This is a genomic window from Sphingomonas soli NBRC 100801 (assembly GCF_001591025.1).
In the GTDB taxonomy this organism is placed as follows: domain Bacteria; phylum Pseudomonadota; class Alphaproteobacteria; order Sphingomonadales; family Sphingomonadaceae; genus Sphingomonas; species Sphingomonas soli.
This window is the reverse complement of the sequence record NZ_BCTZ01000017.1, coordinates 57,672-115,342: the sequence shown is the minus strand read 5'-3', so window position 1 is coordinate 115,342 and position 57,671 is coordinate 57,672. Positions and strand designations below refer to the sequence as shown.

Annotated in this window: 44 protein-coding genes (1 of these 44 only partly in view); 30 read left to right on the top strand and 14 right to left on the bottom strand. The window is 65.4% G+C overall.

The features are described 5' to 3' along the window. Window positions 1-1,934 carry the 3' portion of an acetate--CoA ligase family protein gene (locus SSO01S_RS13545; RefSeq protein WP_066799599.1) on the top strand. It extends 157 nt beyond the left edge of the window, so 1,934 of the gene's 2,091 nt are visible here — the last part of the coding sequence; its start codon lies beyond the left edge, outside the window; the stop codon is at window positions 1,932-1,934. 12 nt (window positions 1,935-1,946) lie between these two features. Then, entirely contained in the window at window positions 1,947-2,813 is an 867-nt protein-coding gene (locus SSO01S_RS13540; protein ID WP_066799597.1) for an amidohydrolase family protein, read from the top strand. 21 nt (window positions 2,814-2,834) lie between these two features. On the opposite strand, the gene SSO01S_RS13535 is transcribed toward SSO01S_RS13540, so the two are convergent. Then, window positions 2,835-3,275: a MarR family winged helix-turn-helix transcriptional regulator gene (locus SSO01S_RS13535; RefSeq protein ID WP_066799595.1), complete on the bottom strand. Its 441-nt coding sequence runs from the start codon at window positions 3,273-3,275 to the stop codon at window positions 2,835-2,837. A 55-nt stretch (window positions 3,276-3,330) separates the two neighbouring features. Then, window positions 3,331-4,215 carry a LysR substrate-binding domain-containing protein gene (locus SSO01S_RS13530; protein WP_066799594.1) on the bottom strand — a complete coding sequence of 295 codons (885 nt, stop codon included), beginning with the start codon at window positions 4,213-4,215 and terminating at the stop codon, window positions 3,331-3,333. A 126-nt stretch (window positions 4,216-4,341) separates the two neighbouring features. On the opposite strand from SSO01S_RS13530, the gene SSO01S_RS13525 reads away from it, so the two are divergent. From SSO01S_RS13525 to SSO01S_RS13480, 10 genes are read left to right on the top strand one after another with little or no spacing between them, the layout of a single operon-like run. Then, window positions 4,342-4,554, top strand: a complete 213-nt coding sequence (locus SSO01S_RS13525; protein ID WP_157073781.1) for a hypothetical protein — start codon at window positions 4,342-4,344, stop codon at window positions 4,552-4,554. A gap of 6 nt (window positions 4,555-4,560) precedes the next feature. Then, complete coding sequence (locus tag SSO01S_RS13520; RefSeq protein ID WP_066799592.1) at window positions 4,561-5,715, top strand: Bcr/CflA family efflux MFS transporter; 1,155 nt, start codon at window positions 4,561-4,563, stop codon at window positions 5,713-5,715. Between the two features lie 51 nt (window positions 5,716-5,766). Then, window positions 5,767-6,249 (top strand): TRAP transporter small permease, encoded by a 483-nt coding sequence (locus SSO01S_RS13515; protein WP_066799591.1) that lies wholly within the window; start codon window positions 5,767-5,769, stop codon window positions 6,247-6,249. Continuing rightward, a complete protein-coding gene (locus SSO01S_RS13510) occupies window positions 6,246-7,553 on the top strand; it encodes a TRAP transporter large permease (protein ID WP_083943074.1) in 1,308 nt (435 codons plus the stop codon). The genes SSO01S_RS13515 and SSO01S_RS13510 overlap by 4 nt, the downstream gene beginning before the upstream one ends. 6 nt (window positions 7,554-7,559) lie before the next feature. After that, window positions 7,560-8,588, top strand: a complete 1,029-nt coding sequence (gene dctP / locus SSO01S_RS13505; protein ID WP_066799590.1) for a TRAP transporter substrate-binding protein DctP — start codon at window positions 7,560-7,562, stop codon at window positions 8,586-8,588. Next, the gene (locus SSO01S_RS13500; RefSeq protein ID WP_066799588.1) at window positions 8,585-9,715 is read left to right on the top strand and encodes a CaiB/BaiF CoA transferase family protein; all 1,131 of its coding nucleotides are present in this window, start codon (window positions 8,585-8,587) and stop codon (window positions 9,713-9,715) included. The genes dctP and SSO01S_RS13500 overlap by 4 nt, the downstream gene beginning before the upstream one ends. After that, a complete protein-coding gene (locus tag SSO01S_RS13495; protein ID WP_066799586.1) occupies window positions 9,712-10,722 on the top strand; it encodes a CoA transferase in 1,011 nt (336 codons plus the stop codon). The genes SSO01S_RS13500 and SSO01S_RS13495 overlap by 4 nt, the downstream gene beginning before the upstream one ends. After that, the gene (locus tag SSO01S_RS13490; RefSeq protein ID WP_066799584.1) at window positions 10,719-11,864 is read left to right on the top strand and encodes a CaiB/BaiF CoA transferase family protein; all 1,146 of its coding nucleotides are present in this window, start codon (window positions 10,719-10,721) and stop codon (window positions 11,862-11,864) included. Before SSO01S_RS13495 ends, SSO01S_RS13490 begins: the two co-directional genes overlap by 4 nt. Then, a complete protein-coding gene (locus SSO01S_RS13485; protein WP_066799582.1) occupies window positions 11,861-13,108 on the top strand; it encodes a CaiB/BaiF CoA transferase family protein in 1,248 nt (415 codons plus the stop codon). Before SSO01S_RS13490 ends, SSO01S_RS13485 begins: the two co-directional genes overlap by 4 nt. Next, window positions 13,105-15,447 carry a 2-hydroxyacyl-CoA dehydratase family protein gene (locus SSO01S_RS13480; protein ID WP_066799580.1) on the top strand — a complete coding sequence of 781 codons (2,343 nt, stop codon included), beginning with the start codon at window positions 13,105-13,107 and terminating at the stop codon, window positions 15,445-15,447. The genes SSO01S_RS13485 and SSO01S_RS13480 overlap by 4 nt, the downstream gene beginning before the upstream one ends. 143 nt (window positions 15,448-15,590) lie before the next feature. Here SSO01S_RS13480 and SSO01S_RS13475 read toward each other — a convergent pair whose 3' ends face one another. From SSO01S_RS13475 to SSO01S_RS13460, 4 genes are all read right to left on the bottom strand, one after another. Continuing rightward, window positions 15,591-18,275 carry a TonB-dependent receptor plug domain-containing protein gene (locus SSO01S_RS13475; protein ID WP_083943072.1) on the bottom strand — a complete coding sequence of 895 codons (2,685 nt, stop codon included), beginning with the start codon at window positions 18,273-18,275 and terminating at the stop codon, window positions 15,591-15,593. A gap of 184 nt (window positions 18,276-18,459) precedes the next feature. After that, the gene (locus SSO01S_RS13470; protein WP_066799640.1) at window positions 18,460-19,383 is read right to left on the bottom strand and encodes an alpha/beta hydrolase; all 924 of its coding nucleotides are present in this window, start codon (window positions 19,381-19,383) and stop codon (window positions 18,460-18,462) included. A 62-nt stretch (window positions 19,384-19,445) separates the two neighbouring features. Next, the gene (locus tag SSO01S_RS13465; protein ID WP_083943080.1) at window positions 19,446-20,441 is read right to left on the bottom strand and encodes a glycoside hydrolase family 43 protein; all 996 of its coding nucleotides are present in this window, start codon (window positions 20,439-20,441) and stop codon (window positions 19,446-19,448) included. An 8-nt stretch (window positions 20,442-20,449) separates the two neighbouring features. Beyond that, entirely contained in the window at window positions 20,450-21,754 is a 1,305-nt protein-coding gene (locus tag SSO01S_RS13460) for a sugar MFS transporter (protein WP_066799574.1), read from the bottom strand. Window positions 21,755-21,853: 99 nt separating this feature from the next. Between SSO01S_RS13460 and SSO01S_RS13455 the strand changes: the two genes are divergently transcribed. Genes SSO01S_RS13455 through SSO01S_RS13445 form a run of 3 tightly spaced genes read left to right on the top strand, consistent with a single transcriptional unit; the run spans window position 21,854 to window position 26,404 of the window. Then, a complete protein-coding gene (locus tag SSO01S_RS13455) occupies window positions 21,854-22,981 on the top strand; it encodes an aldose epimerase family protein (protein WP_066799572.1) in 1,128 nt (375 codons plus the stop codon). Window positions 22,982-22,995: 14 nt separating this feature from the next. After that, window positions 22,996-24,786 (top strand): IlvD/Edd family dehydratase, encoded by a 1,791-nt coding sequence (locus SSO01S_RS13450; protein ID WP_066799570.1) that lies wholly within the window; start codon window positions 22,996-22,998, stop codon window positions 24,784-24,786. Window positions 24,787-24,796: 10 nt separating this feature from the next. Then, window positions 24,797-26,404 (top strand): alpha-N-arabinofuranosidase, encoded by a 1,608-nt coding sequence (locus SSO01S_RS13445; RefSeq protein ID WP_066799567.1) that lies wholly within the window; start codon window positions 24,797-24,799, stop codon window positions 26,402-26,404. A 37-nt stretch (window positions 26,405-26,441) separates the two neighbouring features. Here SSO01S_RS13445 and SSO01S_RS13440 read toward each other — a convergent pair whose 3' ends face one another. Then, on the bottom strand, window positions 26,442-27,374 hold the full coding sequence (locus SSO01S_RS13440; RefSeq protein WP_066799566.1) for a Gfo/Idh/MocA family protein: 933 nt from the start codon (window positions 27,372-27,374) through the stop codon (window positions 26,442-26,444). Beyond that, a complete protein-coding gene (gene araD1, locus SSO01S_RS13435; protein ID WP_066799564.1) occupies window positions 27,371-28,363 on the bottom strand; it encodes an AraD1 family protein in 993 nt (330 codons plus the stop codon). The genes SSO01S_RS13440 and araD1 overlap by 4 nt, the downstream gene beginning before the upstream one ends. 124 nt (window positions 28,364-28,487) lie before the next feature. Here araD1 and SSO01S_RS13430 point away from each other — a divergent pair, with 124 nt between their 5' ends. After that, the gene (locus SSO01S_RS13430) at window positions 28,488-29,255 is read left to right on the top strand and encodes a FadR/GntR family transcriptional regulator (RefSeq protein ID WP_439646570.1); all 768 of its coding nucleotides are present in this window, start codon (window positions 28,488-28,490) and stop codon (window positions 29,253-29,255) included. A gap of 15 nt (window positions 29,256-29,270) precedes the next feature. Here SSO01S_RS13430 and SSO01S_RS13425 read toward each other — a convergent pair whose 3' ends face one another. Continuing rightward, on the bottom strand, window positions 29,271-31,034 hold the full coding sequence (locus SSO01S_RS13425; protein WP_066799638.1) for a CocE/NonD family hydrolase: 1,764 nt from the start codon (window positions 31,032-31,034) through the stop codon (window positions 29,271-29,273). A gap of 224 nt (window positions 31,035-31,258) precedes the next feature. On the opposite strand from SSO01S_RS13425, the gene SSO01S_RS13420 reads away from it, so the two are divergent. Further along, window positions 31,259-33,964 carry a TonB-dependent receptor domain-containing protein gene (locus SSO01S_RS13420; RefSeq protein ID WP_066799560.1) on the top strand — a complete coding sequence of 902 codons (2,706 nt, stop codon included), beginning with the start codon at window positions 31,259-31,261 and terminating at the stop codon, window positions 33,962-33,964. A gap of 109 nt (window positions 33,965-34,073) precedes the next feature. Here SSO01S_RS13420 and SSO01S_RS13415 read toward each other — a convergent pair whose 3' ends face one another. The 3 genes from SSO01S_RS13415 to SSO01S_RS13405 all read right to left on the bottom strand — a co-directional run bounded on the left by SSO01S_RS13415 (window position 34,074) and on the right by SSO01S_RS13405 (window position 36,765). Beyond that, window positions 34,074-34,754: a GntR family transcriptional regulator gene (locus SSO01S_RS13415; protein WP_083943078.1), complete on the bottom strand. Its 681-nt coding sequence runs from the start codon at window positions 34,752-34,754 to the stop codon at window positions 34,074-34,076. 87 nt (window positions 34,755-34,841) lie between these two features. Continuing rightward, entirely contained in the window at window positions 34,842-35,723 is an 882-nt protein-coding gene (locus SSO01S_RS13410) for an enoyl-CoA hydratase/isomerase family protein (RefSeq protein ID WP_066799556.1), read from the bottom strand. Between the two features lie 31 nt (window positions 35,724-35,754). After that, entirely contained in the window at window positions 35,755-36,765 is a 1,011-nt protein-coding gene (locus SSO01S_RS13405; RefSeq protein ID WP_066799554.1) for an amidohydrolase family protein, read from the bottom strand. Between the two features lie 210 nt (window positions 36,766-36,975). Here SSO01S_RS13405 and SSO01S_RS13400 point away from each other — a divergent pair, with 210 nt between their 5' ends. Next, window positions 36,976-39,963 carry a TonB-dependent receptor plug domain-containing protein gene (locus SSO01S_RS13400; RefSeq protein ID WP_083943062.1) on the top strand — a complete coding sequence of 996 codons (2,988 nt, stop codon included), beginning with the start codon at window positions 36,976-36,978 and terminating at the stop codon, window positions 39,961-39,963. A gap of 109 nt (window positions 39,964-40,072) precedes the next feature. Beyond that, window positions 40,073-41,053, top strand: a complete 981-nt coding sequence (locus SSO01S_RS13395; RefSeq protein WP_083943060.1) for an ABC transporter substrate-binding protein — start codon at window positions 40,073-40,075, stop codon at window positions 41,051-41,053. Between the two features lie 169 nt (window positions 41,054-41,222). Here the strand turns inward: SSO01S_RS13395 and SSO01S_RS13390 are convergent, their stop codons facing one another. Both SSO01S_RS13390 and SSO01S_RS13385 read right to left on the bottom strand, forming a co-directional pair. Next, window positions 41,223-42,578 carry an MFS transporter gene (locus tag SSO01S_RS13390; RefSeq protein WP_066799548.1) on the bottom strand — a complete coding sequence of 452 codons (1,356 nt, stop codon included), beginning with the start codon at window positions 42,576-42,578 and terminating at the stop codon, window positions 41,223-41,225. A gap of 8 nt (window positions 42,579-42,586) precedes the next feature. Then, on the bottom strand, window positions 42,587-43,531 hold the full coding sequence (locus SSO01S_RS13385; protein WP_066799547.1) for a beta-keto acid cleavage family enzyme: 945 nt from the start codon (window positions 43,529-43,531) through the stop codon (window positions 42,587-42,589). 202 nt (window positions 43,532-43,733) lie between these two features. Between SSO01S_RS13385 and SSO01S_RS13380 the strand changes: the two genes are divergently transcribed. The 11 genes from SSO01S_RS13380 (at window position 43,734) to SSO01S_RS13330 (ending at window position 57,213) form a co-directional block, all read left to right on the top strand. Beyond that, window positions 43,734-44,474: a helix-turn-helix transcriptional regulator gene (locus SSO01S_RS13380; RefSeq protein ID WP_157073779.1), complete on the top strand. Its 741-nt coding sequence runs from the start codon at window positions 43,734-43,736 to the stop codon at window positions 44,472-44,474. A 136-nt stretch (window positions 44,475-44,610) separates the two neighbouring features. Continuing rightward, window positions 44,611-45,687 (top strand): alpha/beta hydrolase, encoded by a 1,077-nt coding sequence (locus SSO01S_RS13375; protein WP_083943058.1) that lies wholly within the window; start codon window positions 44,611-44,613, stop codon window positions 45,685-45,687. Next, window positions 45,684-46,979: a fumarylacetoacetase gene (gene fahA, locus SSO01S_RS13370; protein WP_066799536.1), complete on the top strand. Its 1,296-nt coding sequence runs from the start codon at window positions 45,684-45,686 to the stop codon at window positions 46,977-46,979. The genes SSO01S_RS13375 and fahA overlap by 4 nt, the downstream gene beginning before the upstream one ends. Window positions 46,980-47,196: 217 nt before the next feature. Continuing rightward, entirely contained in the window at window positions 47,197-47,820 is a 624-nt protein-coding gene (locus SSO01S_RS13365) for a response regulator transcription factor (RefSeq protein WP_369404252.1), read from the top strand. 279 nt (window positions 47,821-48,099) lie between these two features. Continuing rightward, window positions 48,100-48,561 carry a chemotaxis protein CheW gene (locus tag SSO01S_RS13360; RefSeq protein WP_083943056.1) on the top strand — a complete coding sequence of 154 codons (462 nt, stop codon included), beginning with the start codon at window positions 48,100-48,102 and terminating at the stop codon, window positions 48,559-48,561. Further along, complete coding sequence (locus SSO01S_RS13355; protein ID WP_066799531.1) at window positions 48,558-50,078, top strand: CheR family methyltransferase; 1,521 nt, start codon at window positions 48,558-48,560, stop codon at window positions 50,076-50,078. The genes SSO01S_RS13360 and SSO01S_RS13355 overlap by 4 nt, the downstream gene beginning before the upstream one ends. After that, a complete protein-coding gene (locus SSO01S_RS13350) occupies window positions 50,075-50,590 on the top strand; it encodes a chemotaxis protein CheW (protein ID WP_066799529.1) in 516 nt (171 codons plus the stop codon). The genes SSO01S_RS13355 and SSO01S_RS13350 overlap by 4 nt, the downstream gene beginning before the upstream one ends. 2 nt (window positions 50,591-50,592) lie before the next feature. After that, entirely contained in the window at window positions 50,593-52,065 is a 1,473-nt protein-coding gene (locus SSO01S_RS13345; protein ID WP_066799527.1) for a methyl-accepting chemotaxis protein, read from the top strand. After that, window positions 52,062-54,116 (top strand): hybrid sensor histidine kinase/response regulator, encoded by a 2,055-nt coding sequence (locus tag SSO01S_RS13340; RefSeq protein WP_083943052.1) that lies wholly within the window; start codon window positions 52,062-52,064, stop codon window positions 54,114-54,116. Before SSO01S_RS13345 ends, SSO01S_RS13340 begins: the two co-directional genes overlap by 4 nt. 2 nt (window positions 54,117-54,118) lie before the next feature. Continuing rightward, window positions 54,119-55,189, top strand: a complete 1,071-nt coding sequence (gene cheB, locus SSO01S_RS13335; protein WP_066799523.1) for a chemotaxis-specific protein-glutamate methyltransferase CheB — start codon at window positions 54,119-54,121, stop codon at window positions 55,187-55,189. After that, window positions 55,186-57,213 carry a response regulator gene (locus SSO01S_RS13330; RefSeq protein WP_066799521.1) on the top strand — a complete coding sequence of 676 codons (2,028 nt, stop codon included), beginning with the start codon at window positions 55,186-55,188 and terminating at the stop codon, window positions 57,211-57,213. Before cheB ends, SSO01S_RS13330 begins: the two co-directional genes overlap by 4 nt. The last annotated feature ends 458 nt before the right edge of the window (window positions 57,214-57,671 follow it).

Genomic DNA, 57,671 nt, shown 5'->3' with positions numbered 1-57,671 from the left:
ATGGCCGGCCATGCCTCAAGTCGATCGGCGAGCTGCCCGAGGGCGTGGATGCGGCAGTGCTGGCGATCCCGGGCCCGGCCGTGCTGGGCGCGGTACGTGAACTGGCGGCGCGCGGCGTAGGCTCCGCGGTGATCTTCGCCGCGGGCTTTGCCGAGGGCGGCGAAGAAGGTCTGGCCGCACAGGCCGAAGTCGCACGCATTGCCGCCGAGAGCGGCATGGTGATCGAGGGGCCGAACTGCCTGGGTCTGGTCAATTATGTCGACGGCGTCGCGCTGACCTTTGTCGAGACGCCCGCACTCAAGCTGGGCGACAAGCCCGGCGTCGGCATCGTCAGCCAGTCGGGCGCGATGGCTGTGGTGCTGGGCACCACGCTGATGGCCAAGGATCTCGGCATCTCGATCTCTGTCTCGACCGGCAACGAAGCCGCGAGCGGCGCCGAGGACTATGTCGAGCACCTGATCCATGCCCCGCACACCAAGACGATCGGCATGATCGTCGAGCAGTTCCGCAAGCCCGCGCGTTTCCTCGCGCTGGCCGAACAGGCGCGCGCGGCGGGCAAGACGATCGTTCTGCTCCACCCCGGCAAATCGAGCGCCGCGCGCGAAAGCGCCGCGACGCATACCGGCGCGATGGCGGGCGACTGGCAATTGATGAAGGCCAAGGTCGAGCGCGCCGGCGTGGTGCTGGTCGACAGCCTTGAGGAACTGGCCGACGTGATCGAGATCGCGCACCGCGCCAAGCCGGTGGGTCTGGGCGGCGTGGGCGTGCTGACCGAGAGCGGCTGCTTCAAGGCGCTGGTGCTCGATCTGGCCGAGCAGATCGGGCTTGAGCTGCCCGTGGTGGGCGCGGCAACCGAAGCGAAGCTGCGCGCCGGCATGCCTGATTTCATCCCGGTTTCGAACCCGATGGACCTGACCGCGCAGGCGCTGGTCGATCCCGATCTTTATCGCCGCACGCTCCAGCCGCTGCTGGAGGATGACGATTTCGCCGCCGTGGTGGTCGGCATCATCCAGACCGACGAAGCGACCGCGTCGCGCAAATTCCCGTTCATCATCGATGCGGTGAAGCAGATCACGCCGAACAAGCCGGTGATCTTCGCCGGACTCGACGAAGGTGCGCCCTTCTCGCCCGACTATATCGCCGGGCTGCGCGCGATCGGCGTCCCCTATTTCCCCTCGGCCGACCGCGCCTTCCGCGCGCTGCGCCAGTTGTCACGGCTTGCCGAGCGCGACTTCGCGGCAAGCGGTGCCGCGGCGCGCGCGCTCGATCTGCCGGTGGGCGTCGTCCCCGAATATCGCGCGAAGGAGCTGCTCGCGCCCGCCGGGATCCCCTTCCCCCAAGGCGGCTTCGCAGCCAATGTCGAGGAAGCGCTCCGCGTTGCGGCCAGCGTCGGCTATCCGGTGGTCCTCAAGGCGCAGGCAGCCGCGCTCAGCCACAAGAGCGACGCCGGCGGCGTGATCCTCAACATCGCCGACGATGCCGCGCTCACCGCAGCCTGGGACAGGCTCTACGCCAATGTCGCGGCCTATGATTCGTCGATCAAGCTCGATGGCGGGCTGATCGAGGCGATGGGCGCACGCGGGCTGGAGCTGATCGTCGGTGCGAAGAACGATCCCGAATGGGGTCCGGTGATCCTCGTCGGCTTTGGCGGGGTCACCGCCGAGCTGCTCCACGACGTTCGCCTGCTGCCGCATGACCTGCCGCGCGACGCGGTGATCGCAGCGCTGCGCAGCCTGAAGCAGGGCGCGTTGCTCGATGGCTATCGCGGCTCGCCCGCGCTCGATGTCGAGGCGGCGGCCGATCTGGTCGTCGGGCTGGGCAGCGTCCTCGCCGGCACGCCCGCGATCCGCGAGATCGACCTCAATCCGGTCGTGGTCTATCCCAAGGGCCAGGGCGTCGTCGCGCTCGACGCGCTGATCCTCGCCGACGGATAAGGAGCGAACGCCATGGACGTATCGAAGCTCAAGGCGATCGACATCCACGTCCATGCCGAGGTCTCGTGCCACGATCATGAGGACCCGATCTTCGGCGAATTCCTCGACGCAAGCACCAAATATTTCAAGGCGGACCGCCGCCGCCCGACGATCCCCGAAACGATCGCGCATTATCGCGAGCGCCAGATCGGCTTCGTCATGTTCACGGTCGATATGGAAGCCGGCACCGGCATCCAGCGCATCCGCAACGAAGAGATTGCCGAAGCAGCCGCGGCGAACAGCGACATCATGCTCGCCTTCGCCTCGATCGATCCCCACAAGGGGAAGCGCGGCGCGATCGAAGCGCGCGACCTGATCGAGAAGCATAGGGTGAAGGGTTTCAAGTTCCACCCGCCGCTTCAGAATTTCGACCCCGCCGATCCGATGGCCTGGCCGCTATACGAAGTCATCGACCATTATGGCCTGCCCGCCATCTTCCACACCGGGCACTCCGGCATGGGCACCGGCATGCCCGGCGGCGGCGGCATCCGGCTGAAATATGGTCAGCCGATCCTGGTGGACGAAGTTGCCGTGCGCTTCCCCAACATCAAGATCATCCTGGCGCATCCTGGCTGGCCCTGGACCGATGAATCGCTGTCGATGGCGCTGCACAAGCCCAACGTATTCATCGACCTTTCTGGCTGGAGCCCCAAATATTTCCCGGCGCAGATCGTGAAGTATGCCAACACCCAATTGGGCCACAAATTCCTGTTCGGATCGGATTTCCCGCTGATCCCGCCCGACAGGTGGATCGCGGCCTATGACGAAGCCGGGTTCAAGCCCGAGCTGCGCGAAGCGATATTGAAGGGCAATGCGGCGAGGCTGCTCGGTCTCGCCTGATGCGCTGCCAACGACCCCCCGCTAGGCTTTGGCTTCGATCCGGCCGAGCAGCCTGAGCAGCGTCGCACGCTCCTCCGCATCCAGCGCGGCGAGCATCCGGTCTTCATGTTCCTGGATGCGCGCGATGCAATTCTTGCGCATTGTCTCACCGGCACCGGTAAGCGTGAGCGAAAATGCGCGGCGATCATCCGCTGAGACTTCGCGCTCCACCAGACCCGCATCCACCAGCTCGTTGATCAGCGAGACCATGTTGGCGCGCTTGATACCCAGCGCCACGCCGACCGCGCCCTGATTCACGCGGGGATTGGCCTCCACGATCGCTAGGATGCCGACCAGCACCTGGCGCATCCCCGTGCCCTTCATCGCGTCATGAAAATCCAGCGCAAAGGCACCGGAGGCCCGGCGCAAGCGATAGCCGACAAGCGACGACAAAGCGCCGAAGGAGAGAGCATTACGTGCCATGGCTAATTCGAGAGCCCTTTCTGCGCAGCAGCGCCAAGCGCCGCCCTGGATATGATCAACTGATGGAGCCGAAGGTTTCCTTCACCAACTCGCGGATCAGGTTTTCGACGGCGGTGAAGGACGGACCGGCCGGAACATCGGTGCGCCGGGAAAAATTCAGCGTGCGCCGCATCGGCTCCGTCCCTGTCGGCCACGCCGCCAGAAGCCCTTCCGCCACGCCGGCCGCGACGGCGGACCGGGGCAAAAGCGCCATGCCATGCCCTTTCGCGACAAGCGCAAGCACCACCGGCAGCGCGTTCACTTCGGCCATTATCTTCGGCTCCACCTGCAGCAGCCAGGTGAACAGCACGCCCCGCAGGATATTCGCGTCACGCGTGACGAACCATGGCATCGCGGCAAGCTCGGCAGGATTGGTGGGCGGCGGGGGCGCATTCGCCGCCGTGACGATCACAATGTCTTCCTGAATGATCGGATCGGCGATGATGTCTGGCCCGGTCGGGGCGGAGGGGATCACGGCCATGTCCAGCAGACCTGCGGCAAGATTGCTCGCCAGCTCGGTCGCCGATGACTCCACCAGATGGATGCGGATGCGGGGATGCTCCACCAGGACGCGTTCGATCAACGGCATGCCGACCGGCATCACGAGCGTTGGCGGCAGCCCGACGGTGACGAAGGAGATCGCCTGCCCCTCGGTGTCACCCGTGGTGAGCGCGTCGAAATAGCGCAGTAGGATCTGGGCGCGGGGATAGAGCCGCCGGCCGGCCTCGGTCAGCGAAACGCCGCTATGCGAACGGGTGAACAGCTCAAGCTTGAGCTCGCTCTCCAGGATGGCAAGCTGCTGGCTCAGCGCGGGCTGCGCGATGCCCAGTGCGGCGGCGGCGCGATTGATGCTTCCCGCATCTGCGATCCGTATGAAATATTCGAGACGTCTCGTCTCCACGCCTTGCCCCTGTCGCTGTTCCGTTATGGCGCCGAGAAAGATACACTATATGCTTATACCCACCATAACAACTGACTGTTGGCGCGGGCCGGATCGGGCGCGGTACCCCTCCAGACAGGAGAGGTGATGGCTACGCAACCCGATTTGGTGGATCGACCCATCGTCGATGAAGATCCCGTCACGCGATTCGAGCATGACGGGGCGGTCCTCCTGCGCGGTGTGAGCGATCGGCCCGGCAATTTCCTGCGCGGAGAGAAGCTTGGGTCATTGCGCAAACGCGCCCCTGCCAGGCCGGGCGATGCCGTGGGTTCCGAGCCATTCCCGCTTATCCTGTCCTGACCGCGCATGGCCGCAACGCTCGATCGACGCCTGATCCTGCTGCTTGCCGGCGTGAGCGCGCTCGGCTCGCTCGCCATCCATATGTTCGTGCCCGCATTGCCCTCGATCGCGGGCGAGATGGCTTCCAATCCGGGCACCGTGCAGTTGACGATCAGCCTGTACCTGCTCGGGCTGGGCGGCGGGCAATTGGCGGCAGGCCCGATCTCCGATGCGATCGGGCGGCGCCCGGTGCTGCTAGCGGGCATCGCGATCTTCGTGACCGCCTCGGCATTTGCGGCGGCGGCGCAGACTGTGGAGATGCTGCTGCTTGCCCGGCTGATCGAAGCGGCGGGGGCTGCGGCATGTCTGATCTCGGCGCGGGCCATGATTTCGGATCTTTCCGCGCGGGAAGACACGCCAGCCAATCTCGCCGCGCTCACAAGCGCCGTGCTCTTGTCGCCCACCATCGCGCCCACGATCGGTGGCGCGCTGGTGTCGCTGGCGGGCTGGCGATCGGTGTTCGTCGTGCTGGCGCTGAGCGGCCTTGCCATGGGCGTGGCCGCAGCCTGGCTGGTGCCGCGCCGGTCGCCTCCCGGCCAGCCGCCGCACCTGCTGCGCTCCTATGCCCGGCTGGCGCGCAACGCCCGCTTCCGCGGCTATGTCGCGGGAAATTCGCTGGCTACCAGCGCGCTGTTCATGTTCCTGTCCGGATCGCCATTCCTGCTGATCGGGCAATATCATCTGACACCCGCACAAGCGGGGCTTTGCTATGTGTTCGTCGCGGGAATGGCGATCGTGGGCACCTTCCTGGTTCGCCTGATGCGAGGACAGGACGCCTTTCGCATCGGCCTCATCCTAGTCGCGAGCGGCGGCGCTGCGATGCTCGCGACGGCGCTGCTAGGCGGCAATGGGCCCGTGGCGCTGATCGCGCCGATGCTGATGGTCGGGCTGGGGTGCGGGATTGTCTCGCCCACCGGCGCGGCCGGCGCGATGCACGCCGAGGAAGGGATTGCGGGCACCGCGACCAGCCTGGCCGGCGCCATCCAGATGATCGTCAGCGCGGGCGTGACCGCGATGATGATCGCCATCGGCTCGGCTTCGCTGACGCCGCTGGCCATCGCGATCTTCGCGGCCGGCCTTGCCGCAACCATTTTGGCTCCGCGCGAACGGAGCATTCGATGAACACCGGAACATGGGCGGCGCAGCGCGCCTTAAACCCGTCACGGAGGGGTAATGGATAACACCGACGAAGCACCGGAATCGCTGAGCCGCGCGCAGCGATTCCTGATATTCACGGGCTCGGTGGGGCTGATCGGAGCGATGGCAACCGACGCGCTCGCGGTGCTTGGCCGCCATACGGGCTTCGCGGTGGTCGGCTCGATCGAGATATTCCAGGTCGCGCTCGTCGTGGCGCTGTCCTCGGCGATCCTGATGGTCAGCCTGATGAATCGCCACGCCACGGTCGATCTGATCGTTGGCCGCGCATCGGGCCGGACCAAGTCGATGCTCGCCCAGATAGGGCGCGTGGCGCTGGCGATCACTTTTGGCCTGCTCGCCTTCGGCTCGATCTGGGTTGCGTTCGATCTGTGGCCGACGACGGAAATGACCGAGCTGCTCGCGATCCGCCTCGCGCCGTTCCGGATGATCTGGATCACCGCGTGCACCCTCGCCGCGCTCCATTTCGCCGTCGCTTTCGTGAAGGGCCTTCGTAAATGACCCTGCTGCCAGAGGCCATCGGCCTGCTTGCCTTCATAATCCTGCTCGTGATCCTGATGGCCGGGATTCCGATCGGCGCGTCGCTCGCATTGGTGGGTACGCTGGGCCTCGCCTTGCTGCTCACGCCCGAAGCGGCGCTGATCAAAGTCGGCGTGATCGCATTCGACACCGTCACCCGCTACGAGCTCGGCGTATTGCCGCTGTTCATGCTGATGGCGCAGCTCTGTTTCGCCGCGGGGGCCAGCGGCGATTTCTTCGGGCTCGCCGCCAAGCTGATCGGGCATAAGCGCGGTGGCCTCGGCGTCGCCTCGATCGGCGGCTGCGCGGGCTTTGGCGCGATCAGCGGATCGAGCCTCGCCACCGTCGCGACGGTCAGTGCGGTCGCGCTCCCGGAGATGCGGCGTCAGGGCTATCATCCGGGCTTCGCGGCGGGTGCGCTGGCCGCAGGCGGCACGCTCGGCTCGCTCATCCCGCCCAGCGGCGCGCTGATCGTGTTCGGCATCATCGCCGAACAGTCGATCGGCAAGATCTTCGCCGCGGCGGTCATCCCCGGCATCACCCAGGCGCTGTTCTACATCGCCGCCGTGCTGATCATGGTCCGCTGGAAGCCCGAACTGGCGCCCCCCGGCCCGCGCGCGACCTGGCGCGAGCGCGGTGCCGCGGCGCTGCGGATCACCGATATCTCGCTGCTCGTGCTCTTCGTGGTCGGCGGGCTCATACTGGGCTGGTTCACCCCCACTGAAGCGGCATCCGTGGGCTGTGTCGGCGGGCTCGTCATCCTGGCCGTGCGGCGCAAGTTCACGCTGCCCGCGCTCAGCAACGCGTTGTTCGAAACGCTGCGCACCACCGGCATGATCTACACGATCGTGATCGGCGCGATCGTCTTCAGCACCTTTGTGAGCGTGACCGGCATCCCCGATCACATGATCGATCTCGTCCATTCGGTCGGCGCGTCGCCGACCATGGCGATCATCGTGATGGCAGTCATGCTGCTGCTGCTCGGCTCGTTCCTCGATGGCCTCGCGCTGATGCTGCTGATGACCCCGATCCTGCTACCGGTGGTCCACAGCCTCGGTCTCAGCCCGATCTGGTTCGGCATCTTCCTCGTGCGCACGATGGAGATCGGGTTCGTCCATCCGCCGCTGGGGTTCAACGTCTATGTGATCCACGCCCAGGCGAAGGACATCTCGCTGGGATCGATCTTCCGCGGCGTGATCCCCTTCCTCGTCAGCGATTTCTTTCACCTCGCCATGCTGATCGCGTTCCCGATCACCGTGCTGTGGCTTCCGTCTCTGCAGGGATAACCAGCGATGAAGAAACTGTTCGCAATCGCCGTCCTGCTCGCACTCGCAGCCTGCGGCCGGCCCGACCCCAACGTAACGGCGCTGACCTATGCTAGCCCTTATAGTGCTACGCATCCGTTTAGCCGGGCGGATATCGTCTGGATGAAGTGGATCGAGGAACAAACGGGCGGCAAGGTTCGCATTCATCCGCATTGGGGTGGGCATCTGCTCTCGTCGAACGAGAACATGCTGGAGATCCGACACGGCGTGTCCGACATCGGCATGATAACGCCGATGTATGCGCGCAGTGCACACGTCCAGCGCATCCAGCCGAGCTTCTACAGCGGGATTGGCGACATTCAGCAGCAGGTGGCGGTCTATCGCTGCCTCGCGGAAGAATTCCCGGCGATCAACGGCGAAGTGAAGGGCGTTCGCATCCTCGCGGTGCAGGGCGGCAATTTCCCCGGCATCCTCACCCGCGACAAGCCGATCCGCACGCTCGCCGACCTGAAGGGACTCCGCCTGCGCGCCCAGGCCGATACCGCCGACGTGCTGCGCGCGCTGGGCGCCGACCCGATCAACATGTCGATGGCCGAAGTCTATCCGGCGATGGCGAAGGGCGTGATCGACGGCGTCGTCGCCCCGGCGGACGCGCTGCGCGCTGTCCACCTCGCCGATGTCGGCAAATATTTCTCGACGCTCAAGATCCCGCGCGGCGCCTATCCTGGCCGGGCGATGTCGCTGATCGCGTGGAACCAGCTCAGCCCGGAATATCAGGCCATCTTCACGCGCGGCGAGAAGATCTGGGAGGACGCGATGGTGCGTGAGCTCGAAGCCGCATTGATCTCCGGCCACGCTTATGCGCGCGAAGCCGGGATCGAGGAGATTGCCATCGCCCCCGGCGAGCAGGAGCGCTTCGACGCGCTCTACCGCGCCAACGCCTTCCGCATCAGCCGCCACCTCGAAGCATTCGGCGTCGACGGCAATGCGATCGCCCAGCGCGCCGCGCAACTGATCGAGCGGGGCGTACCCGCCGGATGTGGAGTACCCAAATGAGTCAGGCACTGGCAGGCGTTAAGATCGCCGATTTCAGCTGGGTGGGCGCGGGCCCGCGCGCGACCAAGGACCTGGCCGATCACGGCGCGACGGTGGTGAAGGTCGAAAGCGCCAAGCGCCTCGACCTCGGGCGGATGAGCCCGCCCTTCAAGGACGGCAAGCGCAACCCGAACGGATCGCTGTTCTTCGCGATCACCAACACCAGCAAGCTCGGCGTCACGATCAATCTGGGCGATCCGCGCGGCGTGGAGATCGCGAAAAAGCTGGTCGACTGGGCCGATGTCGTGGTCGAGAATTTCGGCAAGGGCTTCATGGAGCGGCTGGGCCTCGATTACGCCACGCTCGCCAAGGAGCGGCCAGAGATCATCATGCTTTCGGTCAGCGTCGCCGGGCGCACCGGGCCAATGTCCGACCTGCGCGGCTATGGGAACAGCGCGGCGGCACTTTCCGGTCTCGCGGCGCTTTCCGGTTGGCCCGATACGCCGCCGCACATGCCGCCCTTCGCCTATGGCGACGTGATCGCGCCGATGTTCGCCACCATGGGCGTGCTCGCCGCGCTCGAGCATCGCCGGGTCACTGGCCAGGGCCGCCATATCGACGTGTCGCAGGTCGAGCCGCTGGTGCATGTGCTGAGCGATGTGCTGGTGCAGGAGCAGCTGGCCCCCGGCCCGAAGCGCGGCAACGCTTCCCCCTCGATCCAGCAGGGCGTGTACCCCACGCGCGGCCATGACCAATGGGTCGCAATCGCCATACGCGACGAAGCCGATGCGAAGGCGCTCGACGCGCTGACCGGCGGCGCCGACCTGGCGGCATGGACCGCGACGCAGGACAAGCACGCCGTGGCAAACCGCATTTCCGCCGCCGGCATCCCTGCCGAAGCTGTATTCGACGGACGCGACGTCTTCACCGATCCCGAACTGGCCGAAGGCGGCCATTATGTGCGCGTCGATCATTCGGTGATCGGAAGCTGCGAGATGCCCGCGCCGCCCGCTTCCTTCTCCCGCTCCGAAATCAAGGTCGGACCGCCGCCCAATCTGGGCGAGCATAACCGCGAGGTGTTCGAGGGCTTCCTGGGCATCCCCGCCGACGAAATCGCGGCGCTGGCCGCAGAAGGCGTACTCGCATGATGCTGAGCCATATCAAGGTCGTCGATCTTACCCGCGATCTGGGCGCCTATGCGGGCGCGCTGCTAGCCCGCATGGGCGCGACGGTTGTCACGGCGGGGGCGGGCGACCGCGACGCTTCGGAACTGGCGATGGACCAGTTCGGCAAGCAGATCGCCAGCGGCTCGCTGCTCGATCTGATCGACAACGCCCATATCGTCTTCCGTGGCCCCGAGGCCTGCGCCCCGGAACTGACGCCGGAAGCCTTGTCCGCGCGCAATCCGCGCCTGATCGACGTGGCCATCCTCCCCTTTGACAAGGGCCGCGCCAACCAAGCCCGCCCCGCCACCGATCTCACCATCATGGCGCGATCGGGGCTGATGACGATCGTCGGCGATCCCGGCAGGCCACCGCTCACCCTGCCCGGACGCCAGGCATGGGCGCTCGCCGGCATCCAGGGCGCGATCGCGGCGCTGACCGCGCTCAACGCGCGCGCAGCGGATGGACGGGGCCAGCAAGCCTGGGTCTCGGCCTATCGCTCCGCCGTGCTCGCCAATTACCGCGAGCCGCTCACCTGGGATCGGGTCGGCAAGGTCGGCACGCGCACGGGCAATTTGCTGATCCGCGGCAAATCCGGCGTGCGGCAGGTGTGGGCGGCGAAGGATGGCTGGGTCACCTGGGCGCTGGTCGACAACCAGCCGATGATGCGCGCCACCGTCGCGCGCATGGCCGAAGACAATATGGCCGGTGAGCTGGCCGATGTGGATTGGGATTCGATCCTGGTGGCGGACATGCCGCAGGACGTGCTCCATCGCTGGGAAGCCGTTGTCGAGGCATGGCTCGCGACCAGGGACCGCGCGACGCTGACCCGGCTTTCGAACCAATATGGCATGGGCCTGAGCGCGATCAGCGAAGTATCGGACGTGCTCGCCAGCGACCATCTCGCCGCGCGCGGACTGTGGGAAGAGGCGGAGGTCGAAGGACGCACGGTCAAAATGCCCGGGCCGCTCTTCCGGGAGGTCGCGCCATGAGCCAGAAGCTGAACGGCCCCCTCGCCGGCATCCGCGTGGTGGATTTCTCCAAATTCCTCCCCGGCCCCTATTGCACCTGGCTGCTCGCCGATCTGGGCGCGGAGGTAATCCGCATCGAGCATCCGCGCGAATTGGCCAAGCAGGCGCAGGTGTTCGGATGGGACAAGCTTTCCGACGAGGAACGCGCCCGAATCCGCGCCCAGGACGTGTTCGCACGCGGCAAGCGCAGCCTGCTCATCGATCCCGGCGCAGACGCATCGCGGCCTGTGCTCGAAGAGCTTGTCCGCCGCGCCGATGTGCTGGTCGAGGATTACCGGCCCGGCGTGCTCGCGGGCATGGGCTATGGCTTTGACGCGATGGCCGCGATCAATCCGCGCCTTGTCTATGCCTCTGTCACCCTGTGCGGGCAGACCGGGCCCTATCGCGACAAGCCCGGCCATGATCCGATCGCGCTCGCCGTGGCCGGCGCCCTGTCACGCGTGGGCGAAGATCCGGACGCGCCCGGATTTGCGGGCATCCCCGCCGCCGATCTGCTTACCGGATCGAACGCGGTGATCGGCATACTCGCCGCGCTGATCGCACGCGCCACCACGGGGCGCGGCCAGGCGGTGGATATCGCCATGTCCGATTCCTCGATGGCGCTGGTCGTCAATGTGATCTCGCGCAATCCCGACCTGTCCAAAGCGCCGCCGCGCGGACGGCACCGCGCCGATATCGGAATCTATCGCACCGCCGACGATCGTTTCCTGGTCACCACCGATATGGAGCCGCGTTACTGGCAGCGCTTCTGCGTCGCGATGGGCCGCCCCGAATATGGGCCGCTGCAGAACGACAAGACCGCACGCGCCGGAATTCGCGCCGATCTGGAAGCCGAGTTCGCCAAGCAGCCTCTGGCGCACTGGCTCGCCCTGCTGGCGGAAGCGGACACGCAATTCGCGCCGGTCAGCTCGATCGAGGAAGCGCTGGCCGATCCGCACAATATCGAGCGCGGCATGGCGCTGACGCTCGATACGCCGGGCGGCCCCGTCCGCCAGATCGGTTCGCCGATCCACCTATCCGACACCCCGCCCGTACCGCCCCGCGCGGCGCGGATCGCGGGCGCCGACAATGACGACATCATGAAAGAACTGGGCTTCCAATGACCGATCCGAACAATCCCCGTCCGCTTGAGGGGCTGCGCGTAATCGACCTTACCCGTGCGCTTGCCGGCCCTTACGCCACTCTTCTGCTCGCCGGGCTGGGCGCCGAAGTGATCAAGGTCGAGGATCCGAAGGGCGGAGACCTTGCCCGCGAGAACAGCCCCTATGTCGGGCGCGACGGGGTGGTGATCGAGCGCCGCCATGAAGACGATATCTCGATCTCGCACCTGACGCGCGCGCGCGGCAAGCGCGGCGTGTCGCTCAATCTCAAGAATCCGAAGGCGAAGGAGATCTTCGCCGATCTGGTGCGGACCGCCGACATCGTCGTCGAGAACTTCACGGCGGGCACCGCCGATCGGCTGGGCGTCGGCTATCAGGCCGCGCGCGAGGTAAACCCGCGCATCATCTATGCCTCGCTCTCCGGCTTTGGCGCCGATGTGCATGACGGCAAGGCGATGGACATCGTCATCCAGGCGCTGTCGGGCGCGATGTACACCAGCGGCGAGCATGATCATCCGCCGGTGCGCATCGGCATCCCGATGGCCGATATGCTGGCGCCGGTCTTCACCGTGATCGGCATCCTATCCGCGCTGGAGCAACGCCACCGCACGGGCGTGGGCCAGCATGTCGATGTGTCGATGCTCGGCGCGCTCACCTCGTTCGTCGCGATCGAGAATTGGGCGGCGATGCGCGCGGTGGACATGCCCGCGCGCACCGGCCTGACCGTGCAGCGCCTCTCGCCCTTCGGCGTGTTCGAGTGCGCCGATGGCTATGTCGCCGTGGTTGCGGTGCACCAGAAGCTGGCCGCCGGCCTGTTCCGCGCGATGGGCCAGCCGGAGCTGTTGCAGGATCCCGCCTTTGCCACCCGCGATTCCCGCGTCGCCAATGCGCAGGCGCTGGAGGCCCGGATCAACGCCTGGTCGCGCACCTTGCCGGTGGCCGAGGTCGTCGCCAAGCTGGAGGCGGAGGACGTACCCGTCGCCGAGGTCCGCCATCCCGAAGACGCGCTGGTCGATCCCCGCGTCGTTGCGCGCGGCGAGACCAACGCGGTCTCGCACCCATCCTATCCTTCCGCCGAGGAGCTGCGCACCGCCGGGATTCCGATCCGCTTCTCCGCGGCGCATACCGGCTTCGACGAGATGCTCCCGGTTGCGATCGGCGAGCATAATGAATCGGTCTATCGCGAACTGCTGGGCTATGACGAAGCGAAGCTCGCCGAACTGGTCCGCGACGGCGTGATCGCATGAGCGCGTTCGACCGGGTTTTTGAAGCGGCGCGCAACCCCGGAGCGATTGCGGATGCGCATCGCGCCGCCGGCAGGCGCGTCGTGTGGACGCTGGGTTGGGATATTCCGCGCGAGCTGATCGATGCATACGGCCTCGCCCCCGTGCGGCTGGTGCCGGGCGACCATGATCCGGCACCGATCGATGCGCTGGTGCGGCGCAGCCATATCGGCGAGCGCAGCCACGCCTTGCTCGCGGCGGTCGCGGCGATCCCGCTGGGCGACGCGCTGCTGATCTCGCATGCCGATGCCGATCAGCCCCAGATCTTCGCGACGCTGCGCGAGCTGAACCGGTGCGGCGCGATGCAATTGCCGCCCGTCGCGTTCCTCGATCTGCTGGTGATCGATCGCGAGCCCACGCATCACTACAACGCCGTGCGGCTGGAGCAGGCTAAGGCCTGGCTGGCGGGCTTTGGCGCGGCACCCGATTTCCATGCCGCGATCGCGCAGGGCGAGGAGATCCGCGCGGCGCTGCGCCGGATCAATGCGCTGCGGCCCCGGCTTACGGGCAGCGAGGCGCACGCGCTCTTCGCCGCCGCCGCCACGCTTTCGCCCGCCGAGCTGCTCGACCTGCTGCCCGCGATCCAGCGCGAGGTGGAGGCGCGCGCACCGCACACGGCCAGGCGCATCCTGCTCAGCGGAAGCGAGATCGAGACGCTGGACGTCATCGAAGCGATCGAGGCCCAGCACGGCGTGGTGACCGGCGAGGATCATGGCTGGGGCGAAACCCGGCTGGCGCCGCTCACCGATTTCACCCGCTGGACGCTTTCGCCGACCGCAGGCCCCTTTGCCTCCAGCAACGAACGCGCCGAGCGGCTGAGCGCCCGGATCACGGCGCTGCGCCCCGATGGCGTGGTCCATTATCAGGGTAACGCCAGCCACAGCGCCTTGTGGGAAGCCGAGGCGATCCGCCGCGCGACCCCGGATGGTGTCGCGTTCGCGGTCCATCCGCCCCGGGAGCCGGAAGCGCCTGCCCCTGCCCCCGCCGATACGTCCGCGCCCCGGCCCGCCCGCGCCCCCGAGGCCCAGCGCAGCCGCAAGTCGCTCGAGGTCATCGGCCGCTTCGGCAAATATCAGCGCGAATGGTTCGCGCAGGTCCGCGCCCAGGCCGCCTCGGGCGATACCTTTGCCGCGGTCGATGCCAATGCGCCGCAGGAAACGCTGCGCGCGCTCGACATCCCGTTCGTGGTCAATCAATGGTGGGCCGCGATCGTCGCGGCCAAGCAGCAGAGCGCGCGCTATCTGAAGCTGCTCGCCGATGCCGGGCTTCCCACTACGGCAGATGCCTATAGCTCGCAGGGCGTCGCCGCCGCGCTCGACAACGACGCCGAACTCGCGCCCTGGGGCGGCCTGCCGCGTCCGGACATTCTGGAGACGGTGCTCCATTCGGAGACCGCATCGCGCCTGTTCGAGGCTTGGTCGGATGTCACCGGTGCCCCCGTCCAGCGCTTCCAGCGCAGCGTCGATTGCCGCTGGGACATCCCCGTCGATTGGTGGGACGGGCTGGCCGAGGATTGGGATCATTTCATCGAGGCCGAACGGCTGGACCTGTTCGAAGCCGAACTGCGCCTTTCGATCGCCGAGCTCGAGCGGATGACGGGGCGGAATTTCGATCCCGCGCGCCTTGCCGAGGTGATGGATCTCGTCAACGAACAGGAGGACCATTACCGCGAGACCCGCAACCTGATCGCGCGCACCGTTCCCGCGCCGATCAGCGTGGTCGATCAGATGCCGGCAACCATGGTGCCGCAATGGCATCGCGGAACCGAATGGGGCCGGGACGCCGCGCGCGATTTCCATGCCGAAGTCGCCCGGCGCGTCGCGGATGGCGATGCCGCCTGCCCGGAGGAACGCATCCGGCTGATGTTCGTCGGACGCGGCGTCTGGGGAGACATGGGCTTTTACCAGCGCTGGGAGGAAAGCCACGGCGCGGTGTTCGTCTGCTCGATGTATCTGAGCCTCGCCGCCGATGGCTATATCCGCCGCTTCGATCGCGGCCGCGATCCACTGCGCGCGCTCGCCGCGCGGTTCGTGACCATGGGCGACGAACTTCGCATGCCCACCTGGGCCGGCGCATGGAACGTCAAGGAAGCGCTGCTGCACCAGGTCGATGGCGCGATGGCCTTGTCCGATGCCGATCCGCTGGTGCTCCGCGCATTGCGCGAGGCGGGGATCGCGGTTCTCGAACTCGATATGGACAATTATGTCCGCGATCCCGCCGCAGAGGCCGATCTGGACCGCCGCGTCCACGCGTTCCTCGAAGGGCCGGCCACCACCGCCGCCGCCGCGCGCCGGAACCGCTAGAAAGCTCCAAAAAAAGGACGCCGCAGTCCCCCAGGGGGCTGCGGCGTTTTCGTGTCGTCCGTCGCGCCGGGCCACACGGACCGCGCCTCACCACATAAAAAGAGCGCCGCGGTCCCGGGGGACTGCGGCGCTCAGGTTGAGGCTCAGAATTTCGCGCGGATCGAAGCTGCCATCACGCGTCCGATCGGGCTGGCGGCCGAGGCGTCATAGCCACCGCTGCCGTTCGAGCTGGGCGTGAGGTTCACATAAGGAGGACCGGCGTCGAAAGCGTTGCGCACTTCGATGCCCAGCGTGATGCCCGAAAGCGTCCGCGGCGCGCCCATCTTGCCCAGGTTGAAGGCAAGCACGAGATCGACCGGCGTGAAGCTCGAGACCGTCTGGTTCGGCGTGATCGCCGTGTTCAGATAGCTGTTCACATGCGTGACGGTCACCTGCGCCAGCATCGCATCGATCTCCCAGCTCACGCTGGCCCGCGCCTTGAACTTCAGCGGGTTGAAGATCGTGTTGCGACGATCAATCGGCGTGCCGGCAGGCGACACGGCGGTCTTGTAGTTGGTCAGATAGGTGCCGCTGCCGTTCAGCGTGAACGTACCGATATTCGCCGTCGGCACGCGCCAGTTAACGGTGAAATCGATGCCCGACGTGTTCGACTGGCCGAGATTGTTGTTCCGGCCGTCGACATAGAGCGTCACGTTGTTCGGATCGCCGCCCGGGAAGGTGCCGCGCGCGAGCACGACGCCCTGCGAAAGCAGCTGGAGCACGCGATCGCGCGCCGCAGTACCGCGCAGGATGAGCCCGGTGCCCGCAAACTGCGATTCACGCGTCAGGATCGCGAGATCGGCCAGGTAGCTGTCGACCTGGTTGATGTATTTCACGTTCCAATAGGTCGCGCCGATCCGCAGGGTGTTGGTCACGTCCCAGTCGCCGCCGACCGACCAGGTCGTGGCTTCTTCCGGCGCCAGGTTCAGGTTCGGACCCGAATAAGCAAAGCCGGTGAGCGGCGCGCCGCCCGACGGATTCTGGTAGCTCTGGCCGAACAGGTTGTTCGAATTGCCATAGATCTGCGAGATCAGCGGCGCGCGGAACGAAGTGCCATAGCTGCCGCGCAGCATCAGGCCGCTTACCGGCGACCAGTTCACGCCGAACTTGGGATTGGTCGTCTCACCGACGTCGCTGTAGCGGTCGTAGCGAACCGCCGCGTTCAGCGTCAGCGTCTCGAAGCCGGGAACCGCGTTCGCCGAGCTGAACACCGGAACCAGAAGCTCGGCATAAGCCGAATCCACCCGGCGCTCGAAATGACGGAATACGATGGGCGTTCCGGCCGCACCGCGGGCCGATCCCAGCTCGGTGTTGATCTCCTGGCCTTCATAGCCGGCGGCCAGCTTCACATCGCCGCCCGGCAGGCTGAAGAGCGAACCGTTGAGCCGCGCTTCATAGCCGACGAACTTGTTGAGCGTCGGCGAGAGCGTCACGAAGTTGCTGATCGCCAGCAAAGTCGCCGCCGACGTGCGGCCGAGACCATAGGGATCGAACGCGGTGGCCGGATTGTTGCTGGCCAGCGCGGCATTCAGCGCGGTCGCGTTGAGGCCACGTACCTGATCCGACTGATCGTTGCCCTTGCCATAGGTGATGAGGCCTTCGAGCTGCCAGTCGCCCGGCAGCTTGACGCGCAGGCCGGGCGTGATCTGCCAGTTGGTCGCCGAGCCGAGCGAGACGTCACGCGGGAGATCGTTGATGAAGTTATAGTCGATCGTGTAGCTCGTCCCCGCAAAGCCCGTGGGACGCACGAAGAAGGCGTTGGTCTGCGGCACGGTCAGCGTCGAGCTGAAATAGGCCGGATAACGCTTATATTCGCGCTTGCTGTAGAAGCCGTCCGCGAAGAAGGTCAGCCAGGGCGTCAGCTCCTGGGTCAAGGTGCCGTTGACCGAATTGTAGCGCTGTTCCGGGAACAGATCCTGCCCGATCAGATCGTCGCAGGTGTTGGTGGTGCCTGCCACCAGCGATCCGGCGTTCGCCTGGGTCAGCTGGCCGGGCATGGCATAGGAAACGCCGCCCGCGCGCAGCGTGCCGGGCGCGCAGCGTGTCACCAGATAATTGTTGCCGCCGAAGGGGCGCTGATCCGATGTGAAGAAGTCGCGATGCTCGCCGTTCAGCGCCGAGCGATAAACGCGCTCATACGCCACCATGACCTGGCCGCTGTCCCAGACCTTGCCCGCCGCGATGCCGAACTGGCTTTCGCTGAAATTGGCGCCGGCGCCGTAGCGCGCAGTCGCCTCGACGCCGTTCAGCGAGCGGCGCGGGATCAGGTTGACCACGCCCGCAATCGCGTCCGAACCGTAAATCGCCGATGCGCCGTCCGCGACGACTTCGACGCGCTCAAGGCCCAGCGTCGGGATGACCGACGGCTCGAACGCGCGGCTGTTGTTCACCGCGCGGTGGCCATCGACCAGGATCAACGTCGCATAAGGGCCGATGCCGCGCAGGTTGACCGTGTTGCCATAGGTGATGTTGCCGCTGCCGCCGCTCTGGCCACGCGAATTCTCGCTGACGCCCAGGTCGAACACGGCCGGCAGTTGCTGGATAAGCCGCTCGGTGGTGACTGCACCGGCAAGCTCGACATCTTCGCGGCCGAGAGCGGTAACTGCGGAACCAACCGGCGCGGTGCCGCGCAGGCGGCTGCCGGTGACGACTATCTCGCCGCCCAGATCATCGGCTGCAGGAACCTCGACGACCTCCGTCGCAGGTGCGTCCTGGGCCTGGCCCACGGCGCTCCAGGTCAGCGTCATCAACGCCGAGCCGCACAAGGCAGCCAATCTGATCCGGTTCATCTTCCTCTCCCCGATATGGCGCAAGGCGCCTCTTATGGGAAAGGACTACCGTGGCGGGTCCACGCCGCGCCAACATTCAGTCGTTATGGGGGATATAAGTATATCGTGTACCGAGCCTCCGCCCCGCGCGAGGATCGCGCGGGGGAGCCCCGATTCATCCGTGCAGACCGCGCCTTTCTGCGGGTTAAGGCTTTATAAAACCGTGCATTTTCATCCAGCTTGCAAAGGCTTCGAACCAGCCGGTGCTCGTCGTCTCCTTCTGGTACATGCCGAAACCATGCCCGCCCTGTTCGTAGAGATGGAACTCCACCGGGCGCTTGGCGGCGCGCCAGGCGTCGATCAGCCCATATCCCGAATTGGCGAAGAACGGATCATCGGCGGCCAGCGCGACGAAGAGCGGCGGAGCGTCGGCGGGCGGAGTCATCGCAGCCAGCGGGCCATAGACATTGCCGATAAAGGCGGGCTTCGCGTCTTCGCCCCAGATCGCGGTGGACATGGTCAGCATCGCGCCGGCGGAGAAGCCGACCATGCCGATGCGCTGCGGATCCACGCGCCACTCATTCGCGCGGCGGCGGATCAGTGCAAAGGCGGCGCGGGCATCGGCGATCTGCGGCGCCAGTGCCTTGCTCGCATCCTCGATCGACGCGCGCGGCGGACGCGCGGCGGTGCCGCTGAACATCTGACGCATCGATTCCTCGAAGCCGGCCATATCGGCGGGCGTCGGATTGAGCCGGTACTTCAGCACGAACGCTGCAACGCCCTTGGCGGCGAGCGCCTTGGCGACGTTCCAGCCTTCATTCTCCATCGACAGCGTTCGGAAGCCGCCGCCGGGCGCGATGATCACTGCCGTGCCATTGGCCCTGGCGGGATCGGGCAGGAACGGGGTGAGCGTGGCGACGGTAACGTTGCGGGCGAAGACGCTGCCATATTGGCTGTGCCATGCTTCGGGTGCCTTGGCGTCGGGCAGCGGGCCGGTGTCGAGCGTGATCGCGGTCGGCTGGGCCGGGGTCGCGATCGGCGTCATCTTGTCGTTCTGGGCAAGCGCCGGTGCTGCGGCGATGCACAGTGCGAGCATGGCCGTGGTGGCCGCCCGCCGCGCAAGGCGCATCGCGCCGGTTCCTTTCGTCAAGCCTGCCATGTCTCTCTCCCGGTTTTCGTTCGCTGGATCGCTCATTTGGGGGGCGGCGGCGCGGTGACGCCCGCGTCGGTCTGGACGACGCGCTTCATCGTCCCGTCCGGATTGAACCGCAGATATTCGACGGTCACCGCGCGGCGGCCGATCGCTCCATTCTGGTCGCCGACGGTCAGCGAGGCGTTGTGGAGGAAGATGTACCACTCGCCCTTATACTCGACGATGCCGGGATGGATGGTGAAGCTGTATTTGCCCGAATCCGTCAGCTCGCCGCGATAGGTCCAGGGGCCGGTGATCGACGGCGCGGTGGAATACGATACCCGCTCATCACGGTGCGTCTTCCGGTCCAGCGACGCATAGGTCAGGTAATAGAGGCTGCCGCGCTTGTGCAGCCACGGGCCCTCCTCGAAATGCGGCGGCGTGATCTCGGTGATCGGGCCGTCAATCTCGGTCATGTTGGGCTTCAGCTTGGCGATATAGGCCTGCCGGTTACCCCATGCGATCCAGGTGGTGCCGTCATCATCGGTGAACACGGTGGGATCGATATCCTCCCAGCTGTGCGTGCCCTTGGGCGTCATCTGGTTGGTGACGAGCGCCGAACCCTTTGCATCCACAAAAGGTCCGGTCGGGCTGTCGGACACCGCCACGCCTATCGCCTTGCCCGGGTGGGTGTCGTCATGCTCGACGGCGGTGTAGAACCAGAATTTGCCGTTCTTCTGGATCACCTGGCTCGCCCAGGCATCCTTCTTGGCCCATTTGAAGTCGGTCGCCTTCATGATCGGGCCGTGATCGGTCCAGTTCCGCATGTCGGTGGTCGAATAGACGAGCCACTCCTTCATGTTGAACATCTCGTCGCGCTGCGCTTCGTCATGCCCGACATAGAGGTAGAGCCTGTCACCGACGACGAGCGGCGCGGGATCGGCGGTGAACTTGTCACGGATGATCGGGTTGGAGCCGGGCGCACTGCCCTGCGCCAGCGCGGGCTGCGCAAGCGCCAGCACCGGCAATGCCGCGATCAGGGCCAGGCGTCGCATCGCATTCTTCATTCCGCCACCTGCACTTCGAGTTGCTCGCCGGTGGGCTTCGATCCCCACAAAGCGTAGAAGAGGACGTAGAGTTCGCAGGCCGCGGTCAGCAGGAACGACCATTGCAGCCCGTATTCGTCGGCCAGCCAGCCCTGGACGATGACGAGAGCGCCACCCGCGATCGCCATGATCAGCAGGCCCGATCCTTCTTCGGTCAGCGGCCCCAGCCCCTTGATCGCCAGCGTGAAGATCGTCGGGAACATGATCGAATGGAAGAAGCCGACGAGGATCAGCGCCCACATCGCCATCGGGCCATGCGCGAAAGTGGCGACGATCATCACCACGAACGCGCCGATCGAGAAGGTCGCAAGCACCTTCGCCGCGTCCACCTTCTGCATCACCAGGCTGCCCAGAAAGCGCCCAACCATCATCCCGCCCCATAGCAGGAACAGGTAATTGGACGCCTCCTGATGCGTGATATTGCCGATATCGGGCTGGCTGACGAAATTGATGAAGAGGTTCGACACGCCGATCTCGGCGATCAGGTAGATGAAGATTGCCGGCACGCCGAATACGAGATTGCGGTGGCTCCACAGCGACAGGCCCCGGCGCGCCTCGCGGCTGGCGCGCTGGGTCGCCTGGCCCATGGCGGGCAGCGGAAAGCGCGCGATGACGATCGCCAGCAGCACCAGCACCACGGCTACGATGATGTAGGGCAGGATCACCGATTGCGCGTCGGCATAGCGCTCCGCCGCGGTGAGGGTCACGCCAGCCTCGGAAGTGCCCCCCTTGGAACGGCCAAGGATCAGATAGCCGCCAAACAAGGGTGCCAGCGTGGTGCCGAGCGAGTTGAACGCCTGCACCAGATTGAGCCGCGACGAGCTCGTCTCCGCCGGGCCGACGACCGCGACATAGGGATTGGCCGCGACCTGGAGCAGCGTGATGCCGCTGGCGACGATGAACAATGCCGCCAGCACGACCTCATAAGAAGGGATCTTCGCCGCCGGGACCATCAGCAGCGAACCCGCCGCCATCACCAGCAGGCCCGTCACGATCGACTTCTTGTAGCCGATCCGGCGGATCAGCATCCCGGAGGGGATCGAGGCTACGAAATATGCGATGAACCACACGCTCTCGATCAGCGTGGTCTGGGTGTAGTTCAGCTCGAACACGCTGCGCAGGTGCGGCAGCAGCGTGTTGTTGATGACGGTGATGAACCCCCACATGAAGAACAGCGTGGCGAGCAGCGTCAGCGCAGGCCGATAGGTCTGCACCGCTCCGGCATGCGGCCGCGCAATATGGCTCGTGGGTGCCAGCGCCATAATCCCCCTCCTGTTCGGCAAATTGCTTGCCGTTTTTTTGTCGGAGTATATTTATGCGCGAACAGCGTCAATCCTGAGACGCGGCTGGGGAGGTTCGCCATGAAGACCGTTTTGTTTGCAGCCTTGTTGTGTGCGGCCGCCACGCCAGCGCTGGCAGCCGATGCGGTGCGTGCGCAGGCGGGTCAGCTGAAGGATGGCACCGCGATCGAATCGGTCACGCTCAAGAACACGCAGGGTGTCGAAGCCCGCGTCATCACCTATGGCGCGACGCTTCAGTCGTTGGTGGCGCCGGATCGCAAGGGCAACCGCGCGGAGGTGACGCTCGGCTTCGACAGCGCGGCAGAATATGAGACCAAGCCCAATTATTTCGGCGTGACCGTGGGCCGCTATGCCAATCGCATCGCGGGCGGGAAATTCTCGCTCGACGGCAAGAGCTATCAGCTTACCCAGAACGACAAGGCCAATTCGCTGCACGGCGGCGTCCAGGGCTTCGACAAGCGCAATTGGAAGATCCTGTCGGTCAGCAGCGGCCCCATCGCCAGCGTCGTACTGGGCCTCACCAGCCCGGACGGCGATCAGGGCTATCCCGGCACGCTTGACGTCACCGTCACCTATTCGCTCGACGAAGCGGGCAATCTGACGATCGATTTCAAGGCAAAGGCGGACAAGCCGACGATCGTCAACATGACCAATCACGCGCTGTTCAACATGGCGGGTGACGGCGCGCCCGAAGGAACCTCGCGCCAGCTTCTGACGATCCCGGCGCGGACCTATACCCCCGTCGATGACAAGCTGATCCCGACGGGCGAGCTGAAGCCGGTCGCGGGCACCGTCTTCGACTTCACCGCCCCGCGCCTGATCGCGGAGGGCCTGCGCGACGGGCGGGATCCGCAGATCGTCGTCGGGCGCGGCTACGATCACAATTTCGCGCTCGACAAGGGGCAGACCCCTGCCCCCGCCCTTGCGGCACGGCTTGAAGATCCGGCCTCAGGACGCGTGCTGGAAGTGCTGAGCACCGAGCCCGGCGTGCAATTCTATTCCGGCAACTTCCTCGACGGCACCGTCGCCGGCCGCAGCGGGCGGATTTACCGGATGGGCGACGGCATCGCGCTCGAGCCGCAGAAATTCCCCGATGCGCCCAACCAGCCCGGCTTCGCATCGGCGCGCGTCGATCCCGGCAAGCCGTATCGCCACACCATGATCTACCGCCTCTCCGTCAGCCGCTGACCGTACCCGCCAACATGACCGACCAACCCAAACTCCGCTCGCGCGCCTGGTTCGATAATCCCGACAATATCGACATGACCGCGCTCTATCTGGAGCGTTACCTGAACTTCGGGCTGAGCCTGGAGGAGTTGCAGTCGGGCAAGCCGATCATCGGCATCGCGCAGACCGGCTCGGACCTCAGCCCGTGCAACCGCCACCATCTCGTGCTGGCGGAGCGCGTGCGCGAGGGCATCCGCGATGCGGGCGGCATCGCGATCGAATTTCCGGTCCATCCGATCCAGGAAACCGGCAAGCGTCCCACCGCCGGGCTCGATCGCAACCTTGCCTATCTCGGGCTGGTCGAGGTGCTGTACGGCTATCCGATCGACGGCGTCGTGCTCACGATCGGCTGCGACAAGACGACGCCCGCCTGCCTGATGGCCGCCGCCACGGTCAACATTCCTGCCATCGCGCTCTCCGTCGGCCCGATGCTCAATGGCTGGCACAAGGGCGAGCGCACCGGATCGGGCACGATCGTGTGGAAGGCGCGCGAGATGCTCGCGGCGGGCGAGATCGACCATGCCGAGTTCATCCGCCTCGTCGCCTCTTCCGCGCCGTCCACCGGTTATTGCAACACGATGGGCACCGCCACGACGATGAACAGCCTCACCGAGGCGCTGGGCATGTCGCTTCCGGGCAGCGCGGCGATCCCCGCGCCCTATCGCGACCGGCAGGAAGTGGCGTGGCGAACGGGCAAGCGGATCGTCGAGATGGTGGCCGAAGACCTCAAGCCCTCCGACATCCTCACCCGCGAAGCGTTCGACAATGCGATCCGCGTCAATTCCGCGATCGGCGGATCGACCAACGCGCCGATCCATATCGCCGCGATCGCCCGGCTGATCGGAGTCGATCTGCCGCTCCAGGCATGGCAGGATCTGGGCGCGGACGTGCCGCTGCTCGTCAATCTGCAGCCTGCCGGCGAATATCTGGGTGAGGATTATTACCGCGCCGGCGGCGTGCCCGCCGTCGTATCCCAACTGATCGGCCAGGGCCTGATCCACGAAGGCGCGCGCACCGTGAACGGCCGCACCATCGGCGAGAATTGCCGGGGCGTCGCCATCGAGGATGAGCAGGTCATCCGTCCGTTCGACAAGCCTCTTCGCGAAGCGGCCGGCTTCATCGTGCTCAGCGGCAATTTGTTCGACGCCGCAATCATGAAGACCAGCGTGATCCAGCCGGAATTCCGCGAGCGCTATCTCTCCAACCCGCACGATCCCGACGCATTCGAAGGTCCGGTGATCGTGTTCGACGGACCCGAAGACTATCACAAGCGCATCGATGATCCCGCGCTTGGCATCACGCCGCAAACCCTGCTCGTAATGCGCGGTGCCGGGCCGATCGGCTATCCCGGCGCGGCGGAGGTCGTGAACATGCGCCCGCCCGCTTATCTGATTGCCCAGGGCATCCACAGCCTGCCGTGCATCGGCGACGGTCGCCAGTCCGGCACCAGCGGCAGCCCGTCGATCCTGAACGCATCGCCCGAGGCTGCCGCGATGGGCGGCCTCGCGCTGCTTCGCGACGGCGATCGTGTCCGCGTGGATCTGAAGGCGGGCACCGCCAATGTGCTGCTGTCCGGCGAGGAGATGGCGCAGCGGCGCGGGGCGCTCGAAGCGGGCGGGGGCTATGCGTATCCGCCCTCGCAGACCCCCTGGCAGGAAATCCAGCGCGCGCTGGTCGGCCAGGTCGATAGCGGCGCGATCCTCGAAGGATCGCAGCAATTTCAGCGGATCGCACAGACGCGCGGCCTTCCGCGCGACAATCACTGAAGGGGAGAGGATGATGAAGGGATTGTTTCTGGCGGGGGCTGCGCTCGCCCTGATGGCCACCCCGGCATCCGCGCAGGTGACCAAGGTCACGATCCAGGCCGACAAGCCCGGGCCAACCATCGATCGCCAGATCTTCGGCCAGTTCGCCGAACATCTCGGCACCGGCATCTATGGCGGCGTCTGGGTCGGCCAGGATTCGAAAATCCCGAACGTGCGCGGCATCCGCAGCGATGTCGTCGCCGCGCTCAAGGCGATCAGGGTTCCCAATGTGCGCTGGCCCGGCGGCTGCTTCGCGGACGAATATCATTGGCGCGACGGCATCGGCGATCCCGCCAAGCGCCGCGTCACCGTCAATTCCAATTGGGGCGACGCGATCGAGAACAACGCGTTCGGCACCCATGAATTCTTCGACTTTGTCGAGCAGATCGGATCGGACGCCTATGTGTCGATCAATGTCGGCTCGGGCAGCTACAAGGAGGCGGCGGACTGGCTGGCCTATATGACGGCGGACACCCGCAACACCGCAGGCCAGGAGCGCGCCGCCAATGGCCGCAAGGAGCCGTGGAAGGTCAAGTTCCTCGGCATCGGCAACGAGAATTGGGGCTGCGGCGGCAATATGCGCCCCGAATATTATGCCGATGAGCTGAAGCGCTATGCCCGCTTCACGCGCAACTATAATCCCACGCAACAGGCCTATTTCAACCCGGCCAATCCGAGCAGCCCGACCCCCAATCCCGATCAGATGCTGCGCGTCGCGGTGGGGCCGAGCGACGACGATACCAGCTACACCGAAGGCGTGATGAAGGCGTGGAAGGAACGCGACTGGAGCTGGAGCATGGAAGGGCTCTCGCTCCACAGCTATACCGTGGTGAAATGGCCGCCCGCTTATGACTCGGTCAATTTCGGCGAGAAGGAATATGCCGAGATCATCCAGTCCACGCTGAAGATGGATGCGCGGATCAAGCTGCACTCGGCGATCATGGACAAATATGATCCGGAAAAGAAAGTCCCGCTGATCGTCGATGAATGGGGCGTCTGGCTCGCCAAGCTGCCCGGCTCGCCCGATGGCTTCCTCCAGCAGCAGAATTCGATGCGCGACGCAGTCGTCGCCGCGCTCAACTTCAACATCTTCGCCCGCCACGCGGACCGGGTGCGCGGCGCGAACATCGCCCAGATGGTCAATGTGCTCCAGGCGCTGATCCTGACCGACGGGCCAAAGATGGTGCTGACGCCAACCTATCACATCCACCAGATGTATCTGCCGTTCCAGGACGCGACCCTGCTGCCGGTGACGTTCGACGCCGGCGAATATCGCCAGGGCGATATCATTCTGCCGCGTGTCGATGCCGTTGCCCTAAGGGCCAAGGACGGGAAGCTCTGGCTGGCAGCGGTCAATCTCGATCCGAAGCGCCCGGCATCTATCCACGGAGCCATCGCCGGCATCCGTGCGAAGGGTGCATCGGGCACCGTGCTTACCGCGCCCAAGGTCAATTCGATCAACACCTTCGATGCGCCCGATGCGGTGAAGCCGCGCGCCATCAAGGCACGCGTGGCGAACGGCAATGTCGAAATCGAACTGCCGCCGCACTCGGTGACGATGCTGTCGATCGACGAATAAAGGGAGCGTGGCGAGCGGGAAACCGCTCGCCACTTGCTCAATCGTGGAAGGGGTCGGTGATCTTCCAGCGGCCGCGGAGAAACGCATCCGCCACCAGCCGCAGCGGATCGCTGTCCAGCTCGCTTTTACCAGCACGAACCAGCCCGGCAAAGCGGGTGTAGAGCGCGGGATATTCCCTGTCGTCGCCACGCGTTGTGCCCGATGGCAGGATCAGTTCGGCCCCGCCCCGTCGCAGCAGAAGCACGCCGTCATCGGTCTCCACCTCGATGTCCCAGGTCTGCGCGCCCGTCTGGCGAAAGTCGAAATCCACATCGACCGGCGCGCCGCCTCCCGTTCGCAGTGTCAGCCGCGCAGCAATGGGTGCCTCGCGATTGGAGGGCAGCTCGAGCTCGGAATCGCGCAGGAAAAGCGGCTCGGGCAGGATCCGGGTGATGATCGAAAGCGCGTTGATGCCGGGATCGAACACCCCCATCCCGCCCGGCTCCCAGATCCAGTCCTGCCCGGGATGCCAGACGCGCACATCCTCGCGCCAGCGTATCGCGGCGCGCAGCACCTTGCGCGACGCCAGCCATGCACGCGCGGGCTCCACGCCTGCGGCAAAGCGCGAATGCCACGCCGCAAACACGGTCTTGCCCGAAGCCGATGCCAGCACCTCCAGCTGCGCGGCCTGCGAAAGCGTGGCGGCGGGCGGCTTTTCCAGCAGCACGTGCAGCCCATGCCGCAGCGCCTCTCCGGCCAGCACGGGGCGAATCTGCGGGGGTGTGCAAAGCGCAACGGCATCGACCGGCAGACCAGTGGCGAGCAGTTCCTCGAGCGTGCGGTACGCGGCCACGCCCTCCATCGCCGCGCCGTCCAAGCTGACCGTCGCGACCAGATCGAACGCCTCGTTCGCCAGCAATGCCGGCACATGCTGATCGCGCGCGATCTTGCCCAGGCCGACGATCGCGATGCGGATTCTTGCGTCGCTCATAGCGCGCGCACCGATACCGGCTTCTGCTCGGCGCGGACCAGCGTGTTGCGCAGCGGCAGCGCGAAGGGGGCGGCTTCGATCTCGAAAACGTCCCCCGGCTCGGTTTGCACGCCGTCACTGAACGAGAGCGTTGCGGTTCCGAAGAAATGGACGTGGATGTCGCCGGGCCGCCGGAACAGCGGATATTTGAAATGGTGATGCTCCAGATTGGCGATGCTGTGCGACATGTTCGCCTCGCCAGAGAGGAATGGCTTTTCCCAGAGCACCGCGCCATTGCGCCGGATCCGGCTGGTGCCGCGCACTTCCGAAGGGAGATCGCCGACCAGCAGTTCCGGCCCGAGCGCAGCCTGGCGCAGCTTGGAATGGGCAAGCCACAGATAATTGTGCCGCTCGGTCACGTGATCGCTGAATTCGTTGGCGAGGCAGAAGCCCAGCCGGAACGGCGTCCCATCCGGGCCGATCATATAGATGCCCGCGATCTCGGGCTCTTCGCCGCCATCCTGCGCAAAGGCGGGCATAGACAGCGCAGCGCCGGGGCCGGTCAGGTGGGTGCCATCGCCCTTGTAGAACCATTCGGGCTGCTGGCCGGTTTCCCCCGGGGCGGGCTTTCCGCCCTCCACACCTTCCAGAAACATGCGCATCGAATCGGTCAGCGCTTCGCCCGCTGCGGCGGCCTTGTGCATCTTGTCGCGCCCTTCGGCGGAACCAAGATGGGTGAGGCCGGTGCCGGTCATCAGCAGGCGCGCGCTGTCGGGATGATCGATCGGCGCAAGCAGGCGGCCGGCGGCCAGTTCCGCGGCGATATCGACCGCGCCGTCTTCACCCGCGCCAGCGACAATCGCCGCCAAAGTCTGCCCGCGCTCTATCGCCTCGCTCGCCAGCCCCCGCACATCGCTGAAACCCGCGACGAACCAGGCACGCTCCCCGTCAGCCGCGATCAGCCGCCGCGCGCCGCCGTCCGATCGATGCTGTAGCAACCTGATCATGATACCCCTCTCCGATCCGTTGCCGGTGATTAGTCGGACAAAATTGATAAGGGAATATGGCTTTCGGACATTGCTACACCAATCTCCCCGTCCTAATCACGTTGGCTCAACGATTGGGGCAGGCATTTTGAGCAGTGAGGGATCCCCCCTCGACACGGTGGAGCGCAGTGAGCTTCGCACGGAACGCAGCACGGGCAGAAGGCTTCGGGGGGCGGTGGCGCACCATCTGGGCAGAGCGATCGTCAGCGGGGCGATCCAGCCCGGCGAGCGGCTGACAGGTGAGGTGGCCAATGCGGAGGCGCTCGACGTCTCGCGCAGCGCCTATCGCGAAGCCGTGCAGGTGCTGGCGGCCAAGGGGCTGGTTGAAAGCCGGACCAAGGCGGGCACGCGGGTCTTGCCGCGCAGCCGCTGGAACCTGCTCGATCCCGATATTCTGGCCTGGGCGTTTTCGGGCGAGCCTGACCTCGGCTTCATCCGCGACCTGTTCGAATTACGCGCGATCGTCGAGCCGGCGGCCGCGCGGCTTGCCGCGACCCGGCGCACGAAGAGCGACATTGCCGCGATGCGCGCCGCGCTCGCGCTGATGCGCAGGCACACGCTCGCCACCGATGCCGGGCGCGCGGCAGACCGCGAATTCCATGATGCCTTGCTCGAAAGCACGCACAACAGCGCGCTGATCACGCTCAGCGCCAGCATCGGTGCGGCGGTGAACTGGACGACCCAGTTCAAGCAGCGGACCAAGGCGCTTCCGCGCGATCCCGTGCCCGATCATGCGCGCGTCTGCGACGCGATTGTGGCGGGCGATGCCGATGCGGCGGAAGCAGCGATGCGCGCGCTCGTCGATCTGGCGTTCGACGACACGCGCTATTCGATGGACGGGCTCGACGGCCGCTGATCGCGACCCTCGCTTCTACTTCGCCGCCTTGAAGCGGATCGGCCCTTCCGCCGGGATTTCCACCCGCGTCCCCTTCCCCAGCGTCACCGAAAGCCGCTCGGGCGGATCGCGGCGTATCTCCGCGATATTGCGCTGGCGCGGATCGGCTCCCCGGATCGAGAGCCGGATGCGATAGCCTTCTCGAAAGCGCTTGGCCGTGGGCGAAAGCGCGATCTGCAGCGGATAGGATGTCCCCGGCTTCACGGGAAGCACATCGGCGCTGCGGCTCGAATGCCAGGGCAGGCCCAGATTGTCATAGGGCGCGGGCGAGAGCTTGCGGTGCGCGAGCGCCAGCCTGCCAAAGGCGATATTCTGCGCCTTTCCGTCTGGTGCGACCTCTTCGAGATAGACGAAGACGTTCCCGCTCGCCTGGTCGCTCGACACGGTCAGGCCCACCGTGGGATAGCCGGTCACGGTCACATCCTCCGCCAGCGGCGGCGAGGTGTAGGTCAGGCCCTTCTCATCGAGCACCGCAGGCCAGAAGGGGAAATATTCCTTGGTCGCTACATCATAATCGACCGCAAAGCTGTCGACGCCGCGCGCCGGTTTGCCCGCCAGCATTCCGTCGTTCGCCGATCCGATCGTGCCGCTCTTTCCCGGTGCGGGATAGAGGAACTGTCGCTTCAGGCCGGCCCCCGGATAGTGGTTCGCCGCGCGCCAGGGATCGCCCTCCGCATCCTGCACCCACCAGCGGAAGCGCGGTTCCTTATCGATCCCGGTGTCGATCCCCTTCAGATGCCGGTCGAAGAAATGTCGTTGCACCTGCCCCATGTCCACGCCCGGCGGCGGCACACAGTGGCTGCCCGGCCCGATCATCGCCCGCCCGCCCAGATTGACCGCAGCCAGGATCACCTGCCCCGTCGGCTCGTCCTGCCAGTTGCTCCAGTAATAGAAAGCGATGCCCGACCGCTTGAGCGTCTCGAAATAGGTGTAGGGGCTCGCCTCTTCCCAGAACCTGGTGCCGGTATATTTCGACACGCTGTCGCGAAACGGCATGGTGTTCCACAGCAGCGCCATCGGGTCGTTGCCCGCATGCTCCGCCACCGCCTCGCGTAGGAGCGCGCCGTCGCCATCGGCATCCACCGGCACGCTGGCGAGATCGACCGACAGCGGCTCATCGGGCCGCGTGTTGAACTGGCCCGTGATGCCGCCGGTGCGGACAAAGGCATATTTGTCGAAGTCGCTCGCGCCCGCGAACACCGCGCGCAGATGCGGGGGCGCGGTGGTCGCGGTCTTGATCACCGTCCCGCCCAGATAGGAGCAGCCGGTCATCCCGATCTTGCCATCGGACCATGGCTGGGCGGCCAGCCACTCCACCAGGTCATGGCCGTCCTGCGCTTCGGTCTTGTCCTGCATCCCCCGGCGGCGTCCGAACGAGGCACCCTTCCCGCGAATGTCCGCCACCGCCACCACATAGCCGTGCGCGGTCATGTCGCGCAGGCCCAGCTCCGCCGAATCCGCCACCTCGACGATCGCGCCCTTCTCGTCGCGGTAGCGCGCGCGATAGGGCGTGAAGGCGAAGATGACCGGAAGCCGCCGCTCGACCGCCCTGCCGTCGATCGCCGGGCGATAGACGTTCATCGCGATCCGCGTGCCGTCCCGCATTGGCACGTAGAAGGAGCTGCGCACCGTGCCGGAATAACCCGCGCCGGTCGGCCTCTCCGCCGTCTGCGCAAGGGCAGGCGGGCTGACAAGGCCGAGCAAGGCTGCGCCCAATATCCCCTGGCAAACCTGCTTCATGCCCACACCCCTCCTGACCGGCACATAATTACACCGACAAATTCTACTTGCGAATCCGCGTAATATTGCTGATAAAATTGTCAACAATAGTTGCGGGGCCACGTATTCCGGACACGGTGGCACACCCGGATGACGGAATAAGGGCGCCCTTCGCACGCGCCCGAAAAGAGCAAGAGAGCCTGTCTCGATGAATGAGCGGGCCTGAGCAGGGGAGGTTTAGTCTGATGAAATATGATGCACCCAATGCCCCGATGCTGCGCCCGGCGCGCCGCGCCACGCTGGCGATCGGCACTGCCGCGATCGCATTGATGGCGTCCGCGCCCGCATTCGCGCAGACCGCCGATGAACCGGCCGCCGCAGAGGGCGCGGCCGCGAGCGAAGACGAGATCACCGTCACCGGCAGCCGCATCCGCGGTGTCGCGCCGGTCGGCTCCCCGCTCCTCTCTTTGGGGCGCGAGGAAATCAATTCCAGCGGCGCGGTGACCACCGATCGCATGCTGCGCGAACTTCCCCAGGTCTTCGACCTCGGCGTTTCGGAAAATTCGCGTGGCCAGTCGGGCGGCAGCAGCAACATCACCTATGGCAACAGCGTCAATCTGCGCGGCATCGGCCCCTATGCGACGCTGGTGCTGGTCAATGGCCACCGCGTGGTGGGCAACACGCGCTCTGTGGATCCCTCGATCATCCCGACGCTGGGGCTGGAGCGCGTCGAGGTCGTCGCCGATGGCGCCTCGGCGATCTACGGCTCGGATGCCGTGGCGGGCGTGGTGAACCTGATCCCGCGCCGCTCGCTCGATGGGATCGAGGCGGTTGCGCGCGTAGGCAAGGCGGACAATTTCCATGAATCGCTGCTCGGCATCGCGGGCGGAAAGACGTGGGACACGGGCCAGGTGATGCTGGCCTATGAGCATGTCTATCGCTCCAACCTTGCCGGTGCGGACCGCGATTTCTTCGTCAACGATCAGCGCCCGTTCGGCGGCCGCGACTATCGCGTGAACCAGTGCGACCCGGGTACGATCGTGCTCGCCGGCACCAATTACGCGATCCCGCAGGGGGGCGTGACCGCCACGAACCGCAGCGCGCTCGTCGCCGGCACCCAGAATCTGTGCGATTCCAATCAGGGCCAGGATCTCTTCCCGCAAACCGATTATGACAGCTTCACCGGCACGTTCAGCCAGGAAGTCACGCCCTGGCTCACGCTGCTTGCCGACGGTTTCTGGTCCAAGCGCAATTTCTATCGCAAGGCGCCCTACGCGACCGCGACTCTTACGGTGCCTAGCACCAACGCCTTCTTCGTCTCGCCGCCCGGCACCACGCCGGCGTCGGAGACGATCCGCTACAATTTCGTCGGGGATCTGCCGAACGACAACACCTATGGCTTCACGCGCACGTGGCAGCTCACCGGCGGCGCGCGCGCCAAGCTGCCTTATGCGTGGGAACTTCAGGCCTATTACAGCTACGGCAAGACGTTGGACCGGTCGGACAGCGTGCGCGGCATCAACAATGGCGCGCTGAACGCCGCGCTGGCGAGCAGCAACCCCGCCACCGCATTCGATCCGTTCGGGCTCCATCGCACCTCGGCAGCGGTGCTCGCGGCTATCTCGGACCAGATCTTCCTGGCTCCGACCTATAACAAGCTGCAAACCTATCAGGTCAGCCTCGATGGCCCGCTATTCGATATTGGCGGAAACAAGGTGCGGCTGGCGGTGGGCTATGAAGGCCAGAAGATCCGCTCCGATCTGGGCATCGCCCGCGGCGCGCCGACCACGCCGCTGACCTACCGCACCTTCCGCCGCGGCGTGGATTCCTTCTATGGCGAACTCTATCTGCCGCTGTTCGGCGATGGCAACGCCATGCCGGGGCTGGAAAAGCTCCAGTTCAACGCCGCCGTTCGCCACGATCGCTATTCGGATGTGGGCGAGACCACCAATCCGAAGTTCGGAATCGTCTGGTCGCCGGTTCGCGGCCTCGAATTCCGCGGCAGCTATGGCACGTCGTTCCGCGCGCCGATCTTCTCGCAGATATTCGGCAACAGCAACGGGCTGTATGTCCAGAACTATGTCGATCCGACCCTGGGCTCCACACTGGTGACCGGCATCGCGCGTTCTGGCGCCAATCCCGATCTGAAGCCCGAAAACGCAAAGACGTGGACGCTCGGCGCCGATTATCGCCACGGCTCCAATTTCCGCGCGAGCCTCACCTATTTCGACGTTCTGTATGAAGGCCAAGCGACCGCCTATCTCTCCGATCTCACGATCCTTGGCCGCGAGAGCGATTTTGCCGGGCTCAACATCATCTATCGCGGCGCGGCGGCAGCGGCGCAGGTGGCGGCGCTGTCCGCTGCCGGCATCGGCTTTGTCGGCGCTCCCCCGGCCAATATCACCCTCTACGTCGACGGGCGTAACCTGAACCTCGGCAAATCGGTGACGCGCGGCATCGATCTGGAGCTGATGTACCGGCTCGATGCCGGGTCTGCGGGTGCCTTCACGTTCAACGCCAACGGTACCTATCTGACCGATTACAGGGTTGCCGTCAGCCCCACCGCGCCGCTCAAGGATTTCCGCAACACCATCTTCAATCCGCTCACGTTCAAATCGCGTGCATCGCTCACCTGGGATCTCGATCCCGCGTCGGTGCGCGTGCAGTGGAACCATGTCGGCGGCTACCGGAACACGCTGATCACGCCGAACGAGGATATCAGCGCGTACGACACCTTCGATATCGCGGTGAACTACACGGTCGGCGACCGGACCGAGCGCAACTTCTTCAAGAACGGCTTCACGCTGTCGCTTGAGGCGCGCAACCTGTTCGATCGGAACCCACCCTACGTAAATCTCGCGCCATCGGGCAATGGCAGCGGCGGCTATGACGCCACCGTCACCAATCCGATCGGGCGGCTGCTCTCCGTCGCGGTCCGCAAGACCTGGTAATCCGTCGCGGCCCCGCTCGGGCGGGCTGGGCCGTGCAACGCCGTCCCCGCAGGTGCGGGGGCGGCGTTTCGCTTTTCACGGGGCCAGCGCGCTTGCCGCCGGGCAAGCCTCAGGAATGAAATTCGATATCGATGCCGGAGAGCGCGCCCAGCCCCTCCTCGATATGCTCTCGCATCAGCCGCTCCGCCTCCTGCGCATCGCCATTGACGATGGCGATGGTGATCTTGCGGTGACCGGCATTGGCCAGGTCGAGCCGTTCGGAACTATAGAAGGTGGCGAACAGAAGCCGGTACAGCGGCACCCGCAACCGCTGCACGAAGGTGCCGATATAATCGTTGCGTCCGCCCTCAATGATCAGGCGGTGCCACTCGTCGTTCAGCGCGGCAAAGCGCTCATGATCGGCGGTGTTCTCGCAGGTGTTGAGCTGTTCCTGGATCGCCATCAGGGCCTGCTTCTGATCCTGCCCGCCCAGCAACGCGAAATCATGCGCGGCCATGCCTTCCAGCGCCATGCGCGCGCGGTAGATCTGGCGCAATTCCTCGATGCTGAAACGCTTGACCGAAGCGCCGCGAAACTCCTCGATGACAAGCAGCCCCTCGCTTTCGAGCCGCTGGATCGCCTCGCGCACCCGGCTTCGCGACGCCCCGGTCTCGCGAATGATGTCGGCTTCGATCAGGCGCTGCCCGGGAACGAAGCGCCCGCGCCGGATGCGGTCGCGCAGCCACTCGCCAATGTCGCGCGCGCTCACCGCGTCGCCCGGCTTCCGGATTGTCGATGGGGTCAGAGCCATCGACACATATTTCTCCAACCCGGCACATCCCGCAAGCGCGAACCGCTCGCAAATGTCGGAGTTAGCAGCCGATGGACGGAAACGGTCTCATAGCTTGCTTCCGAGCTTCGCCAGATCGCGTACCGGCCGGCCCTTGTACGGGGCGTCCTGATAGCCGGTTGCCTGGCGGATGATCAGCCCGCGATTGATCGCCTCGCTGACCCCCAGCTCGCGCGCCTTGTAGAAGGATTCAATGAAAGCCATGGTCAGGCGCAGATCGGCCTGGCAGATCTGACGCGCCAGTTCGGTCGCGCGCGCCATCAGCCGCGCGCGCGGGACAATTTCGGAGATGAGGCCCAGATCGAGCGCACGCTGCGCCGTGATCGGCTCATGCGGCCCCAGCAGGAACATGCGCGCCACGGCTTCCTGCGGAATTTTGCGGGCCATCTCGATCGGCTCGATGATCGGCACCGCGCCGGTGCGGTGCATGTGCATGTCGGAGAAGGTCGCTTCCGGCACCGAGATGCAGATATCGGCGTCGACCAGGAAATGCAGGCCCGGCCCCGACACAAAGCCGTTGATCGCGGCGATCACCGGCTTCCAGCACCTGTTCTGCTTGGCCGTATAGGTCCGGATGCCTTCGTCGCGCTTCACATATTTTGGCTGCGGACCGCCGCGGAAGCTCGCCAGATCGGCACCGCCGCAGAACACCGTATCGCCCGCTCCGGTGAAGATGGCGACCTGAAGCGCCTCATCGGCGCGGAACGCTTCCCACGCCACCGCCAGCTCGCGCCGGTTCTGGTCGTCGATCATATTGTCGCTGTCGGGCCGGTTCAGGGTGATGACGCAGATCGGCCCCTGCGCCTCATATTTCAGCGTCTGGAACGCGGGGGGCGAAGCCTGGGCCTGTGCTTTCGCCTGCGCGACACCGGCCAGCGCCGGAGCCGCCGCGCTCGCGATGAGAACCGACCGCCTTGAGATGCCGCCCATAGATCTTCTCCCCCTGTTGCGGCCGCGCCGCTTATTTCCTGCGAAAGATGCGGTATCCGGTATCGTGCATCAACTTGCGCTTTTCGAGCGGAGTCAGCTGCTCCGTCGCTTCCGCGAGCCGGTGCACCATCGCCTCGAATGTCAGCGCGCTCCTGCCGAAATCGGAACCCCACATCACCCGGTCCGCACCGAACAGGTCGACCACGCGGCGCACATAAGCAGCCGGATCATCCCCCGCGCGCTCAAGCAGCTCGAGATTCACCGTGGTCAGCTTGAAATACACGTTGCTCCGGGCACCGACGGCGGCGCGTAGCGCATCCAGGTCCGCACCGGGCTTCGCCCACCCGATGTGATCGAGCACCACGCGCGCGTTCGGGAAGCGCGCCGCAAGGGCAGCAATCTGCGCCAGCGGCCCGGGCATGACCTCGGCAGGCAGGGTCATGATCACCACGGCCAGCCTCAGTTCGTCCGCCACCCGCCACATCTCCTGCGTGGTTGGCGCGTCGAGCCAAATGTAATTGCCGTCGGCATCCGGGCGCCCGGTTATGCGTACCCCCGTGACGCCGCGCTCGTGCGCCAGCCGCCGCAGCTCCGCCCCACTCTCGGGGGCCAGGGGATCGAGGATGACGACCACGGCGATCTTGTCCGGGAAACGGTCGCCGCTATCCAATACGAAGCGGTTATCGCGCTTGTACGCCTCGTTATATTGCACGGCCACGCCGCCTGCCACGCCATGTGCCTGCCACACCGGCAATACGGTTTCGGGGGTGTTGGGATGCGCTGCGATCCGCGCGCGCAATTGCTCCTCGCCTTCGCGCGCACCACGCGTGTCCTGCGGGTAGCGCGCCGTATCGGGCGAGAAGAAATGCGCATGCGTGTCGTACAGGGGGATGGCGGACGGGCGCTCCGGCGCGACGCAGCCACCGATCGCGAGCAGGCATGAAGCTGCGGCCAGGCGCAGCATCGCGCGCCGTGGGAAAGCATGTCGCACCTGGACGGAACGGCCATGCCGGTCAGCGCGGAGATTGCTCAGGATCGGCATATAAGTCCTTAGCTTATGGGCATGCGAACATCGCCACGCTACGGCGCTCCCCCGAACCATGTCTGTCTCCCTATCGAGGTACACGCCCCCCGATCGCTGCCTGCCGAACCGGCCTCGACGCGCCACGTTCGCTGTATCCCGGCGGGGATACAGATCGACGGAGGGCAGCCTGTTAACGTCGGCCAAGAACAGAAAAGCGGAGGAGAGCTTATGAAGCGGAGTTTGTCGGCATCGCTATTGGCCAGCGTGGCGTGTGTGGCGCTGTGGCCGGTTGCAGCAATGGCCCAGGATGTTCAGCCTACGGCGTCCGAGCCGGAACCGGCGCAGGCCGAGATCGTCGTGACGGGCTCGCGCGTTGTGCGTTCGGGCCTCGACGCGCCTACCCCGCGCACCGTCATCGGCGACGAACTGATCCGCAACCTGGGTCAGTCGAACGCCGCGGAAACGCTGCGGCTCATTCCACAGAACATATCTAACCTCTCTGATACGAATGTGGGCTATTCGCCGAGTGCAAACGTCGGTGCCTCTTTCGTCAACTTGCGCGGTCTCAATCCTGTATCCGGCACCCGCACCCTCGCGCTCGTAAACACCCGCCGCTTCGTCCCCAGCTCGGATGGCGGCGCGGTCGATTTCAACCTCATTCCTTCGGCGATCATCGAGCGGGTGGAGACGGTCACCGGGGGCGCCTCCGCTGCTTATGGTTCGGACGCGATCGCTGGCGTCGTCAATGTCATCCTCAACCACAAGCTCAAGGGGCTCAAGGCGGAGGCAAGCTTCGCCCAGACCACGCGTGGCGAGGGCAAGAGTTGGTTCGGCTCGCTCGCCTGGGGCACCGGATTCGCCGAAGGCCGCGGCCATTTCGCCATTGCGGGCGAGTATCAGGACACGGGAGGCGTCGGCAATTGCTCGGAAGTCCGTGCATGGTGCGCCGAAAGCTATGACATCTTCAACAACGCATCGAACGTTCTCCCGAACGGGACATTGTCGGGGTATAATGTTCCGGGATCGCCGGGATATGGGCTGCCTCGATACATTGTCGGGCCGAATTCGAAACAAGCGTTCAACGATGTTCGCGGCGTGGTGCGCAACCTATCGCCAGCCGCTCTCGCGGCACGTAACAAGCGTTTCAGCGATGACGGGCTTTCCATTACCGATTTCGACCAGGGCCGTTTCGTATCGAGCGGCGCGACCGACGCGCGGCAGGGCGGCGATGGCGAATCAACCTATTCGAGCTCGCCGCTGCGCAGCCCGTCGACCCGCTATGTGGGCTTCGCCTATGGCAGCTTCGAAGTCACACCAGCGTTCAAGCTGACGACCGAACTCACCTATGCGCATCGCAGCGCATCGGCCGTCGCGACCGCGCTGGGCGGACGATCGACCTTCTACGTCAAGCCGACCAACGCCTATCTGCCCGCTTCGCTCAGGACCCTGCTCAACGGCACCTCGTTCAGCCTCGGCAAGGATCTCGACGAGCAGATCGAGAACGTAAACCATGTCGAGGCCGATGTTTTCCGCGGACTGGTCGCTGGAACGCTCAAGCTGGGCGGCAGCTGGGTTGCGGAAGCCTATTACCAATATGGCCAGAACGACCGCCACCAGACGGCGTCGCGCGTGCGCGTCAACCAGCCCTTCATCTACGCGCTGGACGCAGTGGTGAACCCCGCAAATGGGCAGATCGTCTGCGCGGAAACGCTGAAGGCCTCGCCCGACCCCCGCTCCGCCGGATGCGCGCCGATGAACCTGTTCGGCGTGAACAATCTGTCTCAGGCGGCGATCAACTATGTCTATCGGCCGATCTACGAAGACTTCACCTTCCGCCAGCATGCCGCATCGGTGAACGTTCGCGGATCGCTGTTCGACGGCCGCTCGGCGGGCGGGATCGGCGTAGCCGCGGGCGTGGATTACCGCAGCGAGAGCGGCGGCGTCGACCACCGCGACATCCCCGAATATTCGGACTACGGCCTGACCTTCGGCCTCAACTATGCCGGAAAGATCCAGGTGATCGAGGGCTTTGGCGAGGTCAACTTCCCGGTCTTCACCAACGGCCCGCTCGGCAAATCGCTCGAGATCGACGTCGCCGGGCGCTACACGCAGAACAAGAGCCACAACATCATCTCGAACGAGCGCAAGACCACCGGCGCCTATAGCTGGAAGGCGGGCATCGTTTACGCGCCCACCGATTTCCTGCGCTTCCGCGGATCGCGCTCGCGCGACATTCGCGTCGCCGGCTTCCGCGAATTGTTCGAGAACCAGGTGCCCGCACAGGCAGGATCGCCCCAGGGACTGGTCGACAACCACAATATCCCCGGCTCGCCTTCGGGCGGCGACGATCCGACGGTAACGCTGGCGGGAGGCAGCTTCAGCCTGAACCCGGAGGAATCGGATACGATCACGGCCGGTTTCATCGTGACCCCGGGCTTCATCCCCCGGTTCCGCTTCGGCATCGACTGGTATCAGATCAAGGTGAAGCAGGCGGTTGCGGGGCTTGCCCGGCAGCAGCTGGTCGACATGTGCCAGAAGACGAACCAGTTCTGCGATCGCATCACCTTCGCCAGCCCCACGGACATCACCTTCCTCGATTACCGGCTGGTCAATCTGGGCCAGTTCACCGTGCGTGGCCTGGATATCGAGATGCAATATGATCTGCCTCTCGAGGAAATATCGGGCAGCTGGAACGGCAAGCTGGGCTTCCGCGCGCTGGGCAGCTTTCAATATGACATGCTGATCCAGCCGACGAGCGACGTGCCGGCGATCAACTATGCCGGCCAATCGGCGGACGGCCGTGACACCACGCCGTTCGCACCGTCGCCCAAATGGCGCTGGAACGCGTTCCTGAGCTACGACACCTCCGATTTCAACGCGACGCTGGGCGCGCGCTATGTCGGGCGGGGCAAGCTGGATGCGACCAAGATCGGGCCGGAGGACGAAGGCTATAGCCCGACGCTCGACAACAGCATCTCGACCAACCGGGTCGGCGCAGCGACCTATTTCACGCTGGGCCTCAACTACCGCATGCGGGCATTCGGCCAGAATGACGGCTTCGAGGTGTTCGGCGTCTTCGACAATATCTTCGACAAGAAGCCGTCGATCGCGCCGGGCGGCGGCCGCCAGGCGACGGGTTCTACCTACCCGACCAACCCCGCGCATTTCGATACGCTGGGTGCGCGGTACAAGGTGGGCATCCGGGCCAAGTTCTAAGCGACTGCCGATGATGCATTACCAGCCGGCTCGATCCGGCATAGTCTAAGGAACGGCAGCCCCGGTCGCACACAAGCGGCCGGGGCTGTTGCAAATCGGGAGAGAGTGGATGCGGATCAGAAGCGGCGTCAGGCCATTGGGGGTTCTTGCCGCCACGGCAGCCTTGTTATCCGGCTGCCAGAACACGCGCGAGGCCGCAGTTCGGCCAGCGGCCCCGCTGGTGGTGCATGGCGCGCTGGGCGTAGTCGAGGTGGGGCCGGTGCACCTGACCGTCGAGCGGCTCTATCCTGCGGGCACAAAGGTGCAGCAGGGCGGTATCGCCACGCTGATCCGGCCGGAGAACAAGCCCGATCTGGGCACCAATGCCGAGACGCAGGTGCTGCGCGTGCCCGCCGATCAGGCATCGGATCTTCGCATCATCCTGACCGTCGCGGATGGACTCTACCGGATCGTCGGCCGCAAATCGGCGGGCATCGCGAGTATCGCGGACCTGAAGGGCAAAAGGATCGGGACCTCTACCCTCTCCTCCTCCGGCTATTTCCTGCACCTGATGCTCAAGCGCGAGGGCCTGACGCTCAGCGATGTAGAGGTGCGCGATATCATGCCCTATCGCGCGCTGGTCGACGCGCTGCGCGGTGGCGAGATCGATGCGATCTCGATCTGGGAACCGCACAGCGAGAATGCGGTGCGGATGCTGGGCGAGGACGGGATCCAGTTCGCAGGCACCGGCGTCTATCGCGAGCTGTTCAACCTCAATACCACCCAGACGGCGCTTTCGGATCCGGACAAGCGCCGGCGCATCGTCGAGTTCGTGCGCGCGCTGATCGACACGACCGCCGAGATGAACCGCGATCCCGGCCGCGCGCAGCAGCTGGTCGCGAGTGCAGGCGGCTATACGCTCGAAGAGGTGGCCCGGTCCTGGAAGCACCATGCCTTCACGGCTTCGTTCCCGGACGACATGCTCGACGTGATGGTGGATGAGGAAATCTGGATCGCCGCGTTGCAGAAGCGCCCGGCGCGCTCGCGCGAGGAGCTCGCCAAGTTCATCGATCGCAGCATCTATGAAGAGGCGCTGGCGCTGAAGCGCTAAGGCCAAGCCCGTTTTCAGGAGGCCGATTCGACACCTTACCGTCATCCCCGCGAAAGCGGGGACCCAGAGCCAGGCGAGGGTATCGCCGAGAAACCCTGGGTCCCCGCTTTCGCGGGGATGACGATTCAGGATGTCCAGATCAGGCTGAAAGGATGTCTCGCGCGCGGGTTCAGCGCGCGGGCGGGGGCACGTGGCGGCGGATGATGCCGAGCGACAGGAACGTCACTGTCAGCCCGATCGCGAGCAGGATGAAGAACGTCTCCCATCCGCCGGCCGCGAGCGCAGCCGTCGCGATGAAGGGGCTGATCACCGAACCCAGCCGCCCGAACCCGACCGACCAGCCGATCCCGCCTGCGCGAAGCGAGGTGGGATAGACGTGCGTCGCCACCGAATAGATCATGATCTGGAGCCCGCCGACCAGGAAGCCGGTGATCGTCAGCAGGATCAGCAGCGGCACCGCGCTCTGCGCCGGATCGGTGGGGTATTGGGTGAGCCCGAGCGTGACGAGAACGCCCGCCGCCGCCATCCCCATCAGCCCCTTTCGCGAGCCGAACCAGGTGATCGCCGCAACCCCGAGCACGCTGGCGAACATGCCGCCAAAGGCCAGGCTGGACGAGGCGATGCTGGAAACCTGCACGCTATAGCCCGCGTCCGACAGGATCGTCGGCATCCACTGCGATTCCATGTAGAGGCACATGAAGATCGCGAAGAACGCGGCCCAGAGGCCGATCGTGTCGCGAATATATTCCTTGCCGAACAATTGTGTGACCGTCGTCTTCCGCGCCCCCTCTGCACGGGCTTCACTGGCATCGACGATCTGTTGATCGTCTGCGATCGAATGGCCGATGCGCCGAAGAAGCCGGATCAGCGCGCCACGCGACTTCGGATCGCGCGCCAGATAGCGCGGGGATTCGGGCAGGGTGAAGAGCTGGATCAGCCCGATGATGATCGCGGCCGCGCCGCCGACCACGAACAGCGATCGCCAGCCCCAGACCGGCAACAGCACCGCCCCCAGCACGCCGGAAAACGTGCCCCCCAGCGGGATGCACACAATGCCTAGCGTCACCACCAGGGAGCGGCGGTGCGCGGGAGCGAATTCGGCGAACATCGCGGCGGCGGCGGGCATCAGCGCGCCCATGCCGAGACCGGCGATCAGCCGCATCGCGATCATCGACGTGATGTCGTTGACGAAGGCGTTCGCAAGCGTCGCGACGCCGAAGACGAGGACGCTGCCGGTGATCGTTGGCCGGCGGCCAAAGCGATCACCGAGCATGCCGCCGACCATGGTGCCGATCACCATGCCGGCCAGCCCGACCGAGGTGGCCATCGCGAACGCGTCGCGCGTGACCCCCCATTCCTTGATCAGCGGCGGGATGGCCAATGGAAGCAGGCGATTGTCGAGCCCATCCATCACCACCGCCAGGGCGACCAGTATCACGACCCAGGTCTGATACCGGCCCCATGGGCGTTCATCGATGAGCCGGCCGATATCGGCGACGGTTTCGCTACCTGCTTCGTTCGCCATATCGATTCTCAGGTAGCAGCCACACGTTGCTGGACCGCGTCTGCCGTGCCGCGATCCTTCAACTGGAAGATTTCGCGCGCTTCGGCGGCGGTTGCCGGCTCGCGGCCCCAGATCGCGGCGATGTTCACGATCGCATCGACCAGATCCGCATTGGTTTTCGCGGCATTGCCATTGGGCAGATAGATATTGTCCTCAAACCCGACGCGCACCGAATCGCAGTTCATCGAAAGGCCCAGATTGCAGACCCAGAACTGGTCCTTGCCGGTAGCCGTAGTGCCCCACAGCGAGTTGGGATAGAGGCGGCGCCCTTCCTGGACCGAGAAGATGATGTGCGGCGCGAGCGGCGGGCTGTTGCCGAAGCCCGAGCCGTGCAGGATCCACAGATTGGACTGCAGCGGATCGAACGCGCCGGTCTTTGCCACGCGCAGCATGCGATGCAGCACCGCAGCGTGCGGCACTTCCCATTCGCAGACCGATCCCATCGCAAGCACGCTCTTCATCGTCTGGCTGACCAGTTCGAGCGAGTTCACATAGGGCGTCTCGACCATATAGCCGCCCTCCGGATTGAAGAAGTCGCCCGATGCGCAGGCGATCCCGAACAGATCCTGGCGCGGCTCCAGCTCGAGCAGGCCCAGCCGCTCCTCGTCCTTTGGCCAGATATACTGGCCGGTCGCCTTGTCATAGCGAATGCCGATTCCGTTGGTCGTCTGGATCAGGATGTCGCATTTGTCGCGGATGCGCTCGATGATCTCGGCATAGATCTTCTTGTCGCCCGAATTCTTGCCCTCCGCATCGCGGGCATGGACGTGCACGACCGACGCACCGGCCTTCCAGACCTGATAGGCATCCTCGGCGATTTCAGCAGGCGTAATCGGTACTTTCGCGCCTTCGCGATCGCGCTGCATGCCGCCATTAATCGCTGCAACGACAATCACTTTCTTCTTAACTTCCATCACCCGAATTCCTCAGTCACTCAGTTGATGAAGGGGTATATCAGCCCGCCTTGGGACGTCTGTCTCCCGAGTGAGATACAGGGTGCGGCCTTTCTTAATCGCCCGTATCGGATTATAAGTGCAGCAGATTCCGATAGGGACGAACGGGAGGGGACAGGTGCGGCTTAGCCAGGTTGAACATGCGCCGCTGACGGGGGCGGTCATGAGCGCGTATCGCGATGTGATCGGTGCGTTCGGCTCGCAGAACTCGCAGGACCTGATTGGGCGGGCGATCAATACGATCGCGCCGATCGACCGCTTCTACGTCTCCGAGCGCGCCGACCCGTTCAAGCCGCCGCACCTGATCGCGCATTGCATCGAAGGCGGCCTGGCAAACCGGATGGACGATTATCTCCAGCGCTATTTCCGGCGCGATCCGATCGCGCGCGCGATCGAGGCGGCGAGCGAGGACGGCGCGACCGTGGTGCTGCGCGTCGGCCCCGAGGATATTGACGAGACCGAATATCGCCGCCCCTTTTATGACGAGGCCGCGGTGGTGGAGCGGCTTTCGTTCGTCCAGAGGCTGGCCGATCGCTGGCTGGTCATGAACATCGCGCGGCGCGCGCCGGCTCCTTCGTTCAGCGATGACGAGCTGACTGCTTTCGCGAGCCTTAGCCAGTTGCTGCTCCCGGTCGTGGCGCGCCAGGCGGAACTCGATCCCGCGCCGCAGCGCCCGCACATCCTGGGCGTCGAGGAAATCGAGGAGCGCTTCGCCACGCAATTCCCCGAGCTGAGCCCGCGCGAGCGCCAGGTTTGCGCCCGCACGGTGGTCGGCATGACGTCGGAGGCGACGGCATTGTGCCTCAATATCGGGATCGGATCGGTGCAGACCTATCGCAAGCGCGCATTCCAGCGGCTCGAAATCTGCAGCGCATTCCAGCTCGCGCACCTCGTGATGCACTGAGCCGACCGGGCCTGTATCCTCGGCGAGGGACAGACCCCTAATTCCCGGGCTGATATCGCCCGCTCTTAACAAGGAAGCGAGCGGCGGGCCTGTCCGGCAAGGCCGCTTCGATCTTCGGTGCGCGTGAGGATCGAGAATGCGGATTTCTGTGTTGCTCCCGGTCGTTTGCGGCGGGCTCGTCATCGCCGGGAGCGTTGCGGCTCAATCGGCAAAGGAACCGCCGCGGTCCGATGCTCGCGCGGCGCTGGTGCTCGCCCGCCAGGGCTCGTTCGAGGCAGGCGGCCGGATCATCGGTGACGCGGAAAAGTCGCAGTCCTGCGATCATGGGCATGTCGAATATCAGATCCCGGTAAAGGCCCGCGCGCTGCCGTTGTTCCTGTGGCACAGCTCCAGCGCGGCGGTGTGGCAACGGCGCTGGGACGGGGGTGAGGGGTTCCAGAGCATCTTCCTGCGCCGGGGCTTCGCCACCTATGTCTGGGACGGCCCGCGCGTCGGCCGTGCGAACTATGGGTGCGAGGATTACACCTATCAGGCGATGCCGGGGCGCGATGAGGCCGGGTTCGTCGCGTGGCGGTTCGGCCCGCGTCCGATGGAGTGGTTTCCCGGACTCCAGTTCCCCGCCGGTGATCCGGAAGCGTGGAACCAGGCGCGGCGCGCGCGCTATGACGAGTTCGATACCGTGCAGAATGCCGAGATCGAAGCCGCAGCTGCCGCGAAAGCGCTGGACCGGATCGGTCCGTCGGTACTCGTCACCAATTCCGCGGGCGGCCTGAGGGCGATGCTGACCGCGATCAAATCGGACAATGTCGCCGCGATCGTCGCTTACGAGAATCCCGGCTTCGTTCTGCTCGACGAGGGGCAGCCGAAGATCGAGCCCGGCCCGTACGGCCCGGTCTACGTCTCCGCGCCGGAGTTCGACCGGTTGACCCGGATCCCGATCCAGCTGGTGTGGGGCGACAATATCGGCAAGGCCGGAAACTGGCATCGCTCCTACGCCGCGTCCCAAGCGTTCGTCCGGACGATCAACGCTCGCGGCGGCAAGGCCGAGATCCTCCACCTGCCGGACAAGGGGCTACGCGGCAACACGCATATCCCCTTTGCAGATCTCAACAACGTCGCGGTCGCCGATCTGCTGTCGGCCTTCCTGCATCAACACGGGCTCGACCGTCGCCCGAAACGCGGCGCGCGCCAATCAGGAACCTTCCGCCCATGACGCATATCGACGCGACGCACCGGGCCGATCTGCGGACCTGGGTTCCGGGCGCTGACGGACATGCAGACTATCCGGTGCAGAATCTGCCCCTGTGCGCTTTTTCGACTGGGGACGGGGTGCCGCGCGGCGGAACGGTGATCGGCGATTATGTGCTCGACCACGCGGCACTCGCGGCTTCCGGGCTGCTCGATGCGGAAGAGACGGAGCTGGTCACGATCGCAGCGGCAGCGAGCCTCAACGGCTATTGCGCGCTGCCTGTGGCGAAGCGGCGAAGGCTGCGCGCGACCCTCTCAACGGTGCTGAGCGGATCCGAACCGGTGGGAGCGGAACGGCTGCTGGTGGAGCGAAAGGACGCGCAATTCCATCTGCCCGCCGAGGTGGGCGACTATACGGACTTTTTCGCGGGCATCCATCACGCGCGCAATGCCGGCAGGATGTTCCGCCCGGACAATCCCCTACTCCCGAATTACAAGCATGTACCGATCGCCTATCACGGTCGCGCCTCCTCGGTCTTGCCTTCCGGCGCGCCGGTGGTACGCCCGGCGGGGCAGCGTGCGGCGCATGGCGCGACGGTGCCGGATTTCGGACCCAGCACCCGGCTGGATTTCGAACTGGAACTGGCCATCTGGATCGGTGGCGGGAACGCGCCTGGAGAGACGATCCCGATCGAACGCGCAGGTGAGGAAGTGGTCGGCTTCGGGCTGCTCAACGACTGGTCCGCCCGCGATATTCAGGCGTGGGAAACGCAGCCGCTCGGCCCTTTCCTTGGCAAGAATTTCCTGACCACGGTATCGCCCTTTCTGGTGACCGCCGAAGCGCTGGCCCCCTTCCGCACCGCGCAGCACCCGCGCGACGCTGAGGACCCGGAACCGCTCCCCTATCTCCAGAATGCGCAGGATCAGGCGAGCGGCGCGTTCGACATCCAGCTCGAAGTGCTGATCGCCACGGCAGCGATGCGCGAAGGCGGGCTTGCGGCGCACCTGCTGACGCGGGCGTCGACGCTCGACCTGTACTGGACGCCCGCGCAGATGCTCGCCCACCACGCCTCCAACGGATGCCCGTTGCGCCCGGGGGACCTGTTCGGAACCGGCACCGTTTCCAGCCCCGCACCCGACGGGCATGGCAGCCTGCTCGAAATGACGAAGGGCGGCCGCGAACCCGTCATGCTACCGAATGGCGAGGTCCGCACCTTCCTGGAACCGGGCGACGAGATCATCCTGCGCGGGCGTTGCATCCGCCCCGGCTTTGCGACCATTTCGCTTGGCGAGGCATCGGGCATCGTTACCGCATAAAGCGGCCCCCGCGTACCATCCGACCCGCTGATCAGGCACGCTTGCTCCCATCGACGCGCCTGCCCCCGCAGGCCGTGCACGCCCGCGCGCCCGAAACGTCCGCCTGCAAACACAAAGTCGTTGCGATACCGATACTAACAATCTAAATTGGACATCTGTTTCAAATAACTTGCTGCGCCTGACTGTATTCTTTGTTCAAGGCTGCGCAATTGTGCAGATGAGGAATGCGATGGGTAGAACGATCTGCATCATAGATGATGATGAAGCAGTAAGATCTTCCCTGAGAGACCTATTTTCTTCGCAATCTGATCTGGTGATCCGCGCCTATGCATCGGGAGATGTGCTTTTGCGGGAGGCGGACTCGCTTGAACCCGCAGTGTTATTGCTTGACATCCATATGCCGGGGGCAAGCGGGATCGACGTGCTCAATGCTACCCGCGCCATGGGAAAATTCGTGACCGTCGTGCTGACGGGCCAGGGCAATGTCGACGTTGCCGTAGAAGCGATGAAAGCCGGCGCTTTTGATTTCGTCGAGAAGCCGTTCGACGTCGAAACCTTGATGCAGCGCGTGGCGGACGCATTCCTTCGGCTGGAGAGCGACGGAAGTATGGCAGCGCGCATCGGCGCGGCGAAGAAGGAGATCGCCAAGCTTTCCCCGCGCGAGAGGGACGTGCTCGCCGGACTGATCGAGGGAAAGGCAAACAAGGTGATCGGATACGATTTGGGCATCAGCCCCCGCACGGTCGAGATTTACCGTGCCAATCTGATGGACAAGTTGGGTGTGCGCAGCTTGCCCGAGGTCCTGCGCGTCGCGTTCGCGGCGGGTCTGATCCAGGACTGAGAGATATTCTGGAGAAATCTTCCAAGCCTAGCGTGGCCAATACACACGCGAAGCCGTGATCCGGAGAGGAACTGGCGGTGGACATTGTTGGCAATCCGCACGCAGCGCGCTGCTTTGACGCCCGGCCTGGGCTCAATCGAATTGGAGCGGAAGGCGTGGTCCTGGAGGAGAGGTATCGCCCAATTTCCGGCTCAAGCTGCACAGATGGGGCGCGTTGATCAGGGCGGCCACATGGCGGCGAAAGCCGATGCGCAGCGCAGCCATTAGGGGAATAAGCGCGTGAGGGGGGAATTGCCGAGCTCCGTATTGCTTTTCAAGGTGCGCGACCGGCTCTGCGCGTTGCCGATCGACCATGTCGGCGAAACCATGCGCCCGCTCGCCGTGGAATCGATCCCCGCCGCGCCGGCGTTTGTTTTGGGGACCTCGATGATCCGCGGCACGCCCACGCCAGTGATCGATGCGGGGGCGCTGATGGGACAGGATGGGCAACCGGCCTTCACCCGATACATCACGCTCCGCACCAGCCAGGCCCCCGTCGCCTTGGCGGTGGAGGCGGTGCTCGGCAGCCGTGCGCTTTCGCCTGCTTCGTTCCGGCGGCTCCCGCCTTTGCTGGGAGAGGCTGGCGGCGGCATTGTAGATATGCTCGCGTCGCTCGATTCCGAGCTTCTATCGGTGCTGAGACTGGCCCGATCCGTAACCGAGCGTGCGCTGCAAGCGCTGCAAGGCGGGGCACAGAAATGAGCGCGCCGCCCGGACCCGCCGAATTGAGCGCTTTCGCGGAGATAATCCTCCAATCGGTGGGACTCGATTTTGCCGCGGACAAGCGCGCACCGCTGGCGGACCTGCTTCGCGCCCGCGTGCACGAAACCGGATTATCCGTTCGCGGCTATCTGGAAATGATCCGGAAGCCGGAGCGATCGAAGAACGAATTGCGGATCCTCGCGCAAGAACTGACCATCACCGAGACATCTTTCTTCCGCAATCCCGATCAGATCGACGCTTTTGCGCAGGTGGCGCTTCCGGATCGGATCGCGGCGCGATCGGATGTACGGCGGCTGCGGCTCCTGTCTGCGGGCTGCTCCTCTGGAGAGGAAGCCTACACGCTTGCCGCCTGCGTTCAGGAGCACCCCGCGCTCGCAGGCTGGGATGTGCCCATCCTCGGCATCGACATCAGCTCGCGCGCCCTGAAAAAGGCGAGGACGGCGCGCTATTCGCCATGGTCGCTTCGGCAGACGCCGTCGCCGCTGCGTGCACGCCTTTTCAAAGAGAGCGGCGGCAGCTTCCTGCTCGACCGCACCATTCGCGAGCGGGTCAGTTTTGAAGAGCGCAATCTGACCGCGGACGATCCATTGTTCTGGCATCCTCGCGCGTTCGACATCATCTTCTGCCGCAACGTCTTGATGTATTTCTCGGTCGAGGTTGCGCGCAGCGTGGTCGCGCGCCTTGCGCGCAGCCTTGCGCCGGGGGGCTTCCTGTTCCTGGGGCATGCGGAAACCCTGCGCGGGCTTTCGAGCGAGTTCAGCCTCTGCCAATCACACGGCACCTTCTATTACCGGCGCGAACCGGCCGCGCCTTTGCCGAAACAGGCCGGCGCGGTTCCAGCATCGCCGCCAAGCTTTATGGACGCCGCTCCGGTCGAAGATCGTTCATGGTTCGGAGCGATCCACAACGCCTCGCGCAGGATCGAAACGATTACCGCTAGGACCCGGCGGCCGCGCAGCGAAAGCCAAGCGGCGCCGGAAAGTCACCGGAGTGACGCAGCGCGCGAGGCGGCAATCGATCTGCTCCGCCGCGAACGCTATGCGGAAGCGCGGGAATTGCTGAGCGCGCTTCCCGTTCCGCTGGCGCGCGAGCCTGGGATGCTGCTTCTCAAGGCCGTAATAGAGACCCATGTCGGCGATCTGCCTGCGGCGGAGCGGACGTGCGAGGAACTGCTCTGGCTCGATCCGGGGTGCGCGGGCGCGCATTATCTGAAAGCGCTGTGCCGCGAGAGCGCCAGCGACAGCCAGGGCGCCGTCCAGCACAATCGCGCTGCGGCCCGGCTAGACCCAGACTTTGCCATGCCGCGGCTCCATCTCGGTCTGCTCTCGCGCCGCGCAGGCGACAGCCGCACCGCCCGGGACCAATTGCGCCAGGCGCTGGCGCTGCTCGATCGCAACGTGGGTGATCAGGTCGGCCTGTTCGGCGGCGGGTTCAGCCGCAGTGCGCTGATGACATTATGCCGCACCGAGCTGGCGGCATGCGGAGGTGCAGCATGAGCGACCTTGCCGCCAAACTGCGCGAGGCATTCGATCGCAGCTTCGCCGCAACGCCAGGCGCAGAGGAAGCGCCCCCAGTCGACCTGCTGGCGATTCGAGCCGGCGGCAAGCATTATGCGATCGCGCTTGCAGACGTCGCCGCGCTGGTCAGCGACAAGCAGATTACGCCGCTGCCGAGCGCGCGGCAGGAATTGCTGGGCGTCGCCAATCTGAGCGGAGACATTGTCCCGGTCTATGGGCTGAGCGAACTTCTCGGCGACGGCGGGGGCGACCGCCCACGGTGGATCGCAATTGCCCGGCATATGCGCGCGCTGGCCTTCGCCTTCGAGGCGTTTGAAGGACATTTGCGCGAACCTGCGGAGTGGATCGCGCAGGCGCAGCAAAGCGCGCGCCGCCGCCATATCAGCGCCAGCCTGACCGGAAAGCAGAAGCGACCGGTCATCAGCCTGCGCTCATTGATCGAAGACATCGAAAGCAGCTCGCAGACGAGCGATGCCGGAGGGGAGAAATAGTCATGGCGAAGAACTGGACGTTCGGCCGGATTCTGGCGGCGGGCTACGGGCTTATCGGGCTGGTGCTCTTGTTCGTGGCCATTGTCGGCTACACGAGTACTGCGACCACGCTCGAGAAGGAGGCGCTGGTCGATCACGCGCAGCAGGTGCGCCGCAATCTGCTGAAACTCGTCGCGCAACTCACCGACGTCGAGACCGGAGCGCGCGGCTTCGCACTCGTCGGCAAGGACGAATATCTCGTTCCCTATGAGGCCGGATCACGCGAGGCCCGCAATACCCTCACGACGCTACGCAACCTTACGACCGAAAATCCGGGGCACCAGCGCCAACTGGCCGAACTGGCGCCGCTGATCGAGAAGCGCATCGCAGATGCGCAGCAGGTGGTGGAGATCAGGCGGACGCAGGGCAGCGAAGCCAGCCAGCGACTGGTCGCCACAGAAACCGGCAAGGAGCTGATGGACCGGATCCGCGCCATCACCGGGAGCATCGACGCGGAGGAAAACAGCGTTCTCCAGGAGCGCGCGCGCAACGCCGAGGAAAGTGCGTTCTGGGTAAAGGCCTTCATTCTGTGGGGCGGGTTGATCGGGGTGGCGCTGGTCGCGCTGACCGGGTGGTTGACGATTGCCCGGCTGAAGCGGCGCATCGGAGGCGCGGTGGGACTGATCGAGAGCTCTTCGGCGGAACTTCAGGCGGCCGCAAACCAGCAGGCGACGGGCGCGAAGGAGCAATCGAGCGCGATGAGCGAGATCGCGACGACAATCCGCGAGCTGATCGCGACATCGCGGCAGATCGCGGAGAGCGCGCAGCGCGTGGCGCAGGTGGCCGAGGATACCGACACCGCCGCCCAGGCCGGCGAGCAGACCGTCGACAGCGCGAATGCATCGATCTCCGGCATCCGCCGCCAGGTCGACCAGATCGTGAGCCACATGCTCGATCTGGGCAGGAAATCGCAGCAGATCGGCTCGATCCTCGACATTGTTTCCGAACTCGCGGAGCAGACCAACATCCTGGCGGTGAACGCGACGATCGAAGCGGCGGGCGCAGGCGAGGCGGGCAAGCGCTTTGGCGTGGTGGCCGACGAGATCCGCAAGCTTTCCGACCGCGTCGCCGGATCGACCAAGGAAATCCGAGTCCTGATCGATGATGTACGCACCGCGGTGAACACCACCGTGATGGCCACCGAAAGCGGCTCCAAGGCGGTGGATGCCGGCGCGCAGGAGTTCGAGAATGTCGCCGCCGCGTTCAAGCAGATATCGGGGATGGTCTCGACCACGACCGACGCAGCCAAGGAGATCGAGCTTTCCACCAAGCAGCAGACAAGCGCTGTGGAACAGGTGAACATCGCCACGTCGAACGTGGCCCAGGCGACCAAGGAGACCGAGGCCAGCGCGGCTCAGATACTCCAGACCGCATCCGAACTGGCAAATCTCTCGCGCGATCTGGCGCAGCTGATCCAGGCCGGCTCGCGGGCGTGACACCCCCAAAAGATCCGTTGCGGTTCTTCCGCGTCGAGGCCCGGGAAATCTCGGAAGAGCTGGGCCGCGGCGCGCTGGAGATCGAGCGGCAGATCACGCCCGAGGCGGTCGCGCGGCTCATGCGGCTCGCGCATACGCTCAAGGGTGCCGCCAGCGTCGTCAGGCAGCGCGTAATCGCCGACCTGACGCATGCGCTGGAAGATTCGCTCGCGGCTCTTGAGGGGCAGAAGCGTCCCTCCCGCGCGGCGATCGACGCAATCCTAGCGCATGTCGATGCGATTGCGGCCGAGGTGGAAGCGCTAACCCCTGCCCCGGCCAGCCCCGCCGCCGCGCCGAAGAACGCAGCGCCCGCCGCCAGCGACGAATATCTGGGAGGGCTAAGCGCCGACCCCGACGAACTGGATGCGCTGACCCGCGGCATATCGGAGGCGACCGTGCAATTGCACGGATTTCGTGACGCCGCGCTGCTGGTAGAACAGGCGCGCGACATGTCCCGCGCGCTCGCCGGGGACGGGCGGGACGCTTCGCGCGCGATGCTCGTGCCGGATGCGCGGCACCGACAGATCGTGGAGGACCTGCCCCGCCTGCTCGCCGAGCTCGAGCAGCGCCTCAAGTCGACCACCGACCAGGCCGAGCGCGAGCTGCGCACCGCGCGCGACGCTGCCGACCGGCTTCATTTGATCGCGTGCCACACGGCATTCGGCGCGCTCGAACGCGCGGTGCGCGACTCCGCGCAGGCGCTTGGCAAAAAGGCCGAGCTTAGTTTCCGGGGAGGCGACGTGCGGCTCGACGGCAAGGTCCTGGGGCTTGTCCACCGCGCGCTGGTGCAGCTCGTCCGCAACGCGATCGCCCACGGCATCGAGGCTCCGGCGGAACGCATCATGGCGGGCAAGCCCGAAGCGGGACGCATCGAGATCGAGGTCGTCCGCCGGGGCAACCGGATCGCATTCTTGTGCAGCGACGATGGCGGCGGCATCGATCTCGATGCGCTTCGCCGGGCGGCCGAAGCGCGCGGCGCGCTGCCCCCTGGCGCGGACGCCGCCGGCGAGGCCCAGCTTCTGGATTTGCTGTTCGATGGCGGCCTTTCGACCGCGCAGGGAGTAACCGAGGCCTCGGGCCGGGGCGTGGGTCTGGGCGTCGTCCGGGAGGTCACCACGCTTTTGAAGGGTAGCGTTGCGGCGCGAACCGCGAGGGGGAGCGGCTCCACGATCGAACTGCTGGTGCCCGTCTCGCTCGCGGCAATGGATGCTCTGCTCGTCGAAGCCGAGGGGCTGACCGCTGCAATCCCGATAACGGCCACGCGCCGCACCGTATGGCTCGCCCCGGGCGCGGTGTCGCTCACCGCAGATGGAGCATCGATCGTCGACGAGGACACAGTCATCCCGTTCATCGCCCTGCCAGAGATCCTCGACCCGGCGCACCGGCTCGGGGCGAACACGAGCGAAATGACCACCGCGGTGGTGATCGGCAATGAATCGCAGCGCGCGGCGATCGGCGTGCACGGTCTGAAGGGCACCGCCGGCATCGTGGTGCGCCCCGCGCCGGCGCTCGCGCATGCAGAACCCGTGGTGGCGGGCGTCTATCTCGATCCCAACGGCGTGCCCCGGCCGGTCATCGAAGCCGAGGCGGCCGTCGCGGCAGCGCTGCGCAGCAAGCCCGTGGAAAATGCGGGCAAACGGCGTCGGCTCGCGCCCATTCTGGTCATCGACGATTCGCTGACGACGCGCATGCTCGAGCAGAGCATCCTCGAATCTGCGGGATATGAGGTAGAGACGGCCAATTCGGCCGAAGAAGCGCTGGGTAAGGCACGGAAAAGACGCTATTCTCTGTTCATGGTGGATGTCGAGATGCCCGGCATGGATGGCTTTGCGTTCGTGGAAGCGACGCGCGCCGATCCGAAGCTGAGCGCGGTCCCGGCGATCCTGGTCACCTCGCGCAACTCGCCCGAGGACCGCCAGCGCGGCACGGATGCCGGCGCACACGGCTATGTCGTCAAAAGCGAATTCGATCAGCGCAGGGTTCTCGAGATGATCCGCGGGCTGGTGAAGTAGCGATGGCGAAGATCCGCGTCCTGATCGTCGAGGATTCGCTGACCGTCCGCGAACGGCTGGTCGAAGTGCTGTCAAGCGACCCGCAAATCGAAGTCGTCGGCACCGCCGAAGACGGCAAGCGCGCGATCGAGCTGTGCCAGGATCTGCGGCCCGACGTGATGACGGTCGACATGATGCTGCCGCTGATGACCGGCGTCGCGGTGACCGAATATGTCATGGCGCATTTCCCCACGCCGATCCTGGTGGTTTCCGCTTCGACCAATCGCGGCGAGCTGTTCCGCACCTATGACGCGCTGGCCGCAGGCGCCGTCGACGTGCTCGACAAGCCGTTGGGTGACGAGGAAGACGGCAAATGGGAGGCGCGGTTCGTAGCGGCGGTGAAGCTGGTTTCGCGCATCAAGGTGATCACGCATCCGCGCCTGCGGATCGGCGCGTTGGGGGACGCAAATCGCAGCCCCAGGCCGACGGCCGCGGCCGCTCCGAGAAAGGCCGCGCGAGGCAGCGATGTCGTCGCCATCGGCGCATCGACCGGCGGTCCGGGTGCCGTCGTCGAGATCCTTCGCGCGCTGCCCGCAGACTATCCCCTGCCGATATTGCTGGTGCTGCACATCGGCGAACCGTTCGGAACCCTGTTCGCCGACTGGCTCGATGCGCAAACGCAGCACCCCGTGGCCTATGCCCGCGACGGCGAAAGGCTGGGATCGCAGCACCGTATCGTGATGGCGCCGCCCGATCGCCACATGCTGATAGAAGACGGCGTGCTGCGGCTGAGCTCGGCGGCGGAGCGCTATTCGTGCCGCCCATCGGTGGATGTGCTGTTTGAATCGGTTGCGCGCGAATATGGCAGCGCCGCGATCGGATGCCTGCTGACGGGAATGGGGCGCGACGGCGCGTCCGGGCTTCTGGACATCCGGCGCGCCGGGGGCCGCACCATCGCGCAGGATGAAGCAAGTTCGGTGGTGTATGGCATGCCGCGCGAAGCGGCGCAGATCGGCGCCGCCGAACGCATCCTTCCCTTGGCCGAGATCGGACGGGCGCTGATCGCGCTGGCGCCGGGAAAGTTGCGCAGATGAACACCCGGGTCCTGATCGTCGACGACAGCTTCACGGTTCGCATGAACCTCAAGGAAGCGTTCGAGGAAGCCAACCTCACCGTCAAAGCCTGCTCCACGCTCGGCGAAGCCCGGGAGGTGCTTTCGCGCGAGGAGTTTGGCCTGATCGTACTCGACGTGCGCTTGCCTGACGGCGACGGGGTCGAGTTTCTTGCCGAGATCAAGGCAGCCCCCGGGACGAACGCCGTCGCAGTCATGCTGCTGTCGAGCGAGACCGAGGTGCAGGACCGGCTGCGCGGGCTGAGGACGGGGGCCGACGAATATGTCGGCAAACCCTATGACCTGAGCTATGTCGTCGCGCGCGCGGGCGAATTGCTGCGCCGCGCCCAGACCGACGAGACACTGGTCGGCCAGACCATCCTGGTGATCGACGACAGCCCCACCTATCGCGAGCAGCTGAAGCAGGCGCTTGAGGATGCAGCCTATCATGTGCTGACGGCCAGTTCGGGCGAAGACGGCCTGCGGCTCGCCGCCGCCGCGCGGCCCACGGCAATGGTGGTGGATGGCGTGCTGCCAGACATTGACGGCCCATCGGTGATCCGGCGCGTGCGGCTGGATGCGGCGCTGCGCCGCATCCCGTGCATCCTGCTGACCGCATCGACCGATCTGGCGGCGGAGGTCCGCGCGCTCGACGCGGGGGCCGATGCGTTCGTTCGCAAGAGCGACGAGATCGAAATCCTGCTGGCAAGGCTCGGAGCCGTGCTGCGCAGCGCCGAACGGCTGGACGCCGGCGAGCTTGCCAGTCCCAGCCTGCTTGGCCCCAAGAAGATTCTCGCCGTCGACGACAGCGAAACCTATCTCCAGCATCTCGCCAGCGAGCTGCGCGCCGAGGGATATGATGTTGCGCTTGCGCGCTCCGGCGAAGAGGCGCTCGAACTGCTGGTAGAGCAGCCCGTGGATTGCATTTTGCTGGACCTGATGATGCCCGGCATGGACGGCCACGACACATGCAGGCAGATCAAATCGGTTCCGCTGCTGCGCGGCACCCCGGTGATCATGCTGACTGCGATGGAAGACCGGGAATCGATGGTGCGGGGTCTGGACGCCGGCGCCGACGATTATATCTGCAAGTCCAGCGACTTCGACATCCTGCGATCGCGCGTGCTGGCGCAACTCCGCCGCAAGCAATTTGAAGACCAAGCGCGCCTGATCCGGGAGCAATTGGCGCAGAAGGAACTCGAAGCCGTGGAGGCTCGCGCAGCGCGCGAGCTGGATGCGATGCAGGCCGTGCTGGTCGAGCGGCGGCGCAACGAGATCGCGGTAAGCCAGTTGCAGAGCGAGCTGGCGCACGTATCGCGGTGGAACGCGATGGGCATGATGGCGGCGACGCTGGCGCACGAATTAAACCAGCCCCTGACCGCGGGCATGAACTTCCTGGAAGTCGCGCGCCGTCGCTTGAACGTCGAGGACATGGACCATGCCGCAGCGGAGATGGTGGAAAACGCATCGCGCCAATTGGCGCGCGCGGGCGATATCATCCGGAACCTCCGTGATTTCATCGAGAAGCGCGAGACGAACCGCACGGTCGAGGACCTGAACAAGGTTGTCGAGGAAGCCATCGCGCTCGGCACGGTGGGCACCGCCTATTCGAGCACCCGGCTCGAGGTCGATCTTGCCCCAGGGCTTCCGCCGATGTTGCTCAACAAGGTCCAGATCCAACAGGTTATCGTGAACCTGTGCCGCAACGCGATGGAGGCGATGCGCCGCAGCCAGCAGCGGGTGCTGACGATCGCAACGCGGCTCGATGATCGCCGCTCGGCGCTAATATCGGTTTCGGACACCGGGCCGGGCATAGACGGCGAGGTGATGAAGCGGCTCTTCCAGCCCTTTACCACTACCAAGAGCGACGGAATGGGCATCGGCCTGAAGATCTGCCAGTCGATCATCGAGGCGCATGCGGGCAGGATATGGATCTCTCCGAACGACCAGGCCGGAGTGACCTTCAACTTCACCCTGCCAACCGAGATGCTGGAAGCTTCCGGCTAAGTAATCCGGCGCTTCGAAGGCGCGGAATTGGGCGCTGGGTAGCAGGAAGCGGCGCTTGCCTGGGGTCAGAACTCACTGATCAGAGCCAGAAGATAACGGTGGCAGCGGTCGTAGCGGGTGGCGACGCGGTGCCAGTCGATGCCGTGCGGTGCGCCTTCAAATAGGTCGCGTCGATGGCTCGTGGTCCGGATCTGCCTTTCAACGGAGTTTGGAAATCGGCCTTTTGGGCCGGGAACTGACGGTCAGCTTTCAGGCGAGCCGCAAAAAGCTGGCGCTGGTTTAGCCGGGCGCCAGTGATCGGGCCTGGGTAGGCATTGGGCACACGCAGCCTCGATCACAAATGCTCAAACCCGAGCAGAGCCGACCCGGGAACTAGCGCGAACGAGAATGGGCGGCCGCGCATCGATTCCTTTTGCCCCCAGGTTTCAAATCCACCGTCATCTTCAGGGTTGAACTGG

What these genes read in the sequence shown, in the direction of transcription:
- SSO01S_RS13540 (WP_066799597.1), top strand. Translation starts at nt 1,947, where the DNA reads ATGGACGTATCGAAGCTCAAGGCGATCGACATCCACGTCCATGCCGAG.
- SSO01S_RS13535 (WP_066799595.1), bottom strand. Translation starts at nt 3,275, where the DNA reads ATGGCACGTAATGCTCTCTCCTTCGGCGCTTTGTCGTCGCTTGTCGGC.
- SSO01S_RS13525 (WP_157073781.1), top strand. Translation starts at nt 4,342, where the DNA reads ATGGCTACGCAACCCGATTTGGTGGATCGACCCATCGTCGATGAAGAT.
- SSO01S_RS13520 (WP_066799592.1), top strand. Translation starts at nt 4,561, where the DNA reads ATGGCCGCAACGCTCGATCGACGCCTGATCCTGCTGCTTGCCGGCGTG.
- SSO01S_RS13515 (WP_066799591.1), top strand. Translation starts at nt 5,767, where the DNA reads ATGGATAACACCGACGAAGCACCGGAATCGCTGAGCCGCGCGCAGCGA.
- SSO01S_RS13510 (WP_083943074.1), top strand. Translation starts at nt 6,246, where the DNA reads ATGACCCTGCTGCCAGAGGCCATCGGCCTGCTTGCCTTCATAATCCTG.
- dctP (WP_066799590.1), top strand. Translation starts at nt 7,560, where the DNA reads ATGAAGAAACTGTTCGCAATCGCCGTCCTGCTCGCACTCGCAGCCTGC.
- SSO01S_RS13500 (WP_066799588.1), top strand. Translation starts at nt 8,585, where the DNA reads ATGAGTCAGGCACTGGCAGGCGTTAAGATCGCCGATTTCAGCTGGGTG.
- SSO01S_RS13495 (WP_066799586.1), top strand. Translation starts at nt 9,712, where the DNA reads ATGATGCTGAGCCATATCAAGGTCGTCGATCTTACCCGCGATCTGGGC.
- SSO01S_RS13490 (WP_066799584.1), top strand. Translation starts at nt 10,719, where the DNA reads ATGAGCCAGAAGCTGAACGGCCCCCTCGCCGGCATCCGCGTGGTGGAT.
- SSO01S_RS13485 (WP_066799582.1), top strand. Translation starts at nt 11,861, where the DNA reads ATGACCGATCCGAACAATCCCCGTCCGCTTGAGGGGCTGCGCGTAATC.
- SSO01S_RS13480 (WP_066799580.1), top strand. Translation starts at nt 13,105, where the DNA reads ATGAGCGCGTTCGACCGGGTTTTTGAAGCGGCGCGCAACCCCGGAGCG.
- SSO01S_RS13475 (WP_083943072.1), bottom strand. Translation starts at nt 18,275, where the DNA reads ATGAACCGGATCAGATTGGCTGCCTTGTGCGGCTCGGCGTTGATGACG.
- SSO01S_RS13470 (WP_066799640.1), bottom strand. Translation starts at nt 19,383, where the DNA reads ATGCGCCTTGCGCGGCGGGCGGCCACCACGGCCATGCTCGCACTGTGC.
- SSO01S_RS13465 (WP_083943080.1), bottom strand. Translation starts at nt 20,441, where the DNA reads ATGCGACGCCTGGCCCTGATCGCGGCATTGCCGGTGCTGGCGCTTGCG.
- SSO01S_RS13460 (WP_066799574.1), bottom strand. Translation starts at nt 21,754, where the DNA reads ATGGCGCTGGCACCCACGAGCCATATTGCGCGGCCGCATGCCGGAGCG.
- SSO01S_RS13455 (WP_066799572.1), top strand. Translation starts at nt 21,854, where the DNA reads ATGAAGACCGTTTTGTTTGCAGCCTTGTTGTGTGCGGCCGCCACGCCA.
- SSO01S_RS13450 (WP_066799570.1), top strand. Translation starts at nt 22,996, where the DNA reads ATGACCGACCAACCCAAACTCCGCTCGCGCGCCTGGTTCGATAATCCC.
- SSO01S_RS13445 (WP_066799567.1), top strand. Translation starts at nt 24,797, where the DNA reads ATGATGAAGGGATTGTTTCTGGCGGGGGCTGCGCTCGCCCTGATGGCC.
- SSO01S_RS13440 (WP_066799566.1), bottom strand. Translation starts at nt 27,374, where the DNA reads ATGAGCGACGCAAGAATCCGCATCGCGATCGTCGGCCTGGGCAAGATC.
- SSO01S_RS13425 (WP_066799638.1), bottom strand. Translation starts at nt 31,034, where the DNA reads ATGAAGCAGGTTTGCCAGGGGATATTGGGCGCAGCCTTGCTCGGCCTT.
- SSO01S_RS13420 (WP_066799560.1), top strand. Translation starts at nt 31,259, where the DNA reads ATGAAATATGATGCACCCAATGCCCCGATGCTGCGCCCGGCGCGCCGC.
- SSO01S_RS13415 (WP_083943078.1), bottom strand. Translation starts at nt 34,754, where the DNA reads ATGGCTCTGACCCCATCGACAATCCGGAAGCCGGGCGACGCGGTGAGC.
- SSO01S_RS13410 (WP_066799556.1), bottom strand. Translation starts at nt 35,723, where the DNA reads ATGGGCGGCATCTCAAGGCGGTCGGTTCTCATCGCGAGCGCGGCGGCT.
- SSO01S_RS13405 (WP_066799554.1), bottom strand. Translation starts at nt 36,765, where the DNA reads ATGCCGATCCTGAGCAATCTCCGCGCTGACCGGCATGGCCGTTCCGTC.
- SSO01S_RS13400 (WP_083943062.1), top strand. Translation starts at nt 36,976, where the DNA reads ATGAAGCGGAGTTTGTCGGCATCGCTATTGGCCAGCGTGGCGTGTGTG.
- SSO01S_RS13395 (WP_083943060.1), top strand. Translation starts at nt 40,073, where the DNA reads ATGCGGATCAGAAGCGGCGTCAGGCCATTGGGGGTTCTTGCCGCCACG.
- SSO01S_RS13390 (WP_066799548.1), bottom strand. Translation starts at nt 42,578, where the DNA reads ATGGCGAACGAAGCAGGTAGCGAAACCGTCGCCGATATCGGCCGGCTC.
- SSO01S_RS13385 (WP_066799547.1), bottom strand. Translation starts at nt 43,531, where the DNA reads ATGGAAGTTAAGAAGAAAGTGATTGTCGTTGCAGCGATTAATGGCGGC.
- SSO01S_RS13380 (WP_157073779.1), top strand. Translation starts at nt 43,734, where the DNA reads ATGAGCGCGTATCGCGATGTGATCGGTGCGTTCGGCTCGCAGAACTCG.
- SSO01S_RS13375 (WP_083943058.1), top strand. Translation starts at nt 44,611, where the DNA reads ATGCGGATTTCTGTGTTGCTCCCGGTCGTTTGCGGCGGGCTCGTCATC.
- fahA (WP_066799536.1), top strand. Translation starts at nt 45,684, where the DNA reads ATGACGCATATCGACGCGACGCACCGGGCCGATCTGCGGACCTGGGTT.
- SSO01S_RS13365 (WP_369404252.1), top strand. Translation starts at nt 47,197, where the DNA reads ATGAGGAATGCGATGGGTAGAACGATCTGCATCATAGATGATGATGAA.
- SSO01S_RS13355 (WP_066799531.1), top strand. Translation starts at nt 48,558, where the DNA reads ATGAGCGCGCCGCCCGGACCCGCCGAATTGAGCGCTTTCGCGGAGATA.
- SSO01S_RS13350 (WP_066799529.1), top strand. Translation starts at nt 50,075, where the DNA reads ATGAGCGACCTTGCCGCCAAACTGCGCGAGGCATTCGATCGCAGCTTC.
- SSO01S_RS13345 (WP_066799527.1), top strand. Translation starts at nt 50,593, where the DNA reads ATGGCGAAGAACTGGACGTTCGGCCGGATTCTGGCGGCGGGCTACGGG.
- cheB (WP_066799523.1), top strand. Translation starts at nt 54,119, where the DNA reads ATGGCGAAGATCCGCGTCCTGATCGTCGAGGATTCGCTGACCGTCCGC.
- SSO01S_RS13330 (WP_066799521.1), top strand. Translation starts at nt 55,186, where the DNA reads ATGAACACCCGGGTCCTGATCGTCGACGACAGCTTCACGGTTCGCATG.